Below are 57,509 nucleotides of genomic sequence, written 5' to 3' on the forward strand. Positions count from 1 at the left end.
CCGGCTGAAATAGCGCAAAAAGGCGCGCCGCCCCGGCAGGACAGCCGGGGCGGTGCGCTCTCTTTTTTCTCTTACCGCTCCCCCAGGGGGCGGCGGCCCATCTCCTCCGCCTGCAACAGGTAGGGGGCGTCCGCCAGGTCCTCGGGGGTGGACATCCCCCGGGCGAGCAACATGCCGCAGTCCTCCCAGTGCAGGTAGCTGAGCACCGCCTGGTAGTGCAGCACCAGCGCCTCCATCACCCCGGGCTCGTCGTCCCCACTGGCAGCCAGCAGCAGCGCCTTTTTGGGGCTCTGCCGCAAGGCGGCGTTGACGGCGTAAAACCGGTCGATGACCGCCTTCAACTGGGCGCTCATCCCAAAGTAGTAGAGGGGGGTCACTAAGACGACCAGGTCGGCTTCCAGAAGGGCAGGCAGGATCTCCTCCATCCCGTCCCCGTGGACACAGCGGCCCCCGTTTTTGCGGCAGTGGTCACAGCCCAGACAGGGGGCGATCTTCATAAAAGCGGTGTCAAAGCGAGTCAGCTGGTGGCCCGCCTCGGCAGCACCCCGGTCAAAGGCGGACGCCAGGGCGGCGGTGGTCCCCTTCTTGTGGGGACTGCCGGTCAAAAGCAAGATCTTCACAGACAATACACCTCCTGTATCCTATCTTACTCCCGCCGGGGGGCCTTGGCAAGTTCGCCATATCTCCCCGTCGATTTTTGGCGGCCTCCCCTCCCCCCAGGGCCCGCCGTTGGTGCTATAATGGAGACAATTGAAAGAGAGAAGGAGGAACACCACCATGGACAAATCCGCACTCTGTTCCCATATCGACGGGATGGCCCAGCGGCTGGCCGCCTGGAGCGACGCCGTCTGGGACTGCCCCGAGACCGCCTTTCAGGAGCGCCGGTCCGCCGAGGTCCTCTGCCGGGCGCTGGAAGAGGAGGGGTTCGCCGTCGAGCGAGGGGTCGCCGGCATCGAGACCGCCTTTCTCGGCCGCTGGGGCGAGGGGAAGCCGGTCATCGGCTTTCTGGGGGAATTCGACGCCCTCTCCGGCCTCAGCCAGCAACCCGACACCTTTGCAAAGACCCCCCTGTGCGAGGGCGCGCCCGGCCACGGCTGCGGCCACAACCTGCTGGGGGTCGGCTCCCTGGCCGCCGCTTCGGCCGTCAAGGCCTACCTGGCAGAAAACCACCTCTCCGGCACCGTCGTCTACTACGGCTGTCCGGGGGAGGAGGGCGGCTCCGGCAAGGCCTTCATGGCCCGGGACGGGGTCTTTGACGAGTTGGATTGCGCCCTGACCTGGCACCCCGGCGACACCAACGCCGCCAACAGCGCAAGTTCCCTGGCAAACTACCAGATCTGCTACCGCTACTACGGGGTCAGCGCCCACGCCGCCGCCTGCCCCCACCTGGGCCGCAGCGCCCTGGACGCGGTGGAGCTGATGAACATCGGGGTGCAGTTCCTGCGCGAGCACATCATCCCCGAGGCCCGCATCCACTACGCCATCACCAACACCGGCGGCTACTCCCCCAACGTGGTGCAGCCCTACTCCGAGGTGCTCTACCTCATCCGCGCCCCCAAGACCGGGCAGGTGCAGGAGATCTACGAGCGGGTGGGCGACATCGCCAAGGGGGCGGCCCTGATGACCGGCACCCGGCTGGAAACCCAGTTCATCAAGGCCTGTTCCAACCTGGTCCCCAACACCCTGCTCACCGAAAAACTGGACGACAACCTGCGGGAGATCCCCCTCCCCTCCTACACCGAGGAGGAGCGCGCCTATGCCGCCGCCGTGCAGCAGAGCTTTGAGAGCAAGTCCGACACCTTGATGGCCATGGCCCAGGCGGCGGGCGCCAAGGGGATCGCCTTTGCCAAGGAGCACGGCGGCCGCCCCATCAACGACTTTGTGGTCCCCAACTTCCACGTCGAGGCGGCCATGCCCGGCTCCACCGACGTGGGGGACGTGAGCTGGGTCTGCCCCACCGCCCAAATTTCGGCAGTCACCATGGCCGCGGGCACGCCGGGCCACTCCTGGCAGCTGGTCGCCCAGGGCAAGAGTTCGATCGCCCACAAGGGGACCCTCTACGCCGGCAAGGTGCTGGCCGGAACGGCCGTCGACCTTATACACCACCCCGAGTGGATCGAGGCGGCCAAGGAGGAGCTGTGCGACCGGCTGGACGGCGGGCACTACATCCCCCCCATCCCCGCCGGGGTCAAGCCCTCTGTCATCGACCCCAGTGCCAAGCGCTAAAACCGAGATTCGCAACAAAAGGACCCGGGCCAGATGGCTCGGGTCCTTTTTTCTTTGGGGATGCAGGGCTCATTCCGCCAGCATCAGCCGGCGCAGCTCCTCGGCCGAGCGGCCCCGGCTCTGGGGGTCGATGCGCAGGGTCCGGCGCAGCCGCAGCGGGCTCCCCCCCACCAGGATGGCGGTGTCGCAGAGGGCGGCCGCCTCGCCGGGATCGTGGGTGACCAGCAGGGTCAATCGGCCGCCGCTGAGGGCCTGCAGGGTCTTTTCACACTGGCGCTTGCAGGCCATGTCCACCCCCTTGAAGGGTTCGTCCAGCAGGAGGATGTCGCTTTCGGAGAGGAGGGCCCGCGCCAGGGCGACCCGGCGGGCCATCCCCCCGCTGAGGGAGCCAGGTAGGCTGTCCAGTTCCCCCGGCATGCAGAGGCGGCGAAGAAGGGCCTCCACCTCCTCCCGGCCCACCGGGCGGCGGGCGGCCAGGGCGATGTTTTGGTAGACGGTGTACCAGGGCAGCAGCCGGTTTTCCTGAAAGACGGCGCTGATGCGGTCGGAAAAGAGGGCGATCTCCCCCGCATCGGGCTGCAAAAACCCCTGTATCAGGTTGAGGAGGGTGGTCTTGCCACAGCCCGAGGGGCCGATGACGCCGTAGATGCCCTTGTTCTGCAAATCCAGCGAGAAGTCCCGCAGGACCTCCTTCTCCCCCAGCCGCAGGGAGACCTTTTGAAAGGATACCAACATCTATCTGCCCTCCCTCTTCCGCCAGTGCGAACCCAACCGCTCCACCAGCCAGGAAAACAGCCGCTCCATCCCCACGCTCAGGAGGATGACCACCGCCGTCCAGGCAAAGAGCTTGGGGGTCTCCAGGTAGATTTTGGCGTCGTAGAGCTGTCGGCCGATGGTGCCGCTGACCATCCCCAGCACCTCCGCCGCCACCCCCGCCTTCCAGGCCATCCCCAGGCCGGTCTTGCAGGCGGCCAGAAAATAGGGCATGGCGGAGGGCAGGTAGATGTGCCGCCAGAGGCCCACCTGGCCAAAGCCAAAGGTCCGCCCCATCTCCAGCAGCTTGCCGTCGGTCTCCACCAGCCCCTGGTAGACGTTGCCCGCCACCAAGGGGAGGACCATCAGAAAGGAGATGAAGAGGGAGAGGTGGCTGCTCTTGAGCCACACCAGCGCCAGGATGATGAAGGAGGCCACCGGCGTGGCCTTGACGATCCCCAGGGGGACGGCGAAAAAGGCCCGCAGAAAGGTGGATTTCAGCGAGAGGCAGGCCACCAGACAGCCGGCGGCCACCGCCGAGAAAAAGCCCCCCAGGATGCTCGCCAGCGAGCGCAGCACCGTCTGGTAAAAGGCGGGGTCCCCCGCCAGGGAGAGCAGTTCCCGCAGCGTCTCCCCGGGGGAGGCCACCAGCAGCGGCTTGTTCACGGCGCGGGCGGCCAAAAACCAGAGCAAGGCCCACGCCAGTACGGCGCCGACCTTGCTCGCGATGGCCCTTCTCTTTTGGTGTGGGCTAGTTGCCCGCTTTCTCGTAGTAGAGCGCGTCATCGGGAAGTTTTCCCCCTATGGATTTGGCGTCGGCTTTCAAGAGGATGTCGAAGAAACTCTTGACCGACTCCTTCATGGCGGCGCCGTCCAGGTAGACGATGTTGCAGTTGGGGATGGCCTTCTGGGCGACGTCGGCTTTCATGATGTCGTACTTTTCGGTCAGAGCGGCGGTCTCCGCCAGGTTGGTGGCGGTGTACTCGGTCGAGGCCTTGTACTCTTCCAGGAACTTCTCGACCGCCGCGGGGTTTTTCTCCAAAAATTCGGTGCGGACGATGATGCCGCCCATGGGCAGCTCCTTGTCGCCGGTGGTCTTCTTCCATTGCTCGGTGATGTCCAGGGCCACCCGCACGTCGGCGTTTTTCGAGGTGACGGTGGTGACAAAGGGCTCGGGCAGCAGGGCGATGTCGGCCTCGCCGGAGGCGATGAGGGCGGCCAGTTCGGAGTGGTCGGCCTTGTACTCGACCTTCACGTCCTCACCGACGGTCATCCCCGCCTGCTCCAGCAGGTAGTTGAGGACGTACTCGGTGGTGGAGCCCTGGCCGGAGGCGTAGATGGTCTTGCCCTTCAAGTCGGCCACGGAGTGGATGCTGTCGCCCTTTTCCAGCAGGTAGAGGACCCCCAGGGTGTTGACCGCCAGCAGCTTGACCCCGCCGTTTGTCTTCTGGTAGAGGGTGGCCGCCAGGTTGGTGGGGACGGCGGCGATGTCCACCTCGCCCGAGGAGATCTTGCCGACGATCTCGGTGGGGGCGCTGGCCAGACTGAAGGTGTACTTGTTCGCCGCCTCTCCGGCGTCGCTTTGCTCCATCAGCCGCACCATGCCAATGCCGGTGGGCCCCTTCAGCCCGGCCACGTTGATGTCCACCGACTGGTAGGTCTCGTTCGGCTCGCTGGTGCCGGCCTCTCCCTTTTCTTTTCCGCAGCCGGCGAACATGCTCAGGGTGAGCAGGGACGCCAGCGCGAGTGCCAACAGTTTCTTCATACTCGCACCTCTTCACACAAATATTTTTCTTTGCCCGAGGGCAAATGCTCTATTTTGCCGGTCGTCCCGCCCGGGGCGGGGGCCGGTAAAAATCACCGTTCGCCGCGGCGCTCACAGCACCTCTTCGGCGTGGAGGACGGTCACTGTCTTCCCCTCCTTGCGGATGAGGCCGCGGGCCTGCAGCGCCTCAAAGGCGCGGTAGAGGGAGGCGCGCCCCACCCCCAGCAGCCTTCCCAGCTCGCTGGAGTTGACCTTCTGCGGGCACCCCGCAGCCGCCTGCTGCTTAAAATAGGCATAGACCTTCCCCTCTACGCTCTGGCAGGAGTAGAGGGCGACTTTGTGGTTGAGAAAGACGATGCGGTCGGAGAGAAAGGCCAGGTAGTTTTGCAGCGTCTGGGGGCAGCGGGAGAAAAGGGCGGTCAGGTCCGCCCGACTAAAGGTGTAGAGCAGGCTCTCTTTCTGGGCGCGCACGGTGGAGACGTACTCCTCCGCCCCGCTCCAGAGCCCCGCCACCCCAAAGCAGCGGCCGGGCCCCAACACCGTCAGCAGGACGTGGTCGTTGCGGGCCTCCAACCGGCCCTGCAGCACCACCCCCAGCATGGGGGTGAACCGCTGGGGCGAGAGGACGACCTCCCCCCGCTCGCACCGCCTGATGGAGCCGCAGCCCGCGAGGGCGGCCATCGCCTCCCCCTCCGGCACGCCGGCAAAGAGAAAGCAGCCCGGCAGGACCGCGCGGATGCTCTCCTCCATTGGCTCCCCTCCTGCTCTCTGCGAATTGTCTCATTTGAAACAGTTTTGATTGTACCCTTCTGGATGAAAAAAGTCAAGCTGCAAATGGCGGGCATTGTTGAATTTTGGCGCAAAAAGACCTATACTGGGGAGGAAATACCGGAGGGCGGCCGCGCGGGCAAAAACCGCCCTCCCCTTTTTGGGAGGAGCACTATGAAACACGGCAGGATTTGGGCGGCGGTCTTGGCCTGCGCCCTTTTGTTCACCGGCTGCGCCGGGGGCGGCGACACCAGCGCCAACGCCCCCTCCACCCCGATGGAGGAGGCCTTTGCCGGCCGGGACATGACCCTCTCGGTGCGGCTGATGGCGGTGGGGGACAACCTGATCCACGACGTCATCTACCAGCAGGCGGCCGCCCGGGGCAGCGGCGGCTACCACGACTTCGGGCCGGTCTACCGGCAGATCGCCCCCATCGTGGCCAAGGCGGACATCGCCGTCATCAACCAGGAGGTGCCGGTGGCCAGCGACCTCTACCCCCTCTCCAGCTACCCGGCCTTCAACTCCCCCAAAGAGCTGGCTGGGCAGGTGGAGGGGCTGGGCTTCAACGTGGTCAGCTACGCCAACAACCACATGTACGACAAGGGCAGCGCCGGGCTGGCCGAGTCGAAAAGGGTCTTTGACGCCCTGCCCTCGGTGACGGTGGCGGGCATCTACGAGCGGGGGTCCTACGACGACATCCCCATCCGGGAGGAAAACGGCATCCGCTTCGCCTTTTTGAGCTATATGGAGATGACCAACGTGGGCTCCAGCGGCGACACCTGCGGCATCTACCTCAAGGACGAGGAGACCATCCGCCGCCAGATGGAGCTGGCCCGCCAGCAGGCGGACTTCATCGTGGTCAACGTCCACTGGGGGGCCGAGGGGTCGGACACCCCCAACGCCTATCAGAAAGAGGAGGCCCAGAAGCTGGCCGACTGGGGGGCCGACCTGATCCTGGGCCACCACCCCCACGTCCTGCAGCCCATCGCCGAGCTGACGGCCGCCGACGGGCGGCAGGTGCCGGTGATCTACTCCCTGGGCAACTTCGTCTCGGCGCAGAAAGGCAACTACAACATGGCCGGCGGCTTTTTGGACTGCACCGTGGTCCTGGACATGAAGACCGGCGAGACCCGGGTGGAGGGGCTCTCCTTCATCCCCACGGTGACCCAGTTCGGCAGCCGCTTTTCCAACCTGCACATCGTCCCCTTCGCCGACTGGAGCGAGAGCCAGGCCGCCGCCCACGGGCTGGCCGGGAACGGCTTTAGCTATCAATTCGTCAAGCGACAACTGGAAAACACCTTCGGCAATTATTTGAAGACGGGCGCCTGAGCGCCGGGGAGGCTGCCATGGGGATCATCGACTATCTGGACTACATCGGCGTTGTGGCCTTTGCCGTCTCCGGCGCCGTCACCGCCATCAAAAAGCGGATGGACTACTTCGGCATCCTGGTGCTGGCCATGGTCACGGCCATCGGCGGCGGGGTCATCCGGGACATCATCATCAAAGACGGGCTGCCCACCTTCTTTCTGCGCTACGAGTACACCCTGCTCATCTGCGCCACCACCGCCCTGGTCATCCTCACCAAAGGGCAGTTGAAGTGGGCCTTTGCCCTGGACATCTTCGACGCCTTGGGGCTGGCCACCTTCACCGTCGAGGCCGGGCTGACCGCCCTGAACATGGGGCTCAACTTCATCACCTTCAGCTTTGTCTCCCTCATCACCGCCGTGGGGGGCGGGGTGATCCGCGACGTCTTTTCCCGGGAGATCCCCCGCATCCTCCGCCAGGACGTCTACGCGGTGGCCTCCATCGCCGGCAGCACCTTCTTTTGGTTTTTGCGGCAGTGGATCCCCCTGGAGGTGGCCGCCTACATAAGCATCGGCTTCATCTTTGTGCTGCGGTTGGTTTCCATCCGCTTTCAGATGCGCATCCCCACCGTGCAGCGGGAGCGCAGAACATCGGTATCGAGGTGATTTTCCATGATCGGTTGGCTGCGGCGGACAGAGGCCACCGGCGAGCTGGTTTTGCTGGCCGTTCTCTGGGGGTACGGCTATGTGGCCGGCGCCCAGGCGCTGGAGGGCGGCCTCACCCCCTTTTTGGTGGTGTTCGCCCGCTTCCTCATCGCCTCGGTGGCCATGGCGCTGCTGGCCTGGCGGCAATTGCTGCAGATCACCGCCCTCCAACTGCGGCTGGGGGTGATCTCGGGGCTGCTCCTCTTTGTCGGCTTTGTGCTGCAGACCTTTGGCATGGCCCACACCACCCCCTCCAACAACGCCTTTCTCACCAGCACCAATGTGGCGTTCGTCCCCTTTTTTGTCTGGCTGGCAGAGCGGCATCCCCCCAAAAAGCAGGCGCTGCTGGGGGCGGCCGCCTGCATGGGGGGGGTCTGGGTCCTCACAGGGGGCGGCGCCCTTCACCTGGGGGCGGGGGACCTCTTCTCCCTGGCGGGCGCGGTGGTCTTTGCCGTGCAGATCGCCTACATCGGCCACATCTCCACCCGCATTGAAGTAAAGGTCTTTAACTTTATACAGATGCTCACCGTCACCCTGGTGTCGGGGCTCTCCTTCCTCCTCTTCGAGGCGGGTTCCCTCCCCCCCATCCAGCCCAAACTGGCGCTGGCGGGGGTCCTCTACCTGGGGGTGTTCAGCACCTGCGTCTGCTACCTGTTGCAGCTGCACGCCCAGCAGCGGGCAAGCGCCTCCAAGGCGGCCCTCATCATGTCCACCGAGGCGCTCTTCGGCACCATTTTTTCGGTGCTGCGGGGGTATGACCGGTTCAGCTGGGACCTGGTGGGGGGCGGGCTGATCATCCTCCTCTCGGTGCTGGTGGTGGAGCTGGATTTTAAGGCCCTCTTCCGGCGAAAAAGCAGGGTAAAAAAGGGGTAAAGCCGCCCGCTTTTCCTTGACTTTTGGGCCGATCCGTTTTATAATGAAAACGCAAATGAAGCGAATTGGGAGGTGAAAACAAGATGGACGCTGGCGGTAGTCGAAGTTGCACAGTTAAGCGATGCGGCGCGCGTTTTTCTGCTCTCAAGTGGTATCTGTTTTCACCCCTGCAAAACAGATAGCCTTTCTTTTGCTGTGGAAAATTGCCCTCTCTTAAAAGTGCATACCGAAACGAAAGCCATGGACATACTCAATCCAGTGGCTTTTTTTGCTGCCCTGGCGGCAAAAAGCCCCGGCGCAAAAGCCGGACTGGCGCCGTCGCAAACCGCCTTTGGCGCGGCGCCGTCTCCCCCGTTTTTCCCACTCGATCGAAAAGGAGGGTATGCAAGTGAAAGACTTTTACAAGACCTTAGAAGACCTGGGCCGCATGGTGGAGGAGAGACAGTTCTCCCAGGCCCGCACCCTGCTGCTGGACGAAAACCCGGTGGACATCGCCGAACTGTTTGAGGAGATGCCCGAGAACACCCTGGTGCTCCTCTTCCGGCTGATGCCCAAAGAGACCGCTTCAGAGGTGTTCTCCCACCTGGATTCCGATGTGCAGCAGCGCATCGTCGAGGGCGTCACCGACAAAGAGCTCGCCACCATCCTGGACGAGTTGTTTTTTGATGACACCGTCGACTTCATCGAGGAGATGCCCGCCAACCTCGTCAAGCGGGTCCTCAAAAACACCGACCCCACCACCCGCCGCCTCATCAACCAGGTCCTCAAATACCCCGAGGACTCGGCCGGCAGCCTGATGACCCTGGAGTTTATGGAGCTGAAAAAGGACGAGACGGTGGCCCAGGCCATCGTGGACATCCGCCGCAACAGCCTGGAAAAAGAGACCATCGAGACCTGCTTTGTCACCAGCGCCACCCGGGTGCTCGAGGGGACCGTCACCCTGCAAAACATCCTCACCTCCCGCGACGACACCACCATCCAGGAGATCGTGGACAAGGACATCTTCTCGGTGGGCACCACCGAGGACCAGTCGGTGGTGGCCGACCTCTTCAAAAAATACGAACTGCTCTCCATGCCGGTGGTGGACTCGGAAAACCGCCTGGTGGGGGTCATCACCATCGACGACGTGCTGGACGTCATCGAGGAGGAGAACTCCGAGGACATCTACATCATGGGCGCCGTCACCCCGTCGGAGGACAGCTATCTCAAATCCAGCGTCTTTGAGCTGGCCAAACACCGCATCCTCTGGCTGCTGGTGCTGATGATTTCCGCCTCCATCACCGGCTTCATCATCCGCCGCTTTGACGAGGTCCTCTCCTCCATGGTGCTGCTGGCCGCCTACATCCCCATGCTGATGGACACCGGCGGCAACGCCGGCTCCCAGTCGGCCACCATGATCATCCGCGGCCTCGCCCTGGGGGAGATCAAGACCCGCGACGCCTTCAAGATCATCCGCAAGGAGTTCGCCATCAGCCTGCTGGTTGGTTCGGTGCTGGCGATGGTCAACCTGGGCAAGCTGCTGCTGTTGGACCGGGTCTCCCTGATGGTGGCCGTCACCATCTGCATCAGCCTCTTTTGCACGGTGATCGTCGCCAAGATCTGCGGCGGCCTACTGCCCATCCTGGCCGAAAAGTGTAAGGTCGACCCCGCCATCATGGCAAGCCCCCTCATCACCACCATTGTGGACGCCGTCTCCCTGACCATCTACTTTGTTCTGGCTACCGCCATCCTCCACATCGGCGGGTAGATTTTCCCAATAAAATCCAAAACTGCTTCAAAAAAGACCATCTCCTTCAAGAGATGGTCTTTTTTCTGTCAAACTTCTTACATTTTCTGCGAAGATTGGACTTTTGCGACTCTTTTCGCTATACTTTTTAATATACTAAAGAGAGAGGGTGGAGAAGTTGCAGAGCATCTCTGCGGCGGCAAAGTCCGCCAGTCACGCCGAGCGGCGTTCGGGCAGATCGCCTATCAACGACCGCCCCGGCGTCTATACCCTATTTTGGATCTTCGTTGTGGCCAGCGTCCTCGGCTACATTTTGGAAATGTTGTTTTGGTATTTTCACAACGGCTACTTCGAGAGCCGCAAGGGGCTTGTCTACGGCCCTTTCTCCCAGGTGTACGGCTTTGGGGCGGTCCTCCTCACCCTGCTGCTCTACCGGCTGCGGGACAAAAATCCGCTGGTCATCTTCGGCGTCAGCGCCTTTGCCGGCGCGGCCTTTGAATATCTGTGCAGCCTGCTGCAAGAGCTGGCCCTGGGCACCGTCTCCTGGCAGTACAGCCACGCCAAGTACAACATCGGCGGCCGCACCACTTTAAAGTACGCCTTCTTCTGGGGGGTGCTGGGGCTGGTCTTCATCCGCCTTTGCTATCCCCTCCTCTGCGGCGCCATCGAGCGGTTCCCCCGAAAGTACGGCAACTGGGCCGCCGGGGCGCTGGCCGTCTTCCTCTGCTTTGACATCCTCCTCTCGGTGGCGGCCATCAAGCGCGGGACCGACCGCTCCGAGGGGCTCCCGCCCCAGACCAGTTTCGGCCAGTTTTTGGACCGCCGCTTTGACGACGCGCGGATGCGGGAGATCTACCCCAACATGAAGGTCGTGCCCAACAAATAGCGCCCCGCCTCCCCTGCCGTTTGCCAACAGGTAAAAAACACCCCCCGAACTTTCGGGGGGTGTTTTTTACTTGCTCTTCTCTTCAAATTCGTGGATGACCCGGTAAAAGGTGTTGGCGCTCATGTTGCAGAGCTTTTGTGCGTGCTGCGCCGTGATTTCCTTGCTCTTGTAGCGCCGGTAGATGTTGGGGAAATCTCTCGGGAGCGGCAATCTGGGTCTGCCGAGGGTCGTTCCCTTCTGGCGGGCGCGCTCAATGCCCTTTGCCTGAAGCTCAAGACGGCGCTGCTTTTCTCTCTTGGCCGCCTCTTCCAACAGGGCCATGATTTTGTCGGTCTTTTCTTCATCCTCCACAATTTCCAAAATTGCCTGGCGGTCAATTTCTGGGAACATGGGAGATCCCCCCCTTCGATCGGTTTTTCTGTATTTTGTGCAGCTTTCATTGCAAGTATCGGAGAATACTTTGCTCTTTTTTCTATTTAATCATAGCATTTGACCGCAAAAAAGTACAGCATTATTCTGGAAAAAGGCTGTCTTTACAAGTGCAGTTCTTTTCGTTTTATGTGCTTTTTAGCCAGCTGCCCTTCCCCTGCCCGATCGAGGGGCCAAAAGGCGAACTAGAGGTGCATCCGCCGCCGCCATTCCCGCTTCATGTTCTCCCCCTGAAAAATCAAGACCGCCGCCAGGGAGACCAGGCTGCACCCCACGCAGATGAGGGACGGGTAGAGCACCTGCACCCACCCCAACAGGATGGAGATGACCGGCAGGATGCCGAAGAGAACGCTGATGAGCAGGTAGAAGAGGAAGTCCCCCACCACCAGCCGAAAGACCTTGGCGGTGACGGCGAGGGCCGCCATGGCCGCCACGCAGATGCTGGGGACCACGTAGTCCACCGACCAGCCGTGCCAGCCGGTGAAGAGATCCCACAGCAGGCAGAAGAGGATGGCGACCGCCACCTGCCAGAGGATGTTTTTGGGGATGTTGTTGCGCTTTCTCACGGCGATGAAGAGAAAGACCCAGAGACAGCCGATCCCCCCCAGCACAAAGAGGGACCAGACCCCGCTCTGCGGCAGCAGGAGGTTGATCACCACCGAGACGATGCCCAGGACCGCCGAGGCGAAAATCAGCAGTTTGAAGAAGAACTGAAAGCGGTTGTAGACGGTGGGGATGACCGGGAACACCTCTTCATAGGGCTCCCCCTCGTCCCGCAGGACACTCTGGCAGAGGGGGCAGCGGGAGCGCTGCCCGGTGACGGTGAGCTTGCACTGTTCGCAGTATTTCACGGGCGAACCTCCTCTTCCGGGCGGTTGGTGGTGATTTCGACGGGGATCCCCATCCCCGTGAGGGATCGGAAAAAGTCCTTTTGCACATCGGTGTTGCGAAAGGCGGAGGAGAAGCTGAGGGTCAGATCCTCCCCGAAGGAGCAGAGACACAGCTGCAGGATGTTGGTGCTCACAAAGACGTCGAAGAGTCGGATGTACTGCTCGCACCCCGCGGGCATGCTCACCTTGCCGATGTTGGAGATGGAAATGGTGTGGTCGCGCTCGGCAATGGCGCCGGCAATGCGCAGGATGATGTTTTTCAGCCCCAGGGGGACCACCCGCACCAGGGCGTTGTGCTCGAGGGCCGAGTAGCCGTTCATCCGTTTGGCCAGGTTTTCGCGGGTCAGCAACTCTTCAAATTGGCGCCGGACCGAGGCCATCACGCTCTCTAAATCTCCCGGGTCCCGGCCGAAGTGGTATCCCACATTGATGGTGCAGAAGAAGTTGCGCGCCGTCTCCGAGGGGAAGTAGTTGCGCAGGTTGACCGGAACCGCCGCCACCACCGGGTGGCGCTTGCGCCGCAGCACGGCGTTTTTGTCCACCGCGCAGAGGAAGAGGGCGGTGAGGAGGATGGTCATGGTCACCCCCCGCTCCCGGGCGGCGGCCAGCACCGCCTTCACCGGCAGCACCCCCTCGATGATCTGCATCCGCCCCTCGGGCAGGCGCACCCCCCGCAGCTTGTAGACCGGCTCGCTGCGCACCTTGTTTTTGGAAGAGGTGGTGTAGTATTTCTGAAAGCTGTCCTCCGCCATCTCGGAAAAAGAGGCCCCGTGCAGCGGGGTGGGCGGGGCGGCAAACCCCTCGGGGTGGCGCAGGTAGAGGTAACGGCAGACCAGGGCGCGCAGGAATTGCAGGGCGCCGGTCCCGTCGGTGAGGGCGTGATAGACCTCCAGATTGATCCGCCGGCCGTAGTAGCTCACCTCAAAGAGGAGGCCGGGGTTGTTGGCGTCGTAGAGGTTGCTGCAGGGCAGCTCGCTCTCCAGCTGCACCAGGGGGCGCTGGCTGCTCTCTTTGAGGTAGTGCCAGAAAAAGCCCTCCCGCAGGGTGGAGCGAAAGATGGGGAAATCCTCGATGGTCTCGTCCAGCGCCTGCTGCAAGAGCACCGGGTCCACCCCTTCGCGCAGCTCACAGGCAAAGCGAAAGACCTTGGTGTCCCGCTTGCTGCTGATGGAGGGAAATATCTTGGCCGCATTGTCCAGCGGCTCCCACGCGGCGTCGCGCTGTCTTGCCGTCATCAGGCCGGACCTTCTTTCAAAAAGCGATCGATGAGGCGGTGGCACTCGGCCACCTGCTCAAAGCTGGCGGGAAGGGAGAAAAAGCCGTGCAGCCCGTCGGTGGCGCGGTGCGCCTCCACCCGCACCCCCGCCTTGGCCAGGCGGCGGCCGTACTCCTCCCCCTCGTCGCGCAGGGGGTCGTACTGGGCAGTGATGAGCAGGGTCTCGGGCTGTCCGCTCAGATCCTCTGCCAGCAGGGGGGCGAAGTAGGGGTTTTGCAGGTCCTCCTCGCTGCCCTGGTAGAGCTCCATGTACTCCTGCACCCGCTTGGAGGTGAGCAGGTAGTCGCTGCCGTTCTCCCGGACGGAGGGGAAGGGCGAGTTCTCGGTGTGGTCGTTATAGGTGGCCGGGTAGATGAGGATCTGCCGGGTGGGCATGAACTCCCCCCTGTCCTTTGCCATCAGGGAGACGGCCGCCGCCAGGTTCCCCCCGGCGCTGTCGCCGATGAGGGCGATGTCCTCCGCCCTTTCGGCAAAGACCCACTCGGGGTGCAAAAACACCTCTCTGGCCGCGGCGTAGCAGTCTTCCAGCGCGGCGGGGAACCGGTGCTCGGGGGCCAGCCGGTAGTCCACCGACATCACCAGGCGGTGGGTCTTGCGCGCCAAGTCGGTGCAGACCCGGTCGTAGCTGTCGATGTTGCCGGTGACCCAGCCGCCGCCGTGGAAGAAGAGGAGTGCCCCCTCGTTTCCAGGCAGTTCCGGGGTGTAGATGCGGGCAGGGATCTGGTGGGCCCCCACCTGGATCAGGTGGTCAAAGCTGGTGTAGAGGGGTTTTAGCAGGTGCAGGTTGGTCACATCCACCAGCCGCCGCTGCAGCTTGTAGTGCTTTTTGATGCTGATATCGGGGTAGGACAGGGCCTTGAGGGCCGCCCGCACCACGGGGTTGATGGCCATACAAATTCCCTCCTCTTTCTCTCGTGATCGCCCCCTCCACAGGGTCCTGTGCAAGGGCGCTCTGGCCGGATGCGCGGCCCGGCAGCGGGGGGCAAGGGGCAGGGCGCGGCAGCCCTCTCCCCTGTCCGTCCCCTGTCACGGCGGCCGGCCGACAGCCGCGCAGGGCGGCGGACGGCCCCCTTCCTCCGTTGTCATCCGTTGGGGTGCCGCCCCCTTTTCCCGCGCAGTCAAAGGGGGGAACGGCCCCGCCGCAACAGGAGCTCTGCCGCTATTATACCACGCCGGACGGCAGATTCCCATGCCCTCGCCCAAACTTCCCCCCTTTGACAAAAAAAGCCGCCCCAGCTATAAAAAGCTGGAGCGGCCTTGCATGACAGCGGAAAAGCCGATCTATCGGTCGGGATAGTTGCCCAAAAAGGCGAGCCGCTCCACCTGCCCCTCCAGGGAGGAGAGGAGGGCCAGGGTCTTCTCCCCGCGGACGCTGCCCTCAAAGTCCAGGTAGAAGACAAATTCAAAGCGCCGGCCGGGGATGGGGCGGGACTCGATCTTGCAGAGGTTGAGCCCCGCGGCCGCAAACCGGGCCAGGAAGGAGAAGAGCGACCCCTTTCGGTGGGGGAGAACGGCCAGGATGCTGACCCGGTCCGCCTGGGGCAGGATCACCGGCTCCTTGGCCACGGCGATGAAGCGGGTGCGGTTGCCGCTGGCGTCCTCGATCCCCTGCTCCAAAACCTGCAGGTCATAGAGCTGGGCGCAGAGGGCAGAGGCGATGGCCGCCTTGGCGCGGTCCCCCTCCCCCTTCACGTACTTGGCCGCGGCCGCCGTGTTGGAAAAGGAGCTGCTCTCCCAGCCGGGGTGGGCCGCCAGGTAGTGCCGGCACTGGCCCAGCGCCTGGGGGTGGGAGTAGACCTGCCGCACCCCGTCGAGCGCCGCGCCCTGGGGGGCCAGCAGACAGTGCTCGATGGGGAGGGAGGTGGCGTCGACGATGAAAAACCGGTGTTCCCCCAAGAGGGTGTAAACGTCCAGCACCGAGCCGGCGGTGGAGTTCTCGATGGGCAGGACCCCCACGTCCACCCGGCCCTCTTCCACCGCCTCAAAGACATCGGCAAATTCGGGGTAGAAGGAGACTTCGCCGCCGGGGTAGAGGGTCCGGCAGGCCTGGTGGGTAAAGGCCCCCTCCACCCCGGGGCAGGCCACCTGGGGCGCGCTCCCCCATCGGGGGGCCTGGGGGGCGGCGGCAATCAGCCGCGCCAGCTCTCCTCCACCGGCCCCTCCCTGCCCGCAGCAGCCCAGCAGGGCGGTGTAGAGCTCTGCCGCCATCTCCCGGGCGGCGGCTGCGGAACTGCCGGTCTCTTCGGCCGCCGCCCGGGCCAGGGCCTCGAGGGCCTCCTCGGCCGGCCTCACAGGGTCTTGCCGCAGAAGTCCACCGTGCGGCCGATTTCCCCCATCACCCCGTCAAACTGGTCGGGGGTGAGGGACTGCGCCCCGTCCGAGAGGGCGTGGCCGGGGTCGTTGTGCACCTCGATGATCAGGCCGTCGGCCCCGGCCACAATGGCAGCCTTGGAGAGGGGCTCCACCAGCCAGGTGATGCCGGTTGCGTGGCTGGGGTCCACCACCACCGGCAGGTGGGAGACCCGCTTGAGGATGGGGACCGCCGAGATGTCGAGGGTGTTTCTGGTGTAGCTCTCAAAGGTGCGGATGCCCCGCTCGCAGAGGATGACGTTGTGGTTGCCCCCGGCCATGATGTACTCGGCGCTCATCAGCAGTTCCTCGATGGTGTTGGCCAGTCCCCGCTTGAGGAGGATGGGCTTGTCGCAGTGGCCCAGCTCCTTGAGCAGCTCGAAGTTCTGCATGTTGCGGGCCCCCACCTGGATCACGTCCACATCGGCAAAGAGGTCCAGGTGCGCCAGGCTCATGATCTCGGTGACGATGGGCAGCCCGGTGACCTGCCGGGCGCGGCGCAGCAGATCCAGCCCCTCGGCCTTGAGCCCCTGGAAGGAGTAGGGCGAGGTGCGGGGCTTGAAGGCGCCCCCCCGCAGGGCGGTGGCCCCGGCGGCCTTGACCCGCCTTGCCACCTCGATGATCTGCTCCTCGCTCTCCACCGAGCAGGGGCCGGCGATCACCGAGAACTGGGTGCCGCCAATGGTCCTGTCCCCCGCCACTGTGACCACCGTGTCGTCGGGGTGGAACTTGCGGTTGGCGTTTTTGTAGGGCTCCTGCACCCGCTTGACCGTCTCCACCACGTCTTTGGAGCTGACCAAATCGATGTCGATGGCGGAGGTGTCCCCCACCAGCCCCAAAATGGTGGTCTGCGCGCCGTACACCGCGCTCACCTGCACCTCTGCCTGCTGCTGGATCCAGTTGGTGAACTCCTCGATCTGGGTCTTGGTGACCCCCTGTTTCAAGATGACGACCATCTCTCTCTTCCTCCCTATTTCTGCAAACAAAAACGCCCCTGGCAGGTTGCCAGAAGCGTTCACTGTTTAAAATTGCCCGAAAAGCCGGGACCTCTAAACGGTTCGCATCGTCTGACACACTGCCCGATCCACGCCAAAAAAGCTCGAGCTAAAAAAGAAGCCCAAGCTGCTAAAGCGGAAAAAGCGGTGTTCCAGATGCGCCATTTTGCCGTCCATCCTTTCGGTCTGTAGGTTTATGATACCCGCATCCCCCCGCTTTGTCAACCAAAACCTTCCGCTTTTTTTGGCGCAAAAAGGGCAGGCCCCATTTCGGCCCGCCCTTTTTCCGCGATAACTATTTGACAAAGATGCCCTTGATGCGCTCCCAAAGGCCCTTTTTCTGGGTGTTTTCGGTGGCGAGGACCACCGGTTTTGCCTCCTCTTTCTCCTTAATCTCGCTGGTCTTGAGCAAGAATTTGGTGCTCACCTCGCTGCCCTCCGGGCTGCCGGAATAGCTGGTAAAGGCCTCCGACTGCTCGACGAGCAGGTCCTTGACCTCCAGCAGTTCGTCCAGGTCGCCGGTCAGGTCGCCCAGCTCACTGCACATAGGGTCGATGCCAGTGGTCTTGTAGGCCTCCATCCCCTCGTTGAGCTCCCCCGTCTTGTCCCGCAGGGTGTCTGCCGCCTCGGCCAACTGGGAGGAGGCAGCGCGGGCGTCCTCGGCGCCCTGCTGCAGCTCGGCGGCCCCCTCGTTCAAATCAGCGGCGCCCTGCTGCAACCGGCCAACTCCGTCTTTGGCATCGTTTGCGCCCGCGTCGACCCCCTCCTGAAGGGCGGCCGCGCCGTCGCTGACGTCCTTGGCCCCGTCCCGCAGCTTCTTGCCGTACTCGGCCAGGGCCTTCTGGGTGGCGGCCAGCTCGGTCTTGGCGTCGCCAAACTCCTTGCCGACGGTGGCGAACACCCCGTCCACCGTCTTGCCCAGGGACTGGGCGGCGGTGCTGATGGACTGCAGGGTCTTGCCGTGGCTCTCCAGGTCGGTCTTCAGCTGGCTAAACTGCTGCCACATCAGGGCCGCCGCCTCTTTTTCGGCCTGGGTGGCGGCAGGGTCGGCGTTCACCGCCGCCACGTAGGCGCCGATGGACTGGCCCAGGGCGGTCATGTCGCCCCCCAGGGTGACCTTCACCTCGGTGCCCGCCTGGGTCATCCCGTCGATCAGGGCCTGCTTGTCGGCGGCCACCTGGGTCTTGACCCCGTCGAGCTGGGTGCCCATCCCGTCGAGTTTTTCGGCCAGTTCGCCCACCTTGCCCTCGACTTGGGTGGTGTAGCCGTTCACCCCCGCCAGCAGTTCCTGGCTGCCGGCGGAGAGCTGGGCAGAGCCCTCGCGCAGCTGGCCCATCCCCAGGCCCAGCTTGTCGCCCAGCTCCTGCACCCCGCTCACCAGCAGGCCGGTGCCGCCTTTCAGCTCCCCAGCGCCGCTGCCCAACTTGGCGACCCCCTGGTCGAACTGCCCCATCTTGTCGGCGAAGAGACCGGTGGCGTCGGCCAACTGGGAGGTGCCGTCAAAGAGCTGGTCGGTGGCGCTTTTCAGCGAGTCCAGCGCCTCACTCACCTCGCCGGCGGAACTGGCCTCTTTCAATTTTTCCAGGGGCAGTTCCCCGGTGGCCCCCAGCATGATGGAGCCCAGCTCAAAGTCGGTGGCGTCGGCCTGGATGGTGAACTGCTCCTGCATGGAAAAGCCCACCGTGTCCTCCACCAGGGAGGCGCTGTGCCCCAAACTCTCCTTTAGGCCCGGGCTGGCCACAAAGGCGACGATCTGGTTTTGCCCCTCGGAGAGGACGCTCCCCCCCTCGCAGGTGACGTTTGAAAAGTGGTCGGTGGGCAGGTCGGCGACCCCGGCGACGATGAAGGGGGTGTAGATGGTCCGGCTCTCCCCGCCCACGGTGGCCTGGCGGGAGAGGTTGTTTTGCAGGGCGATGGTGATCTCCACCCGGCCGCTCTTCCCGGCCAGCTCCTGCGGGGAGATCTCCTCCCCGTCCAGCTTGTAGCTGATGACAGCCGAGACCGGCGGGGTCTTGTCGCTGGTGCCGGTGTAGTAGGCGTCGTTCCCGTCCATATCCCAGGTGAGGACATCGCCGTCGAGCTGGGGGGCGGCCGCATTCTTGACGTTGCGGATGTTCTGCAGGGCGACCTCCTCCCGCACCGAGCGGATGCCCCCGTCGCTGTGGACCCAACTGCTCACCGTCTGGCTGGTGACGGTGCCGTCAGGATTCAAAAAGACATAGACCGTCTCGTCCTTGGTGGTGCCGTCGGCGGCAAAGGCGGGGACAGCGGGCAGCAGGAGCGCTGCCGAAAGGGCGATGCAAGCGGATTTTTTCAGCACATGAGACGTTTTCATACCGTGATTCCTCCCACTACAATTCCTGGTATTCGGGCTCTTTTTTGCGCCCTTTTAGCAGCTTGGCGGCCTTTCTCCAGCCGATGGTCGTCTTGGCGATCAGCGGCTCGCAGAGGATGAGGAGGGCCGGCAGCACGAAGATGATGGAGAGCATGCTGATGATGGCGCCGCGGGCCATCAGCCCGCAGAGGCTCTTGATGAGGTCCATCTTGGAGATGATGGCGACGCCGATGTTGGCGGCAAAGAAGCTCAGGCCGCTGGTGATGATCGAGGGCGAACACTTCTGCACCGTGATGCGGATGGCGTCCATCTTCTCCCGCCCCGCCTGCAATTCCTCGCGAAAGCGGGTGGTGGTGAGGATGGCGTAGTCCACCGTGGCCCCCAGCTGGATGGTGCCGATGACGATCCCCGCCACAAAGGGGAGGGTGGTCCCGGTGAAGAAGGGGATGCCCATGTTGATGGAGATGGCAAACTCGATGGCCAGCACCAGCAGGAAGGGGATGCTCGCCGAGCGGAAACAGACGGCGATGATGATGAAGATGGCCACAATGGAGGCGATGTTGACATTTTTAAAGTCCACCGCCGCCACCTCGATGAGGTCTTTGGTCATGGCCCCCTCCCCCGCCACCACGGCGGTGGGGTCGTAGGCCTTGACGATCTCGTTGATTTGGTCGATCTGGCGGTTCTCCTCGTCGCTGGCGGCCTTGTAGACCGAGTTGACCATCATCAGCTTTTTGCCCCCGGCGTCGATCTGGTCGCGCAGCTCGTCGGGGACGATGTCGTCGGGGATCCGCCCGCCCACGTACTTGTCGTAGGAGATGACTAGGTCCACCCCGTCGAGCCCCTCGATGCGGTCGCTGATCTCCTTGAGGCGGTAGCTGTCCAGCTTGTCGTCCACCAGCACAAAGTGGGTGGTGGTCATGTTGAAGTCATTTTTGAGCTTGTTGGTGCCCACGATGGAGGGCAGGTCCTGGGGCAGGGTCTCGTCCAGGGCGTAGTACTGGTCGGTGTTGGCCTGGGCGATGGCAAAGGGGATAAAGAGGGCCACAAAGGCCACCAAAATGCCCTTGTAGTGCTTGCAGATGAACGAGGGCACCCGTTCCAACTCGTGGATGAGCACCGGGTGGGTGTGCCTGTCGATCGCCCTGTCGAAAAAGAGGATGAGGGCGGGCAGGATGGTGACGGTGCAGATGACCCCCAGCAGCACCCCCTTTGCCATGACGATGCCGATGTCCCTCCCCAACGTCAGGCGCATGGTGCACAGCGCCAGAAAGCCGGCGATGGTGGTGATGGAGCTGCCCGCGATGGAGGTGAGGGTGGCGCTGATGGCCTTGACCATGGCCTCCTCCTTGTCGGGACAGCGCTGCTTCTCCTCCTCAAAGCGGTGGAGGAGGAAGATGGAGAAGTCCATGGTCACCCCCAGCTGCAGCACCGCCGCCAGGGCCTTGGTGATGTAGGAGATCTGCCCCAAAAAGATGTTGGTGCCGAAGTTGTAGAGGATGGGGAAGAGGATGCCCAGCAGGAAGATGAAGGGCACCACGGTGGATTCCAGCCCCAGCCAGAGGACCGCCATGCACAAAAGCACCGCCACCAGAACGTAAAGGGGGGTCTCCTGGTCGGCCAGGGCCTTGGTGTCCTGCACAATGGCGGCCATGCCGCCCAAAAAGCACTGCTCCCCGGTCACCGATTTGATCTGCTCAATGGCCTTCAGGGTCCCCTCTGCGGCCATGGGCTCGTCAAAGCTGATGATCATCATGGTGCCGCTGTCGCTGTAAAAAACGCTCCTCACATCTTCCGGCAACATCTCCCGGGGCACCCCGTTGTCGAAGATGTCGTCGGCCCAGAGGACCTGGCGCACCCCCGGGACCGCAGCCACCTTTTCCTTGAGCTGCGATACCTGGTAGTCCTCCATCCCGTCCACCACCAGCATGGCGGTGGAGGCCATGTGAAAGTCGTCTTCCAGCATGTTCTGGCCGATCATCGAATCCAGGTCGGCCGGGAGGTAGGTGAGTATGTCGTAGTTGACAAAGGTCTTGACAAAGCCGATGGCCGACGGAATGAGCAGGGCCACGGCCACGATCAAAATGGCAATTCGCTTTTTGACGACAAAGCGAGCCGCTTTCTCCTTCATACTTTCATCCCCAATTGCAAAGTTTAGTTTCGGATCATCTTTCGGACCGTCTCAAAGAGCATGGGCTTGAGTTCGTCGATCGGCCCCAACTGACCCAGGACAAGGGAGGAGTAGCAGACGGCCCCCACCAGTTCAACCACCATAAAAATCAGCTGAAAGGCGGCCTTGCGCTCATACCCGCGGCCCTCCAACTGCTCCAGGTAGTAGCTCAACAGCTCGGCGAACTCCTGGTCGACGCCCTCGCCGTCGCCCTTTTCCACCTGGTCACCCACCATGCTCCAGGAGAGGTTTTTGTTGATGACCTTCAGGTCGTTGGGCCGCTCTTTGAACAGCTCGATGACGTAGTCGATGAGAACGATCACCCGCTCGACCCAGTCGTCGAGCTGTTTGAACCGGCTCTCCTGCATCGCCTCTTTAAAGATCCGGCTGCTGCACTTGAAGATCACCTGGTTGAGCAGGGCCTCTTTGTCGGGAAAATAGAGGTAAAACGTCCCCTTGGCGACCCCCGCCCGGCGGGCGATCTGGTCGATGGAGGTCTCGCTGAACCCCTGTTCGCTGAACAGATCGTAGGCCGCCTGCTCCAACCTCTCTTTTTTCTGCTTTTTCTTGTCCTGGATCTTGTCTACCAGCACTTCTTTCGCCTCTCTTTCTGCCGCCGAATCAAAAATGACGATTGGTCACTTTTCTTACAGTTGCTATTGTATGCATGAACTGACCAAAAGTCAACCTTATAAATTGACGATTGGTCATTTTCATCATTTTATCAGCTATGCCCTATTTTATCGCGCCTCTTTTGTGCAGATTTCTCTGCAAAATGGCCGCTTTTCGGATTTTAGCCACCCTCCCCCGCATGGGGGACGACTTCGAGAAGCAGTAGTCCTGGAAAGCATCTCCCACATTTCAATCCAAGTCCCCCTAGGGCGAGCGGAGAGCCGCCCTTTCAAAACACGCCGGAACGCCGTTTGGCAGCAATCGGTCAGGCGGGGTAGCCAGGTCTCGCCCACCCACAACAGGGGATGGTGGCAACTCTATATTGCTGAGAAGTGCCTCCCTCTCTCACCTCCCCTTCCCCCACGGCAGTGAAATGGCAACTCCCGCTTCCTCCGCCCCGCCCCTCTCCCCCTTTACCAGCACGGCAAAAACACCCCTGCGCCGTTGGTGCGGGGGTGAATCAAAAAGAGGCAGAAAAAAACAGCCCGTCGAAACGGACTGTACAAAAATGGTGGAGACGGAGGGACTCGAACCCACGACCTTTCGGATGTGAACCGAACACTCTAACCAGCTGAGCTACGCCTCCATATTTTTTTGTAAAAGAATCAAGCGGCAAATTGCGGCTGATCCAGGTGGTGGAGACAGTGGGAATCGAACCCATGACCTATACGTTGCGAACGTATCGCTCTACCAACTGAGCTATGCCCCCAAATGGATTTGAAAGGCGGCAAAGCACGGGAAGCAACCCGGCAGCACCGCGACTGCAAGAGATATTATATCACAATGGGATAAAAATGCAACCCCTTTTTTCCCTTTTGCGCAAAAAATCCTCCCCTACAAAAGGGGCTCTACCTCCCGCGGCTCCACCACGATGGAGAGGACGATCTGGGTCTGGGTCTTTCCGTAGCGCTGCAGCGACTCGACAAAGGAATCCACCTGGCCGGTGGTGGCAAAACAGGCCTTGAGGAGCATCGAGTAGGTGCCCGCCACATGGTAGCACTCGGTCACGTTGGAACAGCCCTTGACAAATTGGGCAAAGGCGGGCTGGTGCTTGGGGAGGATGGCGATGTTGATGAGAGCGGTGATGGCATAGCCCAACCGCTGGGGGTCCAGCAGCGCCCGATAGCCGGTGATGACCCCCCGCTGCTCCATCCGCTCGATGCGGGCCGACACCGCCGGCGGGGAGAGGAAGACCGCCGCCGCGATTTTTTTGAGGGGAGTGCGGGCATCTCTCTCCAAAATCTCCAAGATCTGTCTGTCAATGGTGTCCACCGGTCGCGCCTCCCCCACTCGCCCCCTCCCGGCAGCCGCGGAAGAGGGGCTTTTTCTCTCTTATTATACCGGCCTCCCCCGCCCTTTGGCAAGTGAAAAAAACAGCGGCTGACAACTCCTTCACAAAGGTGAAGAAAAGAAGGTCGAAGCCCCCTTTGCCTTTTCTTTTTTTCGCCGCGCCCCCCTTTTTGATGGCTTTGTTTTCCATTGCCCGCAAACCCTTTACCCCCGCCCGACCCCGCCGTATACTGAAGGCGAAGTGAGGGGCCAACGCCCCGCAGCAGCAAGGCCGAAGCGAGCCGCCAAGCGCCGCCCGCCGCCTTTTATAAGGAGGAAGCCCTTATGAATACCCGCACCGAATCCGATTCCATCGGCACCCTGCAGGTGCCCGCCGACGCCTACTACGGCGTGCAGTCCCTGCGGGCCAGGCAGAATTTCCCCATCACCGGCCAGCGGATGCACACCCGCTTTATCCACAGCCTGGCGCAGATCAAAAAGGCCGCCGCCCTGACCAACCTCGCCGCCGGCAAACTGGACCAGCGCCGCTGCGACGCCATCTGCCGCGCCTGTGACGACGTGTTGGCCGACCGGCTGATGGACAGCTTCATCGTCGACCCCATCCAGGGCGGCGCCGGCACCTCCGCCAACATGAACGCCAACGAGGTCATCGCCAACCGGGCCATCGAACTGCTGGGCGGGACCAAGGGCGACTACTCGGTGGTCCACCCCAACGACCACGTCAACATGGCCCAGTCCACCAACGACGTCTACCCCACCGCCGGCAAGATGACCGCCCTCGCCCTGCTGCCCGAGGTGCTGGGCGAGCTCGACCGGCTGGCCGCCACCCTGCGGGGCAAGGCCAGGGAGTACGACGACGTGGTGAAGATGGGCCGCACCCAGCTGCAGGACGCGGTGCCCATCCGCCTAGGCCAGTCCTTTGGGGCCTACGCCAGCGCAGTGGAGCGGGCGGCCGCCCGGCTGCGCCGGGCCGAGTCGGAACTGGAGACCATCAACATGGCCGCCACCGCCATCGGCACCGCCGTCAACACCACCCGCTACTACCGCGAGCACATCGTCCCCACCCTGGCGGAGGTCAGCGGCCTGCGCCTGACCCAGGCAGAGGACCTGATCGACGGCACCCAGAACATCGACTGCTTCGTGGCCGTCTCGGGCGCCCTCAAGGCCTGCGCCGTCACCCTCTCGAAGATGGCAAACGACCTGCGGCTCCTCTCCAGCGGGCCCTGCACCGGGCTGGGGGAGATCTCCCTCCCCGCCAAGCAAAACGGCTCCTCCATCATGCCGGGAAAGGTCAACCCGGTCATCCCCGAGGTGGTGACCCAGGTGGCCTTCCTCATCGCCGGGGGGGACGGCACCATCACCATGGCCGCCGAGGCCGGCCAGCTGGAACTCAACGCCTTTGAGCCGGTGGTCTTCTTCACCCTCTTTTTGGAGCTGGATTCCCTGCGGGAAGCCGTGCGCACCTTCACCGACAACTGTGTCAGCGGCATCACCGCCAACCGCGAGCGCTGCCGCCAGTTGGTGGAGGAGAGCGTGGGCATCGTCACCGCCCTCTGCCCCGCCATCGGCTACCAGCGGGCCGCCAGCCTCGCCAAAGAGGCCCTCAAGGTCCACCAGCCGGTGCGCAAACTGGCCGTGGAGGAACACCTGCTGGACGAAAAGTCCCTCGAAGAGCTGCTCGACCCCCTCTCCATGACCACCCCTGGGGACTGATGGGAAAAGAGGGTGCATCCCGCGCGAGAGTGCGGTATACTTGAAGAAGAGAAAACGAGCTGCCCTGCTTTTGGGGCGCATACAGAGGAGGAGACAAGCGGTGAATTACTTTGAAGAGTCGCTGAAAGCCCACGAGAGATGCGGGGGCAAACTGTCGGTGGTGTCCAAGATGAAAATCGAGAACAAGGACGATTTGAGTATCGCCTACACCCCCGGCGTCGCCCAGCCCTGCATCGAGATCCACAAAAACCCGGAAAACGTCTACCGCTACACCAGCAAGGGCAACTTTGTGGCCGTGGTCACCGACGGTTCGGCCGTGCTGGGGCTGGGCAACATCGGCGCGTCCGCCGCCATCCCGGTGATGGAGGGAAAGTGCGCCCTCTTCAAAGAGTTTGCCGACGTCGACGCCATCCCCATCTGCATCGACAGCCAGGACGACGACGTGATCGTGGAGACGATCCGCCACATCGCCCCCACCCTGGGCGGCATCAATCTGGAGGACATTGCCGCCCCCCGCTGCTTTGCCATCGAAAAGCGGCTGCAGGAGGAGCTGGACATCCCCGTCTTCCACGACGACCAGCACGGCACCGCCATCGTCGTCTGCTCGGCCCTCATCAACGCCCTCAAGGTGGTGGGGAAGGAGCTGGGAGAGGTCAAGGTGGTGGTCAACGGCGCGGGCGCTGCCGGCACCGCCATCTCTCGGATGCTGATGGACATCGGCATCCGCCACCTGACCGTCTGCGACCGCTTCGGCATCCTCAACCGGCAGGAGCCGGAAAAACTCAACCCCAGCATGCTGGCGCTGGCCCAGCTGACCAATGAGGAGTGCCTGAGCGGCACCCTGGCCGACGCCCTGAAGGGGGCCGACGTCTTTGTGGGGGTCTCCGCCCCCGGCATCGTCAGCCGGGAGATGGTGGCTTCCATGGCCAAAGACGCCATCGTCTTCCCCATGGCCAACCCCAACCCCGAAATCACCCCCGACGAGGCCAAGGCCGGCGGGGCGCGGATCGTCGGCACCGGGCGCAGCGACTACCCCAATCAGATCAACAACGTGCTGGCCTTCCCCGGCCTCTTCCGGGGGGCGCTGGACGCCCGCGCCGCCCGCATCACCGAGGGGATGAAGGTGGCCGCCGCCTTCGCCATCGCCTCCCTGATCCCCGAAGATGAGCGGGGGGAGGAGAACATCATCCCCAGCCCCTTCTGCAAGGAGGTGGCCCCCGCCGTCGCCAAAGCCGTGCGGGAGGCATGGGAAAAAGAAAACCGCTGATTTTCTCTCTTTTTGAAAGAACCCCCTCCCTTTTATGCCCGGGCCGCCAGCCCGGGCATTTTTCTGTCCCGCCGGCGGGCAACCTTTCCTTTTGCCAGCACATAGGATACCGCGACCACATCTGTGAAAGCGAGGTATTATTTATGTGCAACCGCAACTGTTCATCGCCCTGTTCCAGCTGTCCGCCGCCCCGGCAGACCTGCTGCTGTCCCGGGCCTACCGGGCCCACCGGCCCGCGGGGATGTCCCGGACCCACCGGCCCAGAAGGGCCCATGGGTTGGCCCGGCGCCACCGGGCCTATGGGAGCGCCGGGCAGACCCGGAGCCACCGGCCCGCAGGGGCCGCGAGGGTGTCCCGGGCCCACTGGGCCGAAAGGTTCCACCGGGGCCACCGGGCCGCAAGGGCCCATGGGTTGGCCAGGTGACACCGGACCCATGGGGCTGCCCGGCAAACCTGGAGCCACCGGGCCACAGGGGCCGCGAGGATGCCCTGGGCCCGCCGGACCGAGAGGAGTTACCGGGGCCACCGGACCGCGGGGCCCATGGGGATGTCCTGGACCCACCGGGCCGCAAGGTCCGCGGGGATGTTCCGGGCCCACCGGCCCAGAAGGGCCCATGGGTTGGCCCGGCGACACCGGACCCATGGGACTGCCCGGCAAGCCCGGCGCCACCGGCGCTACCGGACCGCAGGGGCCGCGGGGATGCCCCGGACCCACCGGCCCAGAAGGGCCCATGGGTTGGCCCGGTGACACCGGTCCTATGGGACTGCCCGGCAAACCCGGCGCCACCGGCGCTACCGGACCGCAAGGACCGAGGGGATGCCCCGGACCCGCTGGCCCGAGGGGCACTACCGGAGCCACCGGCCCGCAGGGACCCATCGGTCGGCCCGGCGATACCGGGCCCATGGGCTTGCCGGGCTCGACCGGCGCCACTGGCCCACAGGGTCCGCGGGGATGCCCTGGGCCCACCGGGCCTCAGGGTGCCACCGGACCGCAGGGACCCATGGGTTGGCCCGGCGATACTGGGCCCATGGGCTTGCCGGGCTCGACCGGGGCCACCGGCCCACAGGGTCCGCGGGGATGCCCCGGGCCCACCGGGCCTCAGGGTGCCACCGGACCACAGGGACCCATGGGTTGGCCCGGCGATACTGGGCCAACCGGCCCGAGAGGGATGCAAGGCCTCCCCGGTACGACCGGTCCTACCGGCCCGCAAGGGGCCATGGGGATGCAAGGGCCTACCGGACCCATGGGCTGGCCAGGAGACACCGGGCCCGCCGGTCCGAGAGGCGCGACCGGCCCCGCCGGCCCCCAGGGGCCTATGGGGATGCAGGGGAATACCGGCCCCACCGGGCCAACCGGGGCAACCGGCTCTGCGCCCGACTGCTCTTACGCCTTCTTCTACCAAAACGGCACCCTTCACATCAGCGGCCTGTTCGGCGGGCTGCCGATCGAGGGAGAGGGGCCCCGGACAGATGACATCATCTCCGACTATGGGATCTTTCACATCCTCCGCCCAGGCGTCTACTGGCTCAATTTCGACCTCAACCTCCCGCGCGCCTCTGCGCTGAGCACCCGTTTTACCCTGCAAGTCAACGGAAACGACCTGCCCGGCACCTTCCTGCGCATTGAAAAGGAGGCTGGCGAACCGGGCTTCTACGCGGCGCAGGCGCTCATCCGACTGGAGAGCGCCTCCAGCTTCCGCCTCTCCTCCTCTTCCGCCTTTACCATCTCCTCCACCTCCCCTGACGATACCCTTGCCACCCTGATCATCCACCAGGTGGAATGATCCCCTGCCGCCGGGCGTCCTTTCGTGCTATAATGGCAGTAGACCTTCCAAATCGGCCAAAACGGGCCAAACAGAAAGGATGTCCGCCATGCTGCGTCAGCTCACCCCCCACGTCTTTGTGATGAAACACAACCACGACACCGACCGCCCCGCCCTGGGGCTCATTGCCGGAAAAACCGCCTCTCTGGTGGTGGACGGCGGCAACTCCCCCGCCCACGCCCGCGCCTTTTTACAGGGCATTTCGGCCCTTGGCGTGGCGGCCCCGCGCTATCTGGCCCTCACCCACTGGCACTGGGATCACGTCTTCGGCGCGCCGGAGATGGGCCTCACCACCCTGGCCAACCAGCGCACCCAGCCCCACCTTCTGCAAATGGCCGGCTATGCCTGGGACGACGACGCCCTGGCGCGCCGCGTCGCCCAGGGCGAGGAGATCGCCTTCTGCGCCGAGAACATCAAAAAGGAATTTGGCGCGCAGCGCGCCATCGCCGTGCAGGGGGCAGACATCCTGTTTGACCAGACCCTGACGGTAGAGCTGGGCGGCCTCACCTGCCAACTGATCCACCTGGGCGGGGAGCACAGCGAGGACAGCACCGTTGTCTACTGCCCCCAGGAGGGGGTCCTCTTTCTCGGGGACGGCCTCTGCCAGGAGATGTTTCACGGGGAGTGGAGCTACGACCTGGCCGACTATCGCGCCCGGATCGACAAAATCAAGGACCTGCCCTGCCGCTTTTACGTCAACTCCCACTGGGACGTGCAGGATGCCGGCGAATTCACCGCCTATTACCGGCGGCTCATCGCCCTCGGCGAGCTGGCGGGCGAAAGCACCGACCCAGCCGACGTCCTCGACCGCTATCGCCGCGCCCACGGGTGCGACCCGGACGAGGAGACGGAGGGGGACCTCCTCTCCTTTGTCCACGGCAACCGCAAGCGGCAGGCGGCCAAAAAAGCCAGCCATCAATAAAGAGAAGGGGCGCACCATCTGGTGCGTCCCTTCTCTTTCCCTTTTTCCTTTGTCCCGCAAAAGCAAAATGGCCCGGCAACCGATGTTGCCAAGCCATTTTTTCTGGTGGAGCATAGGAGGATCGAACTCCTGACCTCCACACTGCCAGTGTGGCGCGCTCCCAGCTGCGCTAATGCCCCAGATGTCTACTGCTTTTTTCGACTTTTATAGTATACCAAACCGAGCGATTTCTGTCAACCGTTTTTTTGCCTTTTTTGCAGAAGTGCGGCCCTCCTCCCCTCCCCGCACCCGGCCGCCAAATGGACTGCTCACAAGAAGGCAACTTACACATCAGCCCTTTTCGAGGGGGGGAGCGAAAGACGCCCTTCTCACCCCCTCTCAAACGGGTTACAAAGTGGGTCATACAAAAACAAAACTGCACAACAAATGTTTTTGTTGTGCAGTTTCCATCTGGTGGAGCATAGGAGGATCGAACTCCTGACCTCCACACTGCCAGTGTGGCGCGCTCCCAGCTGCGCTAATGCCCCAGACACTCTGCCGGTTTGACCCGGCAGTAGCTATTATAGCAAATGGGAATTGTCTGTGTCAACACCTTTTTACAAGAAATTTCACTCAATTTTTCCCGGCGGACGAAGGGGTCTCCTCCTTCTTCAAAAGCCCCTTTTTCTGGTAGGCGCGGAAGCTGAAAACACTGGTCACCGCCGCCAGCCCAAAGGAGAGGGCCCCGAACCAAAAGGGCAGCTTGGCGCCGACGGTGTAGATCAGCCCCGCAAAGAGGGAGCCGCCAATCATCCCCACCGCCTTGACGGCGTTGAAGATGCCCGAGAGCTCGCCGCTGGTCTTGCCGGTGGTGGTGTCGCTGGTGACCAGGGTCTGCTGCATGGGGATGTACATCACGTTAAAGAGGTAGAAGATGACGTTGGCGGCGATGAAGGGGGCGGTCCCCGGCACCAGGCAGACGGCCACCAGGGTCGCCGTGCAGAGGCCAAAGACCGGGACGATGCTGCGGCGCATGTCGGTCTTTCTCGCCAGCCAGACGTTGACCGTCAGGTTGATGAGCAGGCCGATGATGCCGATGGCCGCCTTGATGATGCCGTTGTAGGAGGGGGGGAAGCCCAGCTCCGCCTTGATGTAGTAGTTGAAGGCGTTGTCGTAGTCGATGGTGGCAAAGTTGGCGAAGAAGACCGCCGCCAAAAAGAGGCCCAGCGGGGCGGACATCCCCTTCCCCATGGAGACGAATGCCTTCAGGGGGTTGAGGCTCTGCTTAGGGGCGTTCGGCGCCGTCTCGGGCAGCTCCTCGGCCACCAGCAGGGGCATCAAAATGGCGACCAGGGTGATGCCGCCCACCTGCAGGGCAAAGTCCCAAAAGACCGAGCGCTCGCCGATCACCCCGCCCAGCAGGTAGCCGATGGCGGTAAAGACCGAGGTGAGGGCCGCCAGATAGCTCATCCGGGAGGCCAGCTTTTCGGGCTCGCTGTTGTTGGTCAGGTAGGCCATGATGGCCACCATGAAGCCGCCGGCAAAAGCGCCGCCAAAAAACCGGGCCAGCAGGGTCATGGCCGGGGTGGTGGCAAGGCCGAAGAAGAGCTGGCCCAGCCCGTAGCCAAAGGCGGTGATGCCGAACATCTTCAGGTGGCCGATCTTGTCGCCCACCACCCCCCAGATGGGGCAGAAGAGAAAGTTGGAAAAACTCATGGCGGCAAAGGCCACCCCGAACATGTAGTCGGGGAACCCCAGATCCTTAAACAGGGTGGGGGTGATGGGGTGGATGAAGTTGGAGAGGGTCACCTGCACAGCGTACAGAGCAAATAGCAGGGCGATGCTCTTTTTCTTTTTCAAGGGTCAAATCCTCCTCTTGTTGTCGCGGCACAGGCGGGCGGCAGAGCCGCCGCTGGGAGCCCGCTCGCCCATGCCCTCAAAAAGCGGGGGCAACACCCCCGCTTTTTGGCGTCTCCCCCTCAGGGAGGCAAAATCACTTACTTGTAAAACGCCCGGAAGGCCCGGTAGGCCATGTAGACGTCCAGTTTGGACACCACCTCGAAGGGCGCGTGCATCGAGAGCACCGGCACCCCCACGTCGATGACGTCCACGTTGAGGTTTGCGATGTAGAGGGCCACCGTCCCGCCGCCGCCGGCGTCGACCTTGCCCAATTCGCCGGTCTGCCAGAGCACGTTCTCCTGCTCCAGCAGCCGCCGCACATAGCCCACATACTCGGCCGATGCGTCGGAGGTGCCGCCCTTGCCGCGGGAACCGGTGAATTTGGTGACCACCACGCCCCGGTTGAGGTAGGCGGTGTTCATCGGCTCGGTCACGTCGGGGAAGGTGGGGTCATAGGCCGCGTTCACGTCGGCCGAGAGGCAGCGGGAATGGGAGAGGACGTCCCGCCCGTTGGCGCCAAAGCAGGCCGCCAGATCGGCCACAAAGTATTTCAGGTAGGAGGAGTTCAGGCCGGTGTTGCCGTCGCTGCCGGTCTCCTCCTTGTCCGCCAGGATGGTGACGGTGGTGTACTCGGGGGACTGGGCGGCCATCTCGGCCATGAGGGCGGTGTAGGCGCAGACCCGGTCGTCGTGGCCGTAGGCGCCGATCATGCTGCGGTCAAAGCCCACGTCCTGCGCCTTGAAGGCGGGCACCATCTCCAGCTCGGCCGAGAGGAAGTCCCGCTCGGTGATGCCGTACTTCTGGGCCAGGATCTGCATGATGTTCAGCTTGACCTTCTCGGACACCTTGTCGTCCAAGAAGGGGCGGCTGCCGATGAGGATGTTCAGCTCCTCCCCCTTGACGCCGTCGCCCAGCGTCCGCTTCATCTGCTCGGCGGCCAGGTGGGGCAGCAGGTCGGTGACGCAAAACACCGGGTCGTCGGCCGACTCGCCCACGCAGACCGGCACCACTTCCCCGCTCTGCTTGACGATGACGCCGTGCAGGGCCAGGGGGATGGCGGTCCACTGGTACTTCTTGATGCCGCCGTAGTAGTGGGTCTTGAAGAGGGCCAGGTCCTTTTCCTCGTAGAGGGGGCGCTGCTTCAGGTCCAGCCGGGGGGAGTCGATGTGGGCGGCGGCGATGTGCACCCCCGCGCTCACCGGCTGGCGGCCGATGGTGCAGGCGATGATGGCCTTGCCCCGGTTGTTGAGAAACACCTTGTCCCCCGGCTGGTAGGCCGTCTGGGGCACAAAGGGGCGGTAGCCGTTTTGCTGCAGCATGGCGGTGACCTGGGCGGCCACCTCCCGCTCGGTCTTGCCGCAGTCGAGAAACTGCTTGTAGTTTTCGCAGAACAGGTCGGCCTGATAGATTTCCTCCGCGCCCACCTTTTCCACACCGTTTCTGTCGTCCATCAAAAGCTGTTTGGCCAGCTCTTGGCCCTGGGACAGCTCGTTCATCACAATCGCTCCTTCCATCTGCGCAGCGCCTCCCCTGCCGCCTCCTTGGCCGCCTGGGGGCCCGCGCTGTTGTCGATCACCCAATCTGCACGGGCGGCGTAAAAGCGGTCCTCCCGCTGGCTCGCCACCCGATTTCTGGCCTGGTTTTCCGATATATTGTCCCTCGCGACGATCCGCTTTATCCGCTCGGCGGCGCTGCAGGTGACGGCCACCAAAAAGCCGCAGAGGTCGGCGGCCCCCGTCTCGATGAGGGTCGCCCCGTCCACGATCAGGGGCATCTCCCCCTCTGGCCAGCCGTCGATGGTCTCCTTTAGGGCCCGCAGGATGCGGGGGTTGACGATCTCGTTGAGGGCGGCCAGCTTTTCCGGGTCGGAAAAGACCAGCGGCCCCAGCTTCCCGCGGTCGATGACCCCGTCCCTGACACAGCCGGGAAAGGCGGCGCCGATTTCCCCTATGCAGGCGGGGTCCCCGTCCATCACCTCTTTGGCAAAGGCGTCGCAGTCGATGGCGGGGCACCCGGCCTCCCGCAGCCAACCGGTAATCAGGGACTTGCCCGCCCCGGTCTGGCCGGTGACGCCGATGACCCGGGCCCTATCCAAGGTCGATCACCTCGAAGGCGGCGGCCCGCAGCAGCCGGTTGTAGACGGCCAGGGCCACCCCCTCCTCTTTGGGGGAGCGGGCGTAGACCGTCTTGGCCCCCAGATCGTCAAAGTCCCGCAGCACCGCAAAGAGGTGTCTGGCCTGCTCCTCGTCCGACTCCCGGTGCCCATAGGGCACCGCCGGCACCGGGAGCGCCCCCTCCTCGCCGTCAAAGCACATGGCGTAGACGCCCGGCCCGGCGTGGTCTTTCAGGTAGGCGCAGTAGGCGGGAAGATCCCCCTTTAAAATCACCACGTTCGCCTTGGGGGAGTAGTGCTTGTACTTCATCCCCGGGGAGGCCGCCACCTCCCCCTCTCTCAGCATGTGGAGGATGGCCGGGGACGCCTCGCAGCGGCCCAGCACCTCCCGCAACTGTTCCAGGGTCACGGCGCCGGGGCGCAGCAGCTCCGGCACCGGGCCGGCCAGGGAGATCACGGTGGACTCCACCCCCACCTGGCAGTCGGGTCCGCAGACGATGCCGTCGATCTTGCCCGTCAGGTCCCGCTGCACGTGGCGGGCGGTGGTGGGGCTGGGATAGCCCGACAGGTTGGCCGAGGGGGCGGCGATGGGCACCCCCGCCAGCTCGATGAGCCGGTGGGCGATGGGGTCGGAGGGCATCCGGACGGCCACCGTGTCGAGCCCCCCCGACACGGTGGCGGAGACCCGCTCGGTCTTGGGGAGGATGATGGTCAGCGGCCCCGGCCAGAAGGCGTCGGTCAGCGCCTGCGCCTCCGGCGGGAAATCGGCGTAGAGCTCCTTTGCCATCTCCACCCGGTCCACGTGGACGATGAGGGGGTTGTCCTGGGGGCGGCCCTTGGCCAAAAAGACGTTTTTGATGGCCTCGTCGCAGTCGATGCTGGCCCCCAGCCCGTAGACCGTCTCGGTGGGGATGGCCACCACCTTCCCCGCCCGCAGCATGGCGGCGGCCTCGGCCAGCTTGGCGTCGTCGCGGGCGACGTCGTCTATGACAAACAGCTTGGTGTCGATCTCACTCACCCCTAATCCTGCGCCTTGAGCTTCTCCGCCTGGTCGGCGGTGATCAGGGCGTCGATGATCTCGTCCAGCGCGCCGTTGAGGATGGCCTCCAACTTGTACAGGGTCAGCCCGATGCGGTGGTCGGTGACCCGCCCCTGGGGGTAGTTGTAGGTGCGGATGCGCTCGGAGCGGTCGCCGGTGCCCACCTGGCTGCGGCGCTCGGCGGCGATCTCCTCCTGCTGGCGGCGCATCTCCCCCTCGAGGATGCGGGAGCGCAGCACCTTCATGGCCTTGTCCTTGTTCTTGTACTGGCTGCGCTCGTCCTGGCACTCCACCACAATGCCGGTGGGCAGGTGGGTGATGCGGATGGCCGACTCGGTCTTGTTGACGTGCTGGCCGCCCGCGCCGCCGGAGCGGTAGGTGTCTATCTGCAGGTCGGTGGGGTTGATGTCCACGTCCACCTCTTCGGCCTCGGGCAGCACCGCCACCGTCACCGTCGAGGTGTGGATACGGCCGGCGGCCTCGGTCTCGGGCACCCGCTGCACCCGGTGCACCCCGCTCTCAAACTTCAGGCGGCTGTACGCCCCGTCGCCGTTGATGGCGAAGCTGATTTCCTTAAAGCCGCCCAGCTCGGTCTCGCTGGCATACATGATCTCGCTCTTCCAGCCCTTCTGCTCGGCGTACATGCTGTACATCCGGTAGAGGGTGTTGGCAAAAAGGGCCGCCTCGTCGCCGCCGGCGCCGCCGCGGATCTCAATGATGACGTTCTTGTCGTCGTTGGGGTCCTGGGGCAGCAGCAGGATGCGCAGCTCTTCCGAGGTCTGCTCCAATTTCTTGCCGCTCTCGTCGAGCTGTTCGAGGACCATCTCTTTAAAGTCCTTGTCCAGCCCACCCTCGTCGAGCATGGCCTTGGCCTCGTCCCGCTCCTGCCGGGCGGCCATGTGCTCGCGGTATTTCTCCACAATGGGGGTCAGCTGTTTGTGCTCCCTCATCAAGTCCCGATAGCGGTTCTGGTCGGTGACCACCGCCGGGTCCATCAGCAGCTCGTTGAGCTGCTCAAAGCGCTCTTCCGCCGAGCGCAGCCGGTCAAACATATCTGCCATATCTCTTCTTCTCCAACTCTCTGTTTTGTATTTTTACCTGTGTGGGAACATAGCATGTTAGAGTGCAGTCGCTACGATCCCCCCTGCGGTCCCTCTTCCCGCGGCAGGGGGAAGAGCTTCTTGATGTTCTTTTCGCACTTGGAGCGGGGCAGCTCCACCACCCGGCCGCAGCCGGTGCACTGGATCTTGAAGTCCATCCCCGCGCGCAGCACAACGAACTCAAAGGAGCCGCAGGGGTGCTTTTTCTTCATCTGCAACCTGTCTCCGACCCGAATGTCCATCTCTCGCCACACGCCCCTTTCCCAAATCAATAACAGCCGAAAAGCCCTTTTGCCGCCGTGGGACAAAAAGGCCGAATTGCCTTCCCTATTATAAAGGGTTTTCCCCGTTTTGGCAATCTTTATCACCGCTTCCAGCAAATTGGGCGGGCGGCTTTCCCGCGGCTCCCGGCGCATATTTCCCGCCCGGGCGCTCATATACTGATACAGTAAGAAAAAAGGAGGGTTTCACGTTGAATTGTTATGCACCGGAAGGCATGCCCTCGGGCAGGCAGCCTGCCCACTTTGACTGCACTGCCAACATTTCCGAAGCCATCGAGTCGGGGGCCGTGCTGGAAGGCATTGTCCAAAAATGCGACAACAGCTACAATCTCTACATAGATCTGGGGGCCGCCATGGGGGTGCTGCCCTTTCGCGAGAGCGCCATCGGCGCCGATTTGGGGAAGGTGCGGGAGATCTCGGTCATCTCCAAGGTCAACAAGCCGGTCTGCTTCTGCATCACCGGGCTGCGCGAGGGGGCCGACGGCAGGCCGGTGGCCGACCTCTCCCGCCGGCTGGTGCAGGAGGCCTGTCAGCGCGACTACCTGGACCGCCTCGCCCCGGGGGACATCATCGACGCGGCCATCACCCATTTCGAGCCCTTCGGCGTCTTTGTGGACATCGGCTGCGGCATCGTCTCCCTCCTCCCCATCGACTGCATCTCCGTCTCCCGCATCGCCCATCCCCGCGACCGCTTCACCCCCGGCCAGTGGCTGCGGGCGGTGGTCTCCGGGCGGGACGGCCTGGGCCGGATCACCCTCACCCACAAAGAGCTGCTGGGCACCTGGATGGAAAACGCCGCCTCCTTCTCCCCGGGGGACACGGTGCCGGGGGTGGTGCGCTCGGTGGAGAGCTACGGTATCTTCATCGAACTGCTGCCCAATTTGGCGGGCCTGGCGGAGGTGCGGGAGGGCATCCACCCCGGAGACACCGTCTCGGTCTACATCAAGAGCATCCTGCCGGAGAAGATGAAGATCAAACTCATCATCATCGACGACTTCCCCGCCGGGTCCTGCCACCAGTCCCGCCCGCCCCTGCACTACTACTGGGAGGGCGATCACATCGACGCCTTTTACTACTCCCCGCCCAGCTGTCCGCGGGAGATCGCCACCGTCTTCACCCCCCCATCCGGCTGCTAGCGCGCCGCCAAAAAAGGAGGGCCGCCAGGGAACACTCCCCGCGGCCCTCTCTCTTTTTACCCCTCTAGGGCGGCCAGCGCCTGCTCGCAGAGCCGGGCGGTCAGGATGTTGTCCCGGCCGCTGGTGAGGGGCTCCTCCCCCGCCTCGCAGCAGCGAAAGAAGTGCTCCACCTCCCCGGCAAACCCCCGCAGCCAGAGGTCCCGCTCGGTCCCCGAGGCCGGGCCCATGCCCGGCGTCCAGAGGCAGTCCCCCTCGCTCACATCCGCCCAGGGGCGGGGAGAGGCGGCGCTCCGGTGGAGGCGCAGTTCGCAGAGGTCCCTGGCCGCCACAAACCCCTCCTCACAGGTGACGCAGACCCATTCTGTCTCCCGGGTCCAGGCGCTCCGGTTTTCCAGGGAGAGGCTCCCCACCGCGCCGCTGGCAAAGCGGAGGGTCAGGGCGTAGGAACGCCCCTTTCCGCCCGAGCGGACGGCCGAGACCTCCCCCACCTCCCCCATCAGGTAGCGCAGCAGGTCCAGATAGTGGATGGCCACGGCGAAGAAGAAGTCGCGGTCGGTCCGGCAAAAGGCCGAGGCGTCCACCGCAAAGGCCGCCTGCACCGAGCAGGGGTCGCCCAGCTCCCCCCGCGAGAGGCAGTCTTTCAGTCGGCGGTAGACCGGGGCGTAGCGCTTCATAAAGGCCACCATCAGCTGCCGGTCCCCCCGCCTCTCCGCCTCGATCTGGCGGGCCTCCTCCTCGCCAAAGCCCAGGGGCTTTTCCACCAGCACCGATTTGCCCGCCCGCAGGCAGTCGCGGACGATGGCCGGCGCGCTCTCCCCCTGGGTGATGACCGCCACCCGCGAGCACCCCTCCCGGGCGAGCATCTCCCGGTAGTCGCCGTAGGCCCGCCCTTCCGGGAAGCCCCACCGCTCCAGGGTCTGGCGGGAGCGCCCGGCGTTGCGGGTGGCCACCGCCGCCACCTCTCCCCCCACCAGCAAAATGGACGGATAGATGTTGGCCCGGGCATGCCGGCCCGCGCCGACGATGCAGATTTCTCTCTCGTTCACTGTAACTCCCCCTCTCTTTTCCTCCATTGTAGGGCATCGGCGCAGAGAAAACAATCGCCCGCTTTCTATTTTCGGGTTTTGTGGTATAATAACCACAAAGTGACCGTTCCGCCGGGGATGGCCGGGCAGATGCGCAAACGGCTTTTTCCCCCTGTTTCACAGCTAAACCCCGCCGCGCTCTCTCCCCTTGCGGCAGAACAGCCACGAAGCGACGTTCTGCCGGGGATGGCGCAGACGCCCTTTCCCCCTGTTTCCCGGCCAAACCCCGCCGCGCGCTTTCCCCTTGCGGCAGAACAGCCACGAAACGACATTCTGCTGAGGATGACTGGGCAGATGCGCAGACGCCCTTTCCCCCTGTTTCACAGCCAAACCCCACCGCGCGCTCGGCGCTTGCGGCGTCCTGGCCGCAGGACGGCGGAGATGACGAGGCGGCCGGGCCGATGCGCAGATGCCTACCCCCTACTCCCCGCCCCGTGCTCCCTCTTTCCCACACCCTCTTCCCCCGCGGCACTGCCGTCAAAGCGGCCATCTCCCCACCCGGTCGGGCGCGCAGTCCTCATCCCTCTCGCCCCGCGGCCAGACGGCCGCATCCAAACGCCATCAAGCCCTTCTTTCCAAAACGGCATTCCGGAGGTCCCCCCATGAACAAGAACAACGCATTCATCCACGGCATCATCCCCGGCGGGCTCACCACCACCAATGAGATTCGGGTGCTGGTCTGCTGGCTGGCCTCCCGCCAGCCGGAGGGGGTGCCCCAAAATCTCCTCATCGACAGCCTGACCCTCGAAGGGCTGGCCAACTATTTTGAAATCACCGCCGCCATCTCCGCCCTGCTGGAAAACGGCCAGGTCGTCCTCGAGGACGACTGCGTCAAGCTGGACGGGGAGGGCCGTCGCGCCGCCGCGCTGCTGGGGGACGAGATCCCCCCCGCCGTGCGGGAGAAAGCCGCCGCCGCCCTCGACCGGATGGTGGACCTGGCCAAGAACAAGAGCGAGACCGACGTGCAGATCATCAAGGTCAGCGACGGCTACGTCGTCCGCTGCAGCGTGCTGGACATCGGCACCGACCTCTTTTCCGTCTCCCTCTTCGCCCCCACCCGGGAGCAGGCCGAGGGGATCCGGGCCCACTTCCTGCAGGACCCGGGGCGGCTCTACCAGTACAACCTCTTCCTCCTCACCGGGGAGGACTACACCGAATAGACGGGACTTTCCTTTCAAAAGGGCCCGGCGGTCAAAACCGCCGGGCCCTTTTTGGCGCGCAGAGGGGGCGTTATTCGGTGTAGCCCCACTCCCCTTCCATCCGCTCGACAAGGGGTTTTAGGTTGGCCACCGTCTCCCGGGAGAGAAAGTGCTCCACCCGCTCCACCTGTTCCAACTGGTGCGGCGAGCGGTTGAGAAGGCAGAAAAAGCGGGCCAGCAGCTGGTGACGCTGCAGGAGATAGCGCCCCTCCTCCTCCCCCTTGGGGGTGAGGGTGACCACCCCGTATCGCTCAAAGGCCACCAGCCCCGCCCCCCGCAGCCGTCCCACCATCTTGGAGGCGGAGGAGGGCTTGACATTCAGCCGTTCGGCCAGGGCCCCCACCCGCGCAAACCCCTCCGCCGCGCAGAGGCGGGCAATCATTTCCAGGTAATCCTCCATAGAAGCGGAGAGCGCAGGGGGATTTTTGAGCGCATAGCCGCTGAGGGTGTAAAAATCGATGTCGCTGTCCATCGGCGCACCTCCCGGTCCCTGTCACCTTTTTTCCCGCCGGCCAATAAGATAGGGGCAGGAAAGAGAGTTTCCTCAAACCAACTTATACCTATTCGGCCGGCGGCCACAATTATGCCGTCCGCCTTGTCAAAGGAGAGAGCACCATGAACTCCATTCAAGACATAGCCCGTCTGGGCGCCCTGAAAGAGGGGCAGACCGCCCGCGTCAAAGACATCCTGCAAGAGGGCACCATGCGCCGCCGCTTACAGGACATCGGCATCATCGAGGGCACCCGCATCAAGTGCCTGCAAAAGAGCTTTTGGGGCGACCCGGTGGCCTACCTCATCCGGGGCGCGGTCATCGCCCTGCGGGAGGAGGACAGCGACCAAATTTTGGTGGAGACCGTCGGCCTTCACCGCGGCACAGAGGGGCTTAAAAGCTAGCCCCCCTCCCCGGCCCCGATCGGGGCGCCGGGGTACATAGATGCGGCGGCCAGAAGTCCTTTTTGCCCGCCGCCTTTTCCTGCAAACCGCAAAAGAGGAGCTGATATTTCATGGGATTAACCGCGCACTCCACCGGCATGGGGGCCGTGGACCAGGGGCTGCAGATCGCCCGCCGCGCCCCCGGCGACCGGGTGATCGCCCTGGCAGGCAACCCCAACGTGGGCAAGAGCACCGTCTTCAACGAACTGACCGGCCTCAACCAGCACACCGGCAACTGGCCGGGCAAGACGGTGGCCACCGCCCAGGGCACCCATACATATAAGGAGACCGACTACATCCTGGTCGACCTGCCCGGCACCTACTCCCTGCTGGCCCACTCGGCCGAGGAGGAGGTGGCCCGCGACTTCATCTGCTTTGGCGGGGCCGACGGGGTGGCCGTGGTCTGTGACGCCACCTGCCTGGAGCGAAACCTCAACCTGGTTTTGCAGACCATCGAGATCACCCCCAACGTGGTGGTCTGCGTCAACTTGATGGACGAGGCCAAGAAAAAGCAGATCGACATCGACCTGGAGCAGCTCTCGCGCAACCTGGGAGTCCCGGTGGTGGGGGCCGCCGCCCGCAGCGGCAAAGGGCTGCGGGAGCTGATGGAGGCCCTCTCGTCGGTCACCCACGAGGGGCGTCCCACCCCGCCCGACCCCATCCGCTACACCGCCCCCATCGAGGCGGCCATCGCCTCCCTGCAGCCCCTGCTGGAGGGGAGGCTGGCGGGCAAACTCTCCTCCCGCTGGGTGGCCCTCAAACTGCTGGACCAAGACGACAGCCTCACCGCCTCCCTGCGCACCCACCTGGGCTTTGACCCCCTGGCCGACCCCGCCGTCGCCGCGGCGCTGGACGGGGCCCGGGCCCGCTTGGCCGCCGAGGGGATCACCCCGGAAGGGCTGCGGGACCGGGTGGCCGCCGCCATCGTCCTCGCCGCCGAGGGCGCCTGCGCCGACAGCGTCACCCTGCGTCGGGCCGAGAGCCGGGACCGGGACCGCAAAATCGACGCGGTCCTCACCAACAAGTGGACCGGTATCCCCATCATGCTGACCCTGTTGGCGGCGGTGTTCTGGCTCACCATCACCGGGGCCAACTACCCTTCCCAGTGGCTCTCGGACGCCCTGTTCTGGGTGCAGGACCGGCTGACCGACCTCTTTGTCTACCTGCACGCCCCCGACTGGCTACACGGTGCACTGGTGCTGGGGGTCTACCGGGTGCTGGCCTGGGTGGTCTCGGTGATGCTGCCGCCCATGGCCATCTTCTTCCCCCTCTTCACCCTGCTGGAGGACTTCGGCTACCTCCCTCGGGTGGCCTTCAACCTGGACCACCAGTTCAAAAAGGCCTGCGCCTGCGGCAAACAGGCCCTGACCATGTGCATGGGCTTTGGCTGCAATGCCGCCGGGATCGTGGGCTGCCGCATCATCGACTCCCCGCGGGAGCGGCTCATCGCCATCATCACCAACAACTTCGTCCCCTGCAACGGCCGCTTCCCCACCCTGATCTCCATCATCACCATGTTCTTCGTGGGGGCCGCCGGGGGCGCCCTCTCCACCGGGCTGTCGGCGGTGGTCCTGCTGGGGGTCATCGTCCTGGGGGTGGTCATGACCTTCTGGATCTCCCGGCTCCTCTCCCACACCATCCTCAAGGGGGTGCCCTCCTCCTTCACCCTGGAACTGCCCCCCTACCGCCGCCCCCAGATCGGCAAGGTGCTGGTGCGCTCGGTCCTCGACCGCACCCTCTTCGTGCTGGGCCGGGCCGTGGCGGTGGCCGCTCCGGCGGGCCTCCTCATCTGGCTGATGGCCAACATCCAGGTGGGGGACGCCAGCGTCCTCCTCCACTGCGCCCACTTCCTGGACCCCTTCGCCCACCTGTTGGGGATGGACGGGGTCATCCTCATGGCCTTCATCCTGGGCTTCCCGGCCAACGAGATCGTGGTGCCCATCATCATCATGGCCTACATGGCCACCGGCAGCCTCACCGACATGTCAAACCTCTTCGCCCTCAAAGACCTGCTGGTACAAAACGGGTGGACCTGGCTCACCGCCGTCTGCACCATGCTCTTTTGCCTGATGCACTGGCCCTGCTCCACCACCTGTCTCACCATCGGCAAGGAGACCAAAAGCCTCAAGTGGACGGCCATCTCCTTCGCCGTCCCCACCCTGGTGGGGATGCTCGTCTGCTTCACCGTGGCCACCGCCGCCCGGCTGCTGGGGCTGGCCTGACCGACACGCCAAAGGAGCGCCCCGGGCACCAGATCTGCCCGGGGCGCTCCCCCTTTTTGCTATCTCCCCGCCTTCCAGCGGCTGCGCGCCAGCAGGGCAAGGGCAACCGCCCCCACGCCGGCGGCCGCCAAAATGGGGGCGCCGCTGGGCCCGCCCCTGCTCATGGCCAGCAGCGAGGGCAGCCCCAACAGCCCCTTTTTGGACACCAGGCTGACCGAGTAGTAGAGCAGCGGGACCATGTACCCCACCACCTGGTTTTTTGCCAGGGCGAGGGCCAGCATCCCCAGTCCCCCCAGAAAGAGGGCCCCGGCAAAGGCGTCAAACCAGTGCAGGGCGCTCACCTGACAGCCGTTTTGCCCCATCCAGCCCACCAGCGCCGCCAGCAGCGCCGCGGCGGCGGCCGCGCCCAGCAGGGCGCGCACCAGGCAGACCCCGACGGCCGGGGTGCGGCGGGCATCGGCCGTCTCCCGCACGCCGCTGTCCAGTTCCGGCGCGCAGACCGGCACCAGCAGCACCACCCCGATCAAAACGGCCCCCATCTCCAGGGGCTGGGCGGCCGCAGCTGCATCCAGTTCCGCCATTCCAAAGAGCACTGGCAGCAGGGCCAGCAACACCAGGGCCAGCAGCAGGGACGGCAGGCTATACCGCCGCCCGTTGACAGCGGCGATGGACGCGTAGCGCTTTCCCCATTCCACCAAATCTCCCCCTTCTCTTTTGCTCTAAAACAAGGCCCGTCAACAGCATCAGCAACAGCCCCGCCAGGGCGTATACCAGGCGGTTGGCCGCGATCTGCGCCAGCCCCGCCCGGTACTCGGCGTACCCCCCCAACCGGTTGTGGCGGATGAGCAGGGACCAGCCGTAGCCCCCCACCAGATCGCCCGCCCCGGCAAAGAGGGAGAGGTACCACCACGCCCCCTGCACGAAGATGGCGATCGGGGTGTCGGTGCACTCGGTGAGGAAGGCCCCCACCCCGGCAGAGACCAGCACCCCCGGCAGGAGCCAGCCCAGGGAGTAGCTGAAAAAGGCGGTGAGGCTGCCGGAGAGGTCGCCGTTTTTGGCCAGCACCACCGCCGTCATCCACCCGGCCAGCACCAGCACCGCCCCCATCACCGTGGCGATCACGGCCCCAAAGCGGGCCGCCGTCAGGGCGAGGGAGGAGACCCGGCGCGACCAGACGGCCTCCCGCGCACCGGCGCGCCGGTCTTTCAGCCAGAGGGCCGCCGCCACAAAGGCGGGGAGCACCGCCAGGGGGATGCCCATGTAGTCGCAAAACAGCCGGGCATAGGCCCCCGTCACCCGGTCCTCCTCCACCATCTGGCGGTACTGTTCCAGCGCCTCTTCATAGCGCAGGGGTTCCCTGCCAAAGCCGGCCAGCTTTTCAGCCGCGTAGGAGGAACCGCCCCCCAACAGCTCGTCGGCCTCTCCCATCAGCCGCACAAAGTCCTCCCTGGCAAGGCCCGGGGCCAGGGTGAGGGAGGGGGCCGTCTCCTCCCCCTGCGGGACCTGCACGGCAAAGGAGCCGTCCGGCTGCCGCTCCCCCCCGCCGACGGCGAAACCGGCGGGCTGGGCGGCCGCGGCCAACTCCTCCTCGCTCCTGCCGGTCAGCTCAGAGAGGAGCTCCCCCATCCGCTCGCGCCCCTCCTCCTTGAGGCGGACGGTTTTGACAAAGCCAAAGGGGTAGGTCTTGTACCGGTTCTCCCCGTACTCCCCCGCCAGGGACTGCAGGGCCGCGGGGATGGCCTTCTCCCAGTCCACCCGGTCGGACGCGCCGTAACTCGCCAGGCCGGGCTGGGGCTCTTCCAGCGGCTTCAGCCCGGCCATGAACTGGGTGGAGAGGAAGGCCAGTAGCGCCGCCACCAGCAGCCAGAAGGGGAGTCCGGTGACCACCCGTCTGCACTCCTTTGTAAAGAGGGACCACCCGCTCATCTCCCCTCACCCCCTCTCTCCTCCTCGGCGAGAAGGGCGAGATAGCCGTCCTCCAACCCGGGCATGCAGGGGGTGGCCGCGGGCAGGGGCGGCCGATCGCCAAGCACCCGGGCGACAAAGCCGCTGCCCTCCTGCAGGGCGGCGGTCACCGAGAACCGCTCCTTGAGCGCTTCCAACTGGGCGCGGCTCACCGAGACCTGGTAGACCTGCCCCTGGGCCCGCTCGGCCAACCCCTCGACCGAGCCGCTGTACAGCAGCCGTCCCCGCTCCAACACGGCGAGGTTTTCGCAGACGGCCTCGATGTCCCCCACGATGTGGGTGGAGAGGAGGACCACCCGGTCGCTGGCCACCTCCCCCAGCAGGTTGCGAAAGCGGATGCGCTCCTCCGGGTCCAGCCCGGCGGTGGGCTCATCCACGATCAGCACCCGGGGGTCGTGCAGCAGCGCCTGGGCGATGCCCAGGCCGCGCGCTGGGAGTAATCCACGGTCAGCTCCCCCGCAAAGCGGACCTGGGCGCTGTGCTGGCGGCGGCTCTCCCGCCGCAGGTGGGCGGCCACCCGGGCGCTGAGCTCCTGCATGGCAAAGGGCTTGCTCACGTAGTCGTCTCCCCCCGCCGAAAAGCCGGCCAGCTTGTCCCCCTCCTCGACCCGGGCGGTGAGAAAGAGGATGGGGCAGGCCAGGAAGTCCCGCACCCGGCGGCAGAGGTCCAGCCCGTTCATCCCCGGCATCGAGACGTCCAGCAGCACCAAATCGGGCCGGCGCTCTAGCAGGGCCAGGGCCTCCTCCCCGCTGGCGGCCGTCAAGACCCGGTAGCCCTCCAGCAAAAAGGCATCCCGCAACATGGCGCGGATGTCGGCCTCGTCGTCCACGATCAGCAGTGTCTCTCCCATCTCACAGCACCCCTTTTTTCAAACAGTCTACTCGGCAATTCTCAACTTTTTATCAATTTCGCGGGCGCCCCCCGCTATCTTTGTAAAGGGGAGGGGGGACAGGCCCTCCTCCCCCCCACGAGTATAGCACATCTCCCCCCTCTCGCCAAAGGGAGCATTTGTATCAATTGACAGACAATGGATTGAAATATCGTGAAATATGTGCAAACTGTACTGATTTCGTTGACCTTTGTCTGTGTTTGCTATACAGTAGAGAAAAAGGGGAGAAATCTCTCTCCCCGCGGTGAGAGGGGGCGCCCTCCCCTCTCTTGACAAGGAGTGACCGCTGTGAAAAACAGATTGAAATTGCTCGAGATCGACCCCCTTCTCGCCCCGTTTGAGGGGGACATCCGCCTGCGGGACGAGCGGTACCGCGGCGTCAAAAAACAGCTGCTGGGCGGCGGGGGCAGCCTCTCCGACTTCGCCAACGGCAGCCTCTACTACGGCTTTCACCCCACCGAAGGCGGCTGGGTCTACCGGGAGTGGGCCCCCCACGCCGAGGCAGTGCACCTCTTTGGCGACTTCAACGGCTGGGACCGGGAGGCCCACCCCTGCCGCAAACTGGAAAACGGCAACTGGGAGCTGCGGGTCAAGGGCCCCGTCCCCCACCAGTCGGAAGTCAAAGTGCAGATCACGGCCGACGGCACCTTCTTTGACCGCATCCCCCTCTATGTGCGCCGGGCGGTGCAGGACCCCCTCACCTTCGGCTTCAACGGGCAGATCTGGTGGCCCGACGAGCCCTTTGTCTGGACCGACGGCGACTTTGTGCGCCGGCGGGACACCCCGCCCCTCATCTACGAGTGCCACGTGGGGATGGCCGGGGAGGAGCCCAAAGTCTCCTCCTTCCGGGAGTTCACCGAGACCGTCCTCCCCCGGGTCAAGCGGCTGGGCTACAACACGGTGCAGTTGATGGCGGTGATGGAACACCCCTACTACGCCTCCTTCGGCTACCAGATCTCCAACTTCTTTGCCGTCTCTTCCCGGCTGGGCACGCCGGAGGACCTGAAGGCGCTCATCAACACCGCCCACGGGATGGGGATCGCCGTCCTTTTGGATCTGGTGCACTCCCACGCGGCCAAAAACACCGCCGAGGGGATCGCCGCCTTCGACGGCACCGAGTACCAGTTTTTCCACGCCGGGCCCCAGGGGGACCACCCCGCCTGGAACACCAAGCTCTTTGACTACGGCAAGCCCCAGGTGCTCCATTTCCTCCTCTCCAATTTAAAATACTGGCTCACCGAGTACCACTTCGACGGCTTCCGCTTCGACGGGGTCACCTCCATGCTCTACCACGACCACGGCCTGGGGGAGAGCTTTGACTCCTATCAAAAATACTTCAGCATGAACACCGACGTGGAGGCGGTCACCTATCTGCAACTGGCAAACGACCTCATCCGCGAGGTCTCGCCGAACGCCGTCACCGTCGCCGAGGACATGAGCGGGATGCCGGGGATGTGCGTCCCCATCGCCGACGGGGGGATCGGCTTTGACTACCGCCTCTCCATGGGGGTGCCCGACTTCTGGATCAAGACCCTCAAGTCCCAGAAGGACGAGGACTGGGACCTGGGCAAGATGTGGTTTGAACTCACCACCCGCCGCCCGCAGGAGAAAAACATCGGCTACTGCGAGAGCCACGACCAGGCCATGGTGGGGGACAAGACCCTCATCTTCTGGCTGGCGGACGCGGAGATGTACTGGCACATGGACCTAAACTCCCACAGCGACGTCATCGAGCGGGCCATCGCCCTGCACAAAATGATCCGGCTGGTGACCTTCTCCCTGGCGGGGGAGGGCTATCTCAACTTCATGGGCAACGAGTTTGGGCACCCCGAGTGGATCGACATGCCCCGGGAGGGCAACGGCAACAGCTACCAGTACGCCCGCCGCCAGTGGAGCCTGGCCGACAGCCCCTTCCTTCGCTACCAGCACCTGCAGGCCTTTGACATGGCCATGATCGACCTGCAAAACAGCGGCAACCTGCTGGGCGCCCCCTCCAACCTGCAAACACTCAGCCACAACCGCAAGCTGCTGGTCTACCGCCGGGGCGACTACCTTTTCGCCCTCAACTTCCACCCCGTGAACGACTGCAAGACCAAGCTCCCCCCGCCGGAGAAGGGCCGGGTCTGGCAGCCGGTGCTCCACACCGCCGAAACGCGTTTCGGCGGCTGGATGGAGAGCGGCGACCTCCCCCCCGCCGGGCCGGAGCCCCTCTTCCTCCCCCGCCGCAGCGGGGTGGTCTACAAACTGTCGTAACGGCAGGCCCGGCTGGCACAGCATCCGGCCGGCCGTGAGAAAGGAGTGCTTTTCCTTGAAAAAATCGGTCAAACAGCCCGCCGGGCTGGTCAAGTCCTCCAAGTCCATCGCCCGCTCGCTGGCCTTTGTGGGCTCGGTCGTCTCGGTGGGGGCGGTGGTGGTCTCCGCGGTGGGCGGCCTCTTTGCCTACAAACTCTACCGCACCCTCTCCGCCGCGCAGAAAGCCCTTCCCAAGATGGAGCGGGCGGCGGAACTCTACATCGCCCAGAGCGCCCGGGAGGGGGAAGACGCCTCCCCCCGGCTTGACCCGTAACTGCAAAACGCCCCTTCCGCCCCGCCGGGTCGCCCCCGGCGGGGCGGTTTTCTTTTCCCCTCCCACTCGCCGCCCAAAACGCGCCCGGACAGGGGACCATTTCTTCCAATCTTTTCAAAACAGGCTGCATGAACTTTGCGGGTTTATTTTGTGCACCTTTTATAGTCCCCCTTCCCGCTCGCCCCTCTCCCCGCCCCCTCGGCCCGCCCGGGGAGCGGGTTTGTCCCCCTTTTGTCACCACAGGGGAAGAGGGGGCGGATTTCGGTGACCGTTTTGTGAAAACAAAATAAAAGAATTGCCGCATCTCCCCCCGCCGTGTAAAATGTTGATAGATTGTGTGTTTTTCAAAGGCCACCCAAGAGATTAGAATGCGGAGGAATGGGAAGATGAATCGCGATTATGTCTACAAGTCCCAGGACATTGTCAACGAGGTAAAAAAAGCCGTGATCGGCAAAGACGACGTGGTCACCAAGGTCATGCTTGCAGTGCTGGCCCGTGGCCACGTTTTGTTGGAGGACATCCCCGGCGTGGGCAAGACCACCCTGGCGGTGGCCTTCTCCAAGGCCATGAACCTGAACTACAACCGGGTGCAATTCACCCCCGACGTCATGCCCTCGGACGTGACCGGCTTCTCCATCTACGACAAGGAAAAGCAGGAGTTTGTCTACAAGCCCGGCGCGGCCATGTGCAACCTCTTTTTGGCCGACGAGATCAACCGCACCTCCTCCAAGACCCAGTCGGCCCTGCTGGAGGTGATGGAGGAGGGCAGCATCACCGTGGACGGGGTCACCCGCCAGACCCCCCGGCCCTTTGTGGTCATCGCCACCGAAAACCCCATCGGCTCGGTGGGCACCCAGCTGCTGCCCGAATCGCAGCTCGACCGCTTTGCCGTCTGCCTCACCATGGGCTACCCCGACGCGGAGAGCGAGCTGAACATCCTGCGCGACCGCAAGGGCCACAACCCCCTCGACGACATCGAACCCATCGCCGACGGCGAGGAGATCATGGCCATGCAAAACGAGGTGGACGAGGTGCACGTGCACGACGACATCTACCGCTACATCACCGAGATCGCCGCCGCCACCCGCAACCACCCCGACCTGCGGCTGGGCCTCAGCCCCCGCGGCACCCTGGCGGTGGCCAAGATGGCCCGCGCCAACGCCTACTACCTGGGGCGCGAATACGTGGTGCCCGACGACGTGCGCGCCGTCCTCAAGGCCACAGCCGGGCACCGGGTGCTGCTCACCTCCAAGGCGGGGGTGGCCGGGCTGACCGGCGGCGACATCCTGGAGAAGATCCTCGGGGAGATCGAGCCCCCCTCCATCCAGCAGCCGGCCCGCCCCCGGCGGGACCGCTAGGGGCCGGGCGCCATGTGGTTTCGCAAATGCGTCTACGGCCTGCTGGTGGTGGGGATGGCCCTCTTCTCGGTCTTTTACAAGGACTACCTCTCCTACCTGACCTTTGCCATCACCCTGCTGCTGCCGCTGCTGCTCTACATCCTGCTGCAGGTGGCGGTGCGCTACACCAAGATCTCTCTGGCCTGCGAGCACTACTCGGTGGTGGCGGGGGACTTGCAGACACTGCACATCAAGGCGCGGGTGCGCTCCTTCCTGCCGGTGTCCGAGTGCCGGGTGACCCTGGTCTGCCGGCACCAGTACTACGGGGGGGAAGACGTGCAGACGGTGGTCTTTCCCCTCTTCCCCCTCAACCGGCAGGACTTCACCTTCCCCATCCGGGCCCTCTACGACGGCAACGCCGTCATCGAGGTGCGCTCCATCGTCTACTTCGACGCCTTCAAGCTCTGGAAGCGCCGGGCCAAAGAGCTGCCCGACCCGGTGCCCTTCACCGTGATGCCGGTGATCTATGAAATCGAGTCCAACATGGCCCAGCGCCACGCCCTGGGCGAGAGCGACACCTTCGACCAGAACCGCTTCGGTGACGACTACTCCGAGACCTTCGGCATCCGCGACTACCAGCCGGGCGACAAGCTGCAGCGCATCCACTGGAAGCTGACGGCCTCGCAGGGCCGGTTCATGGTGCGCCAGGGCAGCTACCCCCTGCAAAACGCCCCCCTGCTGCTGCTCGAACTCTGGGCCGACCCCAGCCGCCCCCGCTATAAAAAGGAGTTGAGCGCCGCCCTGGACGCCTGCGCCTCCCTCTCCTTCTACCTGCTGGACCAGGTGGGGGAACACCAGCTCTGCTGGTGCGACGAGAGCGGGCTGCACCGCTACCCCGTCCGGGCGGAGGAGGAGGTGCTCGACGCCCTGCAACAGGTCTTTGGCGCCAAGCCCTACGCCGACCGGCCGCACATGCTGCAAGACTACTACCTCGACCAGTTGGCGGGGACCGAGCCCTACGCCTTCTACGTCACCCCGAATCTGACGGAGGAGGTGGCCAAGGACGACCGGCTGCGCAGCTTTGGCGACAGCTTCACCATCTTCTACACCAACCCCGACGGGGGGGAACAGGCCCAGGGGCCGGGGCTGGTGCCCATCGACCCCGACCAGGTGGGCGCGAGCCTGCAAAATCTAATGCTGTAAGGAGGGCCCTGTCTTGTCAAAAAAATCCGCTTCCCGCGCGCCCTCCCGGCGCAAGGACGTCGAGCCCGGGCAGAACAGCGGCCTCTTCTTTCAAGAGGGCGCCTCCCTCGCCTTCCGCTGGGAGGTCCCGGGCTTCAGCTATTTTGCCACCATCGTGCTGGCCTTTCTCTGCCTGCTGGGCTTTGCCAGCACCTTCTCGACCATCTACAAAATCGACCAGTCCCACTCCAACTTGATGTTGGGGGTGGCGGTCTTCCCCCTGCTCTTCGGGCTCATCTACTTCAACAAGTACACCACCCGCATCGGCCTCCCCATCGCCTTTGCCGGCTTTGCCGGGGTCTGTGTCTGGATGGGGGACCGCCTGATCCCCAGCGCCTACATGGCCTACAACGCCCTGGCGGCGCGGATCAACACCCGCATCCCCACCGAACTGCCCTATGTCTCCTACTCCTTTGCCGAGACCGACAGCTCCGACCTCTGTTTCATGCTGGTCTTCTTCCTCCTCTCCGCTGGCATCTGCTGGTTCATCCTCCGCCGGCCCAGCCTGCCCATGGTGCTGCTCCTGAGCTTCCCCGTCATCGAGGTGGGGATGTTCGTGGGGCTGGTGCCCGCCTACTTCTCCTTTTTGCTGCTGGTGGCGGCCTACGCCGGCATCGGCGCCATGCAGGTGGTGCGCCAGCGCCGGGGGGAGGGGGAGTTCATCCGCCCCAAAAAGAAAAAGGATGTCCTCTTTTACAACGGCGGGCACCGCAAGTGGCTCTCGATGATCGTCTCGGTCATCCTGATCGCCGCCGTCTGCCTGAGCATGGGCGGGGCCACCGCCCTGCTCACCCCGGCCCTCTACGACTCGACGGCGGTGCAGAACTTCCGCGACGACATGGCCGAGGCGTTGGAGGACTTCCCCCTCAGCGGCAATTTCGGGGGCGCTTCCGGCGGGCTGACCGGCGGCAAGCTCTACGAGGTGGACGGCCTGCGCTACACCGGCCAGACGGCCCTGCGGGTCACCGGCCCCTATTTTGGCGACGCCTTCTACCTGCGGGGCTTTGTGGGGGGCGAGTACATCGGCACCGCCTGGCTCCCCGCCGACATGGCCAGGGAGACCCAGCTCACCCAGGAGATGTACGACACCTTTGAGGCCAGCGGCAGCCACCCCCAAAACCTGCAGGGGGAGACCGTCTCCCTGGCCCGCAAGGCCTTCAGCAACCAGGTAAAGCGCAGCGTTCTCTCCCACGTGAAGGTCGAAAACCGGGGCGCCAATTCCGATTACACCTACACCCCCTACAACGGCCTTTTCAGCGAGGACAACGTCACCTTCTCGGGGGAGGCAAACGTCTCGGTCAAGAGCAAAAAACGCAAGTACGAATTCGACTACTTTGCCCTGCCCAGCATGTTGGAGGTGGGGAGCCTGCGCCACGACGCCGCCTCGGCCAGCGACGACCCCGCCGATTACACCGAGCGCCTCGCCGCCTACGAGGCCTATGTCCACCAGACCTACACCGAGCTGCCCGACGAGGGGCTCTCCAGCATCCGCACCGCCTGCACCCCCGAAAAGTACCAGGAGCTGGGCGGGCTCGAGGGGTACTCCAAATACGTCCGCACCCTGCTGCAGTCGAACAAGATCTACGATATGAACCCGGGCAAGGTGCCCGAGGGCGAGGACTTCATCACCTACTTCTACGACCAGATGGACGGCGGCTTCTGCGTCCACTACGCCTCGGCGGCGGTGGCCATGTTCCGGGCCGCCGGCGTCCCCGCCCGGTATGTGGAGGGGTACTTGGTCAAGGGCGACACCTTCTCCAGCGGCAAGGACGCAGGGGACCAACTGGTCTACGACATCGGCGGCGAAGCCATCTCCAACCCCGCCCGCCAGGTGGATGTGCTGGATTACAGCGCCCACGCCTGGGCCGAGGTCTATGTGGACGGCTACGGCTGGATCCCCATGGAGATGACCACCACCTTCCGCGACCCCTACGACGGGTACAGCTATCCCCTCCTCTCGGGCGACCGCTCCCCGCTGGAGAGCGAGGGAGACCCCAAGGCGGAGGAGAATGTGGGCGGGGTGGACGGCCCCCAGACCATGCAGGAGAAGTTCCTGGGCTTCCGCTTCGGGGACACCTGGCTCGGCCGGCTCCCCCTCTACCTGATGATCCCCCTCTTTGTGGGGGCGCTGCTCGCCCTCTTCCTCGCCGCCCTCCTCCTGCGCGCCGGCATCGTCCGCGCCAGGCGCGCCGGCCGGTACCGCCGGGCCGACGACACCCAGAAGATCCTGCTCGACTACGGGCGGCTGGAGCGGGTGCTGCGCTACCTGGGCGAGGACAACCGGCAGCATCTGCCGGTGGACGAGTACGCCGCCTCCCTGCAGATCCGCCACCTGACGGTGCGCGAGGGCGACTTCGCCAAGGCCCTGGAACTGGCGCAGAAAGCCCGCTTCTCCAAGGGCGGCTGCACCGCCGAGGAGCGCCGATGGATGGAGGCGTTTGTGGCGCATTTCAGCAAACGGGTGTACAAAGACCTGTCGCTGCCCAAACAGTTCTCCTTCCGCCTGCTCCACCTCAGCTAGACCCCATCTGTTCATCACAGCGCAGGGAGGGGGCGCGGCTCTTTGAGCCGCGCCCCCTCCCTCTCTCTTTTTGGCCGGTCACCGCCTGCACATCCTCTGCAGTTGGGCGGTGTCCAGCAGGTTCACCGTCTGAAAGACCCCCTTGTAAAAGACGGCCCAGTTGTTGAACGCGCAGGGCAGCTCCTTGGCCTTTTGCAGGCTGTCCACCTGGATGAGGGACACCGGCAGGCCGTTCTCGCGGCAGTAGGCCTCCACCCGCTCCACGCTTCTCGCAACGTAGGGGCACTGCATGTCGTAGTAGACGATCAGCTCCTCACCCTCGATGCGCTCCCTCTTGGCGTTCGGCGCAAAGGAGGGCGCCGTCCCGTCAAAGGAGAGGGCCAGCAACTCGTACCCGCTGGCGGTGGTGTCCACCACCTCAAAGCCAAACCCCTTGGCGAAGGCCTGGTCGGAGAGCCAGGACTTCTGCTTGCTCGCCCCGAGCATGCAGACGCCGGAGCGCCCCCTTTTCCGGGCGTCCGCCAGGCAGTACTCCATCAGGGCGCGCCCGTACCCCTTGCCCCGGTGGGCGCCGGTGACCCACAGGCAGTACAGGTAGTCGTAGTTTTCGCCGATCACCGGGACCCAGGCCGTCTCCAGGGGCGCGTACTCGATGAAGACGGTGGCCTTTGCCTCGTCCAGCTTGCGAAAGACGTGCCCCTCCTTCAGCCGCTGTGCGAGCCACTGCCGCTTTGCCTCCACCCCCGGGTGGACCACCTTGCTGCGAATGATGCAGCACAGGTGCTCGTCGGCGAGGTTTTCCTCCGTTAAGTTGATAAAACGCCCTTCCATCTGCGCCCCTCCCCCTTCTCTCGCCGGCCCACCCTTCTTCGGGCGGGCCAGTCTCTTTTGACCAGGATAGCACATCTGCCCGCCCCCCTCAACCCGGCTCTCCCCCTTTTTCGACAGGGCGCGCAGACAGGCCGGTGCCCTGCGCGCGATTTTATGGTATAATGTCTTTTATATAGCCGTAGATCCGGACTGGTCGGGCAGATGCACAAACTGCCTTTGTCCCCACCTCTACGGCCAGCATCGCCACGCGCTTTGCATTTGTAGCCTTCACCGCCCCAGTGCGACTGTAAATCCGAAACAGCCGGGCAGACACACAGGTCGCCTCTATTCCCCACCTCATGGCCAGCACCGCCACACACTTTGCGCTTGTGGGCTTCCTTACCGCTGCACGGCCGTAAAGTTGGGCTAGCCGGGCAGACACGCAAACTGCCTCTGTTCCCCACCTTCGCGACCAACACCGCAGCGCACTTTGCACTTGCAGACTTCCCTACCCCAGCGCGACCGCGAAGTCAAAATAGCCGGGCAAACATGCAAACCGTCTCTGCACCCACATCATGGCCAGCACCGCAGCGCACTTTGCACTTACAGACTTCCCGCCCCAGCGCGACCGCGAAGTTAAGACGGCCGGACTGACACACACACCGCCTCTGTCCCTGCCTCCACGACCAGCGCCGCCGCACACGTTGTGCTTTGTAGGCTTCCCCGCCCCGGCGCGACTGTAAATCTGTGTAGGCCGGGCAGACACGCAAACCGCCTCTGCCCCCGCCTCATAGCCAATGCCATCACGCGCTTTGCGCTTGTGATATAATAACCGTGACCCTTCAATGACCGAAAACATCTTTCCCGGCTTCCCCGCACCGGGACGGGTGGGACCACTTTCCCACCGCCCCGCCTGCGGGGGCAGCCTCTCTCCCCGCAGGGAGGAGCGCCGCCCAGAGCCATCCTTTCCCGCCCCCGCGGCCAGTCTCTTTTTTGGGGGGCACACATCACCGGGCCCCGGCCCGCCACAATGGGGTATTGACTGAAATGCTGAAGAAAAACGACGAACTGGAACTGCTCATCACCGGCACCACCCACGACGGCAGCGGGGTGGGCCGGCATGAGGGCTTTGCCCTCTTTGTATCCGGCGCCATCGAGGGGGAGCGGGTGCAGGTGCGGGTGCTCAAGCTGCTGAAAAACTACGGCTTTGCCCGGCTGCTGGCGGTGCTGGAGCCCAGCCCCGACCGGATCGACAGCGACTGCGCCCTCTGGCCCCGCTGTGGGGGGTGCGTCTACCGGCAGATGACCTACCGCAAGGAGCTGTCCATCAAGACAGCGGCGGTGGAGAGCTGCCTGAAAAAGGGGGCGGGGATGGAGCGCATCCTTCCCCCCTGCCTCCCCAGTCCCCGGCGGGAGGGGTATCGCAACAAGTGCCAGCTCCCGGTCGGCCTCGACCGGGATGGGCGGGTGGTCTGCGGCTACTACGGCAAAAACAGTCACCGCATCGTCCCCCTGCAGAGCTGTTCCCTCCACCCCCCTGTCTTTGACCGGATCGCCGCCAGCTTCTGCCGCTTTTTGGAGAGCCACAAGATTTCGGTCTACAACGAGGAAAACCAGCGCGGGCTGGTGCGCCACCTCTGCCTGCGCCTGGCCCAAAAGACCGGGCAGATCATGATGACGGTGGTCATCAACGGGGACCGGCTGCCCCACAGCGGCCAGCTGGTGGACGCCCTCACCCGCCAATTTCCCGACATCCGCAGCATCTATCTCAACCACAACCGCCGGGCCACCAACGTGATCATGGGGCAGGAGTGCACCCTCCTCTGGGGGGAGGAGCGGATCGTGGACGAGCTCTGCGGCATCCGCCTGGCCCTCTCGCCCCTCTCCTTCTACCAGGTCAACCGGGACGCGGCGGAGACCCTCTACACCCTCGCCGCCAAGATGGCCCAGTTGAGCAGGGAGGACATCCTCCTCGACCTCTACTGCGGGGTGGGCTCCATCGGCCTGACCATGGCCGGCCAGGTCAAAGAGGTGTACGGGGTGGAGGTCGTCCCCGCCGCGGTGGAGGACGCCCGGAAAAACGCCGCCCTGAACGGCATTGAAAACGCCCAGTTCATCTGCGGCGACTGCAAGGACGCGGTGGACTACTTCGCCCAAAACGGCATCTCCCCCACCGCGGTGGTCCTGGACCCGCCCCGCAAGGGCTGCGACGTCCACGTCATCGACGAGGTGACCCGCCTCGCCCCCGACCGGGTGGTGATGATCTCCTGCAACCCGGCCACCATGGCCCGGGACGTGGCCCTCTTTGCCGAGCGGGGCTATACCGCCCAACAGATACAGCCGGTGGACCTCTTCCCCCGCACCTCCCATGTGGAGTGCGTGGTGCTGCTCTCCAAAGCCGGCGACTGATGATCCACAAATAGGGGGAAGGTGCAGATGTCATCTATCAAAGAGCGGGCCAAGCAGCTAAAGGCCGACATCCCGGCCGTCTTCATCGCCCTTAAAGACAGGGAGACCCCCTTTTTCGCCAAGGCGCTCGCCGCCCTGACGGTGGGCTATGCCCTGTCGCCCATCGACCTCATCCCCGATTTCATTCCGGTGCTCGGGTATCTGGACGACCTCCTCCTGCTGCCGGCCCTGGTGGCCCTGACGGTCCGCTGCATCCCGGCCGACGTCTGGGCGCGGAGCAGGGAGCGCTCATCCAATATCTGGCAGGACGAAAAGCCCAAAAGGTGGTACTTCGCCCTCCCCGTCCTCCTGTTCTGGCTCCTCATCGCCTGGCTCGTCGTCAAGGCGGTGTGGCGCTAGGACTTTTTCCCACCGATCCCCGCCCCGCCCAGTGGGCAGAGAGGAGACTTTTATGAAACTTCTGTTCCGACAGCGCTTTTTCTCCTGGTTTGACAGCTACGACATCTACGACGAGTGGGGCGTCTCCCTCTTCACCGTAAAGGGGCAGCTCTCCTGGGGGCACCGGCTGGAAATTTACGACACCCAAGACCGGTATCTGGGGCAGGTCAAGGAGGAGGTGCTCACCGTTCTCCCCCGCTTCGCCCTCTATCTGGGAGAGCGCTGCATCGGCCAAATCAAGCGGGAGTTCACCCTCTTTCGCCCCTCCTACACCCTCGACTGCAATGGCTGGCGGGTGGAGGGGGACTGGCTGGGCTGGAACTACCAGGTGCTGGACGCCGCCGGGCGGGAGATCGCCCGGGTCTACAAAGAGCCGCTGCACTGGACCGACACCTATGTCATCGAGGTGGCCGAGCAGGGGAACGTGCTGCTGGCCCTGATGATCGTGCTGGCCATCGACGCGGCCAACTGCTCAAACGGGTGATGCCGCCCGGCACCGACACAGCACATCTCTGCACAGGTATATGGCGGGCCGCTCCGCCTCCGTCACCCTCCGCTACGAGGCGGCCTTTCGCGACGCCCACCCTTATATTCAGCTGGAGGACCCCCACCCCGACCTCGTCACCGGCGTCGGAGACTGAGGGTCTCCTCCGCCCCCTCTGAACTCCAAATCCTCTCCTCTCAGCGGCAATTTTCACAAAATGCCCCCAAAACAGCTGTTCTTTTTGGTTCAGCTGTTTTTTTGTTCCCCGTTTTCCTGTATAATGGGTTTATCTATCTGATCAAGACGAAGGAGGTCCCTGTCATGCGCACCGAACAGGAGATGTATCAGCTCATCCTCGATACCGCCCAAAGCGACCCGCGCGTCCGCCTGGTGGCCCTCAACGGCTCACGCGCCAACCCGCAGGCCCCCCGCGACGCCTTTCAGGACTTCGACGTGGTCTACTTTGTCACCGACATGGCCCCCTTCCTGGCCGACCCCGGCTGGATCGATGTATTCGGCGAGCGGGTCATCCTGCAGACCCCGGAGGACGGCGTCCTCTTTCCCCCTTCCCTGGGGGGCGCCTACACCTACTTGATGCTCTTTGCCGACGGCAACCGCATCGACCTGATGCTGCGCACCCTGGACATGCTGGACGGCTACCTCCAAGAGGACACCCAGACCGTCATCCTGCTGGACAAAGACGGCCGCTGCCCTCCCCTGCCCCC

General features: G+C 64.2%; 52 protein-coding genes, 4 tRNA genes and 1 pseudogene (2 of these 57 running past the window's edge). 24 read left to right on the forward strand and 33 right to left on the reverse strand.

The annotated features are described in order from the left end of the window. Positions 1-13 carry the end of a polyphosphate:AMP phosphotransferase gene (gene pap, locus GT748_RS07600; RefSeq protein ID WP_021659912.1) on the forward strand. 1,481 nt of this gene lie to the left of the window's left edge, so only the last 13 of its 1,494 coding nucleotides appear in the window; the start codon falls outside the window, past its left edge; the stop codon is at positions 11-13. 58 nt (positions 14-71) lie between these two features. Here the strand turns inward: pap and GT748_RS07605 are convergent, their stop codons facing one another. Beyond that, positions 72-620 (reverse strand): flavodoxin family protein, encoded by a 549-nt coding sequence (locus tag GT748_RS07605; RefSeq protein WP_021659913.1) that lies wholly within the window; start codon positions 618-620, stop codon positions 72-74. 157 nt (positions 621-777) lie between these two features. Between GT748_RS07605 and GT748_RS07610 the strand changes: the two genes are divergently transcribed. Beyond that, a complete protein-coding gene (locus tag GT748_RS07610; protein ID WP_021659915.1) occupies positions 778-2,226 on the forward strand; it encodes a M20 family metallopeptidase in 1,449 nt (482 codons plus the stop codon). Between the two features lie 69 nt (positions 2,227-2,295). Here GT748_RS07610 and GT748_RS07615 read toward each other — a convergent pair whose 3' ends face one another. The 4 genes from GT748_RS07615 to GT748_RS07630 all read right to left on the reverse strand — a co-directional run bounded on the left by GT748_RS07615 (position 2,296) and on the right by GT748_RS07630 (position 5,494). Next, a complete protein-coding gene (locus GT748_RS07615; RefSeq protein WP_021659916.1) occupies positions 2,296-2,961 on the reverse strand; it encodes an ATP-binding cassette domain-containing protein in 666 nt (221 codons plus the stop codon). After that, on the reverse strand, positions 2,962-3,645 hold the full coding sequence (locus GT748_RS07620) for an ABC transporter permease (RefSeq protein WP_161213409.1): 684 nt from the start codon (positions 3,643-3,645) through the stop codon (positions 2,962-2,964). It abuts the gene before it with no gap. 85 nt (positions 3,646-3,730) lie between these two features. Further along, entirely contained in the window at positions 3,731-4,744 is a 1,014-nt protein-coding gene (locus GT748_RS07625; RefSeq protein ID WP_021659918.1) for an ABC transporter substrate-binding protein, read from the reverse strand. Between the two features lie 111 nt (positions 4,745-4,855). Beyond that, entirely contained in the window at positions 4,856-5,494 is a 639-nt protein-coding gene (locus tag GT748_RS07630; protein ID WP_021659919.1) for a Crp/Fnr family transcriptional regulator, read from the reverse strand. A 192-nt stretch (positions 5,495-5,686) separates the two neighbouring features. Here GT748_RS07630 and GT748_RS07635 point away from each other — a divergent pair, with 192 nt between their 5' ends. From GT748_RS07635 to GT748_RS07655, 5 genes are all read left to right on the forward strand, one after another. After that, complete coding sequence (locus GT748_RS07635) at positions 5,687-6,841, forward strand: CapA family protein (RefSeq protein ID WP_044992824.1); 1,155 nt, start codon at positions 5,687-5,689, stop codon at positions 6,839-6,841. A 17-nt stretch (positions 6,842-6,858) separates the two neighbouring features. Beyond that, positions 6,859-7,482, forward strand: a complete 624-nt coding sequence (locus GT748_RS07640) for a trimeric intracellular cation channel family protein (RefSeq protein ID WP_021659921.1) — start codon at positions 6,859-6,861, stop codon at positions 7,480-7,482. A gap of 6 nt (positions 7,483-7,488) precedes the next feature. Then, positions 7,489-8,394 carry a DMT family transporter gene (locus GT748_RS07645; RefSeq protein WP_161222329.1) on the forward strand — a complete coding sequence of 302 codons (906 nt, stop codon included), beginning with the start codon at positions 7,489-7,491 and terminating at the stop codon, positions 8,392-8,394. Positions 8,395-8,821: 427 nt separating this feature from the next. Then, positions 8,822-10,141: a magnesium transporter gene (gene mgtE, locus GT748_RS07650; protein WP_243148066.1), complete on the forward strand. Its 1,320-nt coding sequence runs from the start codon at positions 8,822-8,824 to the stop codon at positions 10,139-10,141. A 148-nt stretch (positions 10,142-10,289) separates the two neighbouring features. Further along, complete coding sequence (locus GT748_RS07655) at positions 10,290-11,006, forward strand: putative ABC transporter permease (protein WP_021659925.1); 717 nt, start codon at positions 10,290-10,292, stop codon at positions 11,004-11,006. 66 nt (positions 11,007-11,072) lie between these two features. Here the strand turns inward: GT748_RS07655 and GT748_RS07660 are convergent, their stop codons facing one another. The 13 genes from GT748_RS07660 to GT748_RS07720 form a co-directional block, all read right to left on the reverse strand. Then, entirely contained in the window at positions 11,073-11,396 is a 324-nt protein-coding gene (locus tag GT748_RS07660; protein WP_021659926.1) for a hypothetical protein, read from the reverse strand. Positions 11,397-11,620: 224 nt separating this feature from the next. After that, positions 11,621-12,286, reverse strand: a complete 666-nt coding sequence (locus GT748_RS07665) for a DUF6320 domain-containing protein (RefSeq protein ID WP_021659927.1) — start codon at positions 12,284-12,286, stop codon at positions 11,621-11,623. Beyond that, a complete protein-coding gene (locus GT748_RS07670; RefSeq protein WP_021659928.1) occupies positions 12,283-13,560 on the reverse strand; it encodes a hypothetical protein in 1,278 nt (425 codons plus the stop codon). The genes GT748_RS07665 and GT748_RS07670 overlap by 4 nt, the downstream gene beginning before the upstream one ends. Further along, positions 13,560-14,492, reverse strand: a complete 933-nt coding sequence (locus tag GT748_RS07675; protein WP_021659929.1) for an alpha/beta hydrolase — start codon at positions 14,490-14,492, stop codon at positions 13,560-13,562. Before GT748_RS07675 ends, GT748_RS07670 begins: the two co-directional genes overlap by 1 nt. A gap of 390 nt (positions 14,493-14,882) precedes the next feature. Further along, positions 14,883-15,893 carry a prephenate dehydratase gene (locus tag GT748_RS07680; RefSeq protein WP_021659931.1) on the reverse strand — a complete coding sequence of 337 codons (1,011 nt, stop codon included), beginning with the start codon at positions 15,891-15,893 and terminating at the stop codon, positions 14,883-14,885. After that, entirely contained in the window at positions 15,890-16,906 is a 1,017-nt protein-coding gene (gene aroF, locus GT748_RS07685; RefSeq protein ID WP_059005037.1) for a 3-deoxy-7-phosphoheptulonate synthase, read from the reverse strand. The genes GT748_RS07680 and aroF overlap by 4 nt, the downstream gene beginning before the upstream one ends. A 334-nt stretch (positions 16,907-17,240) precedes the next feature. After that, on the reverse strand, positions 17,241-19,280 hold the full coding sequence (locus GT748_RS07690; protein ID WP_021659935.1) for a hypothetical protein: 2,040 nt from the start codon (positions 19,278-19,280) through the stop codon (positions 17,241-17,243). A gap of 16 nt (positions 19,281-19,296) precedes the next feature. After that, on the reverse strand, positions 19,297-21,411 hold the full coding sequence (locus GT748_RS07695) for an efflux RND transporter permease subunit (RefSeq protein WP_021659936.1): 2,115 nt from the start codon (positions 21,409-21,411) through the stop codon (positions 19,297-19,299). A gap of 23 nt (positions 21,412-21,434) precedes the next feature. Next, the gene (locus GT748_RS07700) at positions 21,435-22,043 is read right to left on the reverse strand and encodes a TetR/AcrR family transcriptional regulator (RefSeq protein ID WP_021659937.1); all 609 of its coding nucleotides are present in this window, start codon (positions 22,041-22,043) and stop codon (positions 21,435-21,437) included. Between the two features lie 588 nt (positions 22,044-22,631). Next, positions 22,632-22,708: transfer RNA gene (locus GT748_RS07705), tRNA-Val, on the reverse strand. A 47-nt stretch (positions 22,709-22,755) separates the two neighbouring features. Further along, positions 22,756-22,831, reverse strand: a tRNA-Ala gene (locus GT748_RS07710). Positions 22,832-22,956: 125 nt separating this feature from the next. Then, positions 22,957-23,394, reverse strand: coding sequence for an Lrp/AsnC family transcriptional regulator (locus tag GT748_RS07715; protein ID WP_161213411.1), 438 nt, complete (start codon positions 23,392-23,394; stop codon positions 22,957-22,959). Further along, positions 23,381-23,602 (reverse strand): hypothetical protein, encoded by a 222-nt coding sequence (locus GT748_RS07720; RefSeq protein ID WP_021659939.1) that lies wholly within the window; start codon positions 23,600-23,602, stop codon positions 23,381-23,383. Before GT748_RS07720 ends, GT748_RS07715 begins: the two co-directional genes overlap by 14 nt. A 134-nt stretch (positions 23,603-23,736) precedes the next feature. On the opposite strand from GT748_RS07720, the gene GT748_RS07725 reads away from it, so the two are divergent. The 4 genes and pseudogenes from GT748_RS07725 to GT748_RS07740 all read left to right on the forward strand — a co-directional run bounded on the left by GT748_RS07725 (position 23,737) and on the right by GT748_RS07740 (position 29,137). Then, positions 23,737-25,125, forward strand: a complete 1,389-nt coding sequence (locus GT748_RS07725; protein WP_021659940.1) for an aspartate ammonia-lyase — start codon at positions 23,737-23,739, stop codon at positions 25,123-25,125. A gap of 100 nt (positions 25,126-25,225) precedes the next feature. Further along, complete coding sequence (locus tag GT748_RS07730) at positions 25,226-26,392, forward strand: NAD(P)-dependent malic enzyme (protein ID WP_044992814.1); 1,167 nt, start codon at positions 25,226-25,228, stop codon at positions 26,390-26,392. 407 nt (positions 26,393-26,799) lie between these two features. After that, a pseudogene (locus tag GT748_RS16095) lies at positions 26,800-27,759 on the forward strand (hypothetical protein); the annotation flags it as partial. Positions 27,760-28,264: 505 nt separating this feature from the next. Beyond that, positions 28,265-29,137, forward strand: a complete 873-nt coding sequence (locus GT748_RS07740; protein WP_044992708.1) for an MBL fold metallo-hydrolase — start codon at positions 28,265-28,267, stop codon at positions 29,135-29,137. Positions 29,138-29,240: 103 nt separating this feature from the next. Here the strand turns inward: GT748_RS07740 and GT748_RS07745 are convergent. The 8 genes from GT748_RS07745 to GT748_RS07780 form a co-directional block, all read right to left on the reverse strand. Beyond that, a tRNA-Ala gene (locus GT748_RS07745) sits at positions 29,241-29,316 on the reverse strand. 272 nt (positions 29,317-29,588) lie between these two features. Then, a tRNA-Ala gene (locus GT748_RS07750) sits at positions 29,589-29,664 on the reverse strand. An 85-nt stretch (positions 29,665-29,749) separates the two neighbouring features. Beyond that, positions 29,750-30,976, reverse strand: a complete 1,227-nt coding sequence (locus GT748_RS07755; protein WP_021659754.1) for an MFS transporter — start codon at positions 30,974-30,976, stop codon at positions 29,750-29,752. Between the two features lie 137 nt (positions 30,977-31,113). Then, positions 31,114-32,529 carry an aminopeptidase gene (locus GT748_RS07760; RefSeq protein WP_353590444.1) on the reverse strand — a complete coding sequence of 472 codons (1,416 nt, stop codon included), beginning with the start codon at positions 32,527-32,529 and terminating at the stop codon, positions 31,114-31,116. After that, complete coding sequence (coaE, locus tag GT748_RS07765) at positions 32,511-33,110, reverse strand: dephospho-CoA kinase (protein ID WP_021659752.1); 600 nt, start codon at positions 33,108-33,110, stop codon at positions 32,511-32,513. The genes GT748_RS07760 and coaE overlap by 19 nt, the downstream gene beginning before the upstream one ends. After that, a complete protein-coding gene (locus GT748_RS07770) occupies positions 33,103-34,146 on the reverse strand; it encodes an L-threonylcarbamoyladenylate synthase (protein ID WP_021659751.1) in 1,044 nt (347 codons plus the stop codon). The genes coaE and GT748_RS07770 overlap by 8 nt, the downstream gene beginning before the upstream one ends. A gap of 2 nt (positions 34,147-34,148) precedes the next feature. Further along, a complete protein-coding gene (prfA, locus tag GT748_RS07775; RefSeq protein WP_044992721.1) occupies positions 34,149-35,219 on the reverse strand; it encodes a peptide chain release factor 1 in 1,071 nt (356 codons plus the stop codon). Between the two features lie 80 nt (positions 35,220-35,299). Next, the gene (locus GT748_RS07780) at positions 35,300-35,509 is read right to left on the reverse strand and encodes a DUF951 domain-containing protein (protein ID WP_044992719.1); all 210 of its coding nucleotides are present in this window, start codon (positions 35,507-35,509) and stop codon (positions 35,300-35,302) included. A gap of 230 nt (positions 35,510-35,739) precedes the next feature. Between GT748_RS07780 and GT748_RS07785 the strand changes: the two genes are divergently transcribed. Then, positions 35,740-36,684: a S1 RNA-binding domain-containing protein gene (locus GT748_RS07785; protein ID WP_243148047.1), complete on the forward strand. Its 945-nt coding sequence runs from the start codon at positions 35,740-35,742 to the stop codon at positions 36,682-36,684. 56 nt (positions 36,685-36,740) lie between these two features. On the opposite strand, the gene GT748_RS07790 is transcribed toward GT748_RS07785, so the two are convergent. Beyond that, complete coding sequence (locus GT748_RS07790; RefSeq protein ID WP_044992717.1) at positions 36,741-37,730, reverse strand: Gfo/Idh/MocA family protein; 990 nt, start codon at positions 37,728-37,730, stop codon at positions 36,741-36,743. A 641-nt stretch (positions 37,731-38,371) separates the two neighbouring features. Here GT748_RS07790 and GT748_RS07795 point away from each other — a divergent pair. Beyond that, positions 38,372-38,929 carry a DUF4364 family protein gene (locus GT748_RS07795; RefSeq protein ID WP_161222330.1) on the forward strand — a complete coding sequence of 186 codons (558 nt, stop codon included), beginning with the start codon at positions 38,372-38,374 and terminating at the stop codon, positions 38,927-38,929. Between the two features lie 70 nt (positions 38,930-38,999). Here the strand turns inward: GT748_RS07795 and GT748_RS07800 are convergent, their stop codons facing one another. Next, on the reverse strand, positions 39,000-39,440 hold the full coding sequence (locus GT748_RS07800; protein WP_021659744.1) for a metal-dependent transcriptional regulator: 441 nt from the start codon (positions 39,438-39,440) through the stop codon (positions 39,000-39,002). 143 nt (positions 39,441-39,583) lie between these two features. On the opposite strand from GT748_RS07800, the gene GT748_RS07805 reads away from it, so the two are divergent. Both GT748_RS07805 and feoB read left to right on the forward strand, forming a co-directional pair. After that, on the forward strand, positions 39,584-39,862 hold the full coding sequence (locus GT748_RS07805; protein ID WP_021659743.1) for a FeoA family protein: 279 nt from the start codon (positions 39,584-39,586) through the stop codon (positions 39,860-39,862). Between the two features lie 110 nt (positions 39,863-39,972). After that, positions 39,973-42,123, forward strand: coding sequence for a ferrous iron transport protein B (feoB, locus tag GT748_RS07810; RefSeq protein ID WP_021659741.1), 2,151 nt, complete (start codon positions 39,973-39,975; stop codon positions 42,121-42,123). Between the two features lie 59 nt (positions 42,124-42,182). Here feoB and GT748_RS07815 read toward each other — a convergent pair whose 3' ends face one another. The 4 genes from GT748_RS07815 to GT748_RS07830 are packed head-to-tail and all read right to left on the reverse strand — an operon-like array spanning position 42,183 to position 44,938. Continuing rightward, positions 42,183-42,818: a hypothetical protein gene (locus GT748_RS07815; RefSeq protein WP_073260963.1), complete on the reverse strand. Its 636-nt coding sequence runs from the start codon at positions 42,816-42,818 to the stop codon at positions 42,183-42,185. After that, positions 42,763-44,049 carry a hypothetical protein gene (locus GT748_RS07820; RefSeq protein WP_021660210.1) on the reverse strand — a complete coding sequence of 429 codons (1,287 nt, stop codon included), beginning with the start codon at positions 44,047-44,049 and terminating at the stop codon, positions 42,763-42,765. Before GT748_RS07820 ends, GT748_RS07815 begins: the two co-directional genes overlap by 56 nt. Continuing rightward, on the reverse strand, positions 44,046-44,474 hold the full coding sequence (locus tag GT748_RS07825) for a hypothetical protein (RefSeq protein WP_021660209.1): 429 nt from the start codon (positions 44,472-44,474) through the stop codon (positions 44,046-44,048). The genes GT748_RS07820 and GT748_RS07825 overlap by 4 nt, the downstream gene beginning before the upstream one ends. Further along, the gene (locus GT748_RS07830) at positions 44,468-44,938 is read right to left on the reverse strand and encodes a response regulator transcription factor (RefSeq protein WP_021660208.1); all 471 of its coding nucleotides are present in this window, start codon (positions 44,936-44,938) and stop codon (positions 44,468-44,470) included. The genes GT748_RS07825 and GT748_RS07830 overlap by 7 nt, the downstream gene beginning before the upstream one ends. A gap of 327 nt (positions 44,939-45,265) precedes the next feature. Here GT748_RS07830 and GT748_RS07835 point away from each other — a divergent pair, with 327 nt between their 5' ends. The 5 genes from GT748_RS07835 (at position 45,266) to GT748_RS07855 (ending at position 52,643) form a co-directional block, all read left to right on the forward strand. Then, positions 45,266-47,230: an alpha-amylase family glycosyl hydrolase gene (locus GT748_RS07835; protein ID WP_044992953.1), complete on the forward strand. Its 1,965-nt coding sequence runs from the start codon at positions 45,266-45,268 to the stop codon at positions 47,228-47,230. A 55-nt stretch (positions 47,231-47,285) separates the two neighbouring features. Continuing rightward, positions 47,286-47,543, forward strand: a complete 258-nt coding sequence (locus GT748_RS07840) for a hypothetical protein (RefSeq protein ID WP_044992952.1) — start codon at positions 47,286-47,288, stop codon at positions 47,541-47,543. 386 nt (positions 47,544-47,929) lie between these two features. After that, on the forward strand, positions 47,930-48,901 hold the full coding sequence (locus GT748_RS07845; protein WP_161213413.1) for an AAA family ATPase: 972 nt from the start codon (positions 47,930-47,932) through the stop codon (positions 48,899-48,901). Between the two features lie 12 nt (positions 48,902-48,913). Next, positions 48,914-50,083, forward strand: coding sequence for a DUF58 domain-containing protein (locus tag GT748_RS07850; RefSeq protein WP_021660202.1), 1,170 nt, complete (start codon positions 48,914-48,916; stop codon positions 50,081-50,083). A gap of 13 nt (positions 50,084-50,096) precedes the next feature. Then, on the forward strand, positions 50,097-52,643 hold the full coding sequence (locus GT748_RS07855) for a transglutaminase-like domain-containing protein (RefSeq protein WP_021660201.1): 2,547 nt from the start codon (positions 50,097-50,099) through the stop codon (positions 52,641-52,643). Between the two features lie 78 nt (positions 52,644-52,721). Here the strand turns inward: GT748_RS07855 and GT748_RS07860 are convergent, their stop codons facing one another. Further along, entirely contained in the window at positions 52,722-53,474 is a 753-nt protein-coding gene (locus tag GT748_RS07860; RefSeq protein ID WP_021658973.1) for a GNAT family N-acetyltransferase, read from the reverse strand. A gap of 1,026 nt (positions 53,475-54,500) precedes the next feature. On the opposite strand from GT748_RS07860, the gene rlmD reads away from it, so the two are divergent. The 4 genes from rlmD to GT748_RS07880 all read left to right on the forward strand — a co-directional run. After that, on the forward strand, positions 54,501-55,862 hold the full coding sequence (gene rlmD, locus GT748_RS07865) for a 23S rRNA (uracil(1939)-C(5))-methyltransferase RlmD (protein ID WP_021658968.1): 1,362 nt from the start codon (positions 54,501-54,503) through the stop codon (positions 55,860-55,862). Positions 55,863-55,889: 27 nt separating this feature from the next. Continuing rightward, positions 55,890-56,261, forward strand: coding sequence for a YkvA family protein (locus GT748_RS07870; RefSeq protein ID WP_021658967.1), 372 nt, complete (start codon positions 55,890-55,892; stop codon positions 56,259-56,261). Between the two features lie 52 nt (positions 56,262-56,313). Next, complete coding sequence (locus GT748_RS07875) at positions 56,314-56,784, forward strand: LURP-one-related/scramblase family protein (RefSeq protein ID WP_021658966.1); 471 nt, start codon at positions 56,314-56,316, stop codon at positions 56,782-56,784. A gap of 321 nt (positions 56,785-57,105) precedes the next feature. Next, on the forward strand, positions 57,106-57,509 hold the start of the coding sequence (locus tag GT748_RS07880; RefSeq protein WP_044992242.1) for an aminoglycoside 6-adenylyltransferase. The gene runs 451 nt beyond the window's last position; 404 of the gene's 855 nt are visible here — the first part of the coding sequence; it begins with the start codon at positions 57,106-57,108; its stop codon lies off the right edge, out of view.

Source organism: Bittarella massiliensis (ex Durand et al. 2017) (assembly GCF_009876955.1).
In the GTDB taxonomy this organism is placed as follows: Bacteria; Bacillota; Clostridia; order Oscillospirales; family Ruminococcaceae; genus Bittarella; species Bittarella massiliensis.

Excerpts from the sequence above, each read along its gene's own strand:
- feoB (WP_021659741.1), top strand. The coding sequence starts at position 39,973 with ATGGGATTAACCGCGCACTCCACCGGCATGGGGGCCGTGGACCAGGGG.
- prfA (WP_044992721.1), bottom strand. The coding sequence starts at position 35,219 with ATGTTTGACCGGCTGCGCTCGGCGGAAGAGCGCTTTGAGCAGCTCAAC.
- GT748_RS07805 (WP_021659743.1), top strand. The coding sequence starts at position 39,584 with ATGAACTCCATTCAAGACATAGCCCGTCTGGGCGCCCTGAAAGAGGGG.
- GT748_RS07780 (WP_044992719.1), bottom strand. The coding sequence starts at position 35,509 with ATGGACATTCGGGTCGGAGACAGGTTGCAGATGAAGAAAAAGCACCCC.
- GT748_RS07845 (WP_161213413.1), top strand. The coding sequence starts at position 47,930 with ATGAATCGCGATTATGTCTACAAGTCCCAGGACATTGTCAACGAGGTA.
- GT748_RS07660 (WP_021659926.1), bottom strand. The coding sequence starts at position 11,396 with ATGTTCCCAGAAATTGACCGCCAGGCAATTTTGGAAATTGTGGAGGAT.
- GT748_RS07850 (WP_021660202.1), top strand. The coding sequence starts at position 48,914 with ATGTGGTTTCGCAAATGCGTCTACGGCCTGCTGGTGGTGGGGATGGCC.
- GT748_RS07870 (WP_021658967.1), top strand. The coding sequence starts at position 55,890 with ATGTCATCTATCAAAGAGCGGGCCAAGCAGCTAAAGGCCGACATCCCG.
- GT748_RS07635 (WP_044992824.1), top strand. The coding sequence starts at position 5,687 with ATGAAACACGGCAGGATTTGGGCGGCGGTCTTGGCCTGCGCCCTTTTG.
- GT748_RS07670 (WP_021659928.1), bottom strand. The coding sequence starts at position 13,560 with ATGACGGCAAGACAGCGCGACGCCGCGTGGGAGCCGCTGGACAATGCG.
- aroF (WP_059005037.1), bottom strand. The coding sequence starts at position 16,906 with ATGGTCGTCATCTTGAAACAGGGGGTCACCAAGACCCAGATCGAGGAG.
- GT748_RS07800 (WP_021659744.1), bottom strand. The coding sequence starts at position 39,440 with ATGGACAGCGACATCGATTTTTACACCCTCAGCGGCTATGCGCTCAAA.
- GT748_RS07795 (WP_161222330.1), top strand. The coding sequence starts at position 38,372 with ATGAACAAGAACAACGCATTCATCCACGGCATCATCCCCGGCGGGCTC.
- GT748_RS07740 (WP_044992708.1), top strand. The coding sequence starts at position 28,265 with ATGCTGCGTCAGCTCACCCCCCACGTCTTTGTGATGAAACACAACCAC.
- GT748_RS07625 (WP_021659918.1), bottom strand. The coding sequence starts at position 4,744 with ATGAAGAAACTGTTGGCACTCGCGCTGGCGTCCCTGCTCACCCTGAGC.
- GT748_RS07615 (WP_021659916.1), bottom strand. The coding sequence starts at position 2,961 with ATGTTGGTATCCTTTCAAAAGGTCTCCCTGCGGCTGGGGGAGAAGGAG.
- GT748_RS07610 (WP_021659915.1), top strand. The coding sequence starts at position 778 with ATGGACAAATCCGCACTCTGTTCCCATATCGACGGGATGGCCCAGCGG.
- GT748_RS07760 (WP_353590444.1), bottom strand. The coding sequence starts at position 32,529 with ATGGAAGGAGCGATTGTGATGAACGAGCTGTCCCAGGGCCAAGAGCTG.
- GT748_RS07875 (WP_021658966.1), top strand. The coding sequence starts at position 56,314 with ATGAAACTTCTGTTCCGACAGCGCTTTTTCTCCTGGTTTGACAGCTAC.
- rlmD (WP_021658968.1), top strand. The coding sequence starts at position 54,501 with ATGCTGAAGAAAAACGACGAACTGGAACTGCTCATCACCGGCACCACC.
- GT748_RS07830 (WP_021660208.1), bottom strand. The coding sequence starts at position 44,938 with ATGGGAGAGACACTGCTGATCGTGGACGACGAGGCCGACATCCGCGCC.
- GT748_RS07725 (WP_021659940.1), top strand. The coding sequence starts at position 23,737 with ATGAATACCCGCACCGAATCCGATTCCATCGGCACCCTGCAGGTGCCC.
- GT748_RS07640 (WP_021659921.1), top strand. The coding sequence starts at position 6,859 with ATGGGGATCATCGACTATCTGGACTACATCGGCGTTGTGGCCTTTGCC.
- GT748_RS07675 (WP_021659929.1), bottom strand. The coding sequence starts at position 14,492 with ATGGCCATCAACCCCGTGGTGCGGGCGGCCCTCAAGGCCCTGTCCTAC.
- mgtE (WP_243148066.1), top strand. The coding sequence starts at position 8,822 with ATGGTGGAGGAGAGACAGTTCTCCCAGGCCCGCACCCTGCTGCTGGAC.
- GT748_RS07720 (WP_021659939.1), bottom strand. The coding sequence starts at position 23,602 with ATGGAAAACAAAGCCATCAAAAAGGGGGGCGCGGCGAAAAAAAGAAAA.
- GT748_RS07690 (WP_021659935.1), bottom strand. The coding sequence starts at position 19,280 with ATGAAAACGTCTCATGTGCTGAAAAAATCCGCTTGCATCGCCCTTTCG.
- GT748_RS07645 (WP_161222329.1), top strand. The coding sequence starts at position 7,489 with ATGATCGGTTGGCTGCGGCGGACAGAGGCCACCGGCGAGCTGGTTTTG.
- GT748_RS07630 (WP_021659919.1), bottom strand. The coding sequence starts at position 5,494 with ATGGAGGAGAGCATCCGCGCGGTCCTGCCGGGCTGCTTTCTCTTTGCC.
- GT748_RS07860 (WP_021658973.1), bottom strand. The coding sequence starts at position 53,474 with ATGGAAGGGCGTTTTATCAACTTAACGGAGGAAAACCTCGCCGACGAG.
- GT748_RS07695 (WP_021659936.1), bottom strand. The coding sequence starts at position 21,411 with ATGAAGGAGAAAGCGGCTCGCTTTGTCGTCAAAAAGCGAATTGCCATT.
- GT748_RS07820 (WP_021660210.1), bottom strand. The coding sequence starts at position 44,049 with ATGAGCGGGTGGTCCCTCTTTACAAAGGAGTGCAGACGGGTGGTCACC.